The sequence below is a fragment of the Mesorhizobium sp. M00.F.Ca.ET.216.01.1.1 genome (assembly GCF_004010325.2).
Lineage (GTDB): Bacteria > Pseudomonadota > Alphaproteobacteria > Rhizobiales > Rhizobiaceae > Mesorhizobium.
Genome location: NZ_SADR02000004.1, coordinates 171,958 through 229,628, shown reverse-complemented (window position 1 = coordinate 229,628; position 57,671 = coordinate 171,958). Strand labels below are relative to the sequence as shown.

Genomic DNA, 57,671 nt, shown 5'->3' with positions numbered 1-57,671 from the left:
CCCGCCGCATCTTTCGGCGCCGACCCTAAGGCAACATAACAAAAGCCTGCGGTTGCAACAGGAGCAAAAAAGGGGAAGCAACCGGTTGCACCGACCAACAGTGCCCGGAACCGCAGCCGTCATGCGCCCAAAGCCGTGATGGACTTGATGGTCAAGCTGTGATTGCGTTTGACGGGCCGGATGAAAAAAATCGGCACGGGAGGAATTTCGAGACGTGCAAGGCTGGTTCATCGTCATCATCGCGATCGCCTATGTCACGCTGCTCTTCGTCATCGCCAGCCTCGGCGACCGGCGCGCGGCGACATCAGGGGCCGGCCGCGCCCGGCCGTTCATCTATGCGCTCAGCCTCGCCATCTACTGCACTTCCTGGACCTTTTTCGGCTCGGTCGGCCTGTCTTCCGAGCGCGGGCTCGAATTCCTCGGCATCTATATCGGACCGGTGCTGGTGTTCGTGTTCGGCTTCCCGCTGCTTCAACGCATCATCAGACTGGCCAAGACCGAGAAGATAACCTCGATCGCCGACTTTCTCGGTGCCCGCTACGGCAAGAGCTTCACCGTCGCGGCGATCGCCACGCTGATCGCGACCATCGGTGCCGTGCCCTATATCGCGCTGCAGTTGAAAGCGATCTCCGGCTCGGTCAGCCTGATGGTCGAACACTATACCGGCTCGCCGCCATCGTTCGATCCGTTCGTCAGCGATATCTCGCTGGTCGTCGCCATGCTGCTGGCGCTGTTTGCGGTGCTGTTCGGCACGCGCCATGCCGACGCCACCGAGCACCAGGACGGACTGGTGCTGGCGATCGCGGTCGAGACCGTGGTCAAGCTCGCCGCTTTCCTGGCGATCGGCCTGATGGTGACCTTCCTGATCTTCGGCGGGCCGGGCGATATGTTCGACAAGCTTGCACAGAACATGCAAGTGCGGCAGGCGATGGGCTACAGCACGTCGCTCGCCACCTGGCTGGTGCTGACCGGCCTGAGCGGCTTCGCCATCCTCATGCTGCCGCGCCAGTTCTACGTCACCATTGTCGAGAACCGCGGCGAGGCCGAACTGCGCACCGCGACATGGGTGTTTCCGCTCTATCTGGTGGCGATCAATTTGTTCGTGCTGCCGATCGCGCTCGCCGGCCTGGCACTGGTCGGCACCAGGACCAGCAGCGATCTCTATGTGCTGTCGCTGCCATTGTTCAGCGGCCATGACGTTCTGGCCATGGCGGCCTTCATCGGCGGGCTGTCGGCGGCAACCGCGATGGTGATCGTCGAAAGCGTTGCGCTGTCGATCATGATCTCCAACGACCTCATCATTCCGCTGTTCGTGCGTCGGCTGCTCAAGACCCCAACGTCCGAAAACGACGACTGGTCGACGCTCATCCTCAACGTGCGGCGGGCGGCGATCTTCATCATGCTGTTCATCGCCTTCCTCTATTACCGCGAGAGCACCAACAGCGCGCGGCTCTCCTCCATCGGCCTGATGTCGTTCGCGGCAATCGCGCAGTTCGCGCCGGCGCTGATCGGCGGGCTGATCTGGCGCGGCGCCAACGGCAGGGGTGCGGCACTGGGCATGGTCGCCGGCATCGCCGTCTGGGGCTTCACGCTGCTGCTTCCCTCGCTCGCCGCACCCGATACCGGCATCATCGTCCATGGCCTGTTCGGCTTCGAAGCGCTGCGGCCGCAGGCGCTGTTCGGCACCGCAGCCGAGCCGCTGAACCATGGCGTTCTGTGGAGCCTGTCGATCAACACGCTGTTCTTCGTGCTCGGCTCATTGTCGCGCGCATCGGTGCCGCTGGAACGCATCCAGGCGTCGATCTTCGTGCCGCGCGACGCCGGCCCGATGCCCAGCCTGCGCCGCTTCCGCACCGCCATCACCGTCAACGACCTCAAGGACACGATCGCGCGCTATCTCGGCGTCGAACGCACCGAACGCTCCTTTCAATCCTTCGAGAAAAGTAACGGCACCTCCTTGCATGGCAATGAGCAGGCCAGCATGGAGGTCATCCGCTTCTCCGAACAGTTGTTGGCGAGCGCGGTCGGTTCCTCCTCGGCACGGCTGATCCTGTCGCTGCTGCTGCGGCGCAACGACCGCGAATCCAAGGATGCCTTCCGCCTGCTCGATGACGCCACCGAGGCGCTGCAGCATAACCGCGACCTGTTGCAGATCGCGCTCGACCAGATGGAACAGGGTATCACCGTCTTCGACAGGGATTTCCGCCTGATCTGCTGGAACCGCCAGTACCGGGCGCTGTTCGACCTGCCCGACGAGATGGGCCAGGTCGGTGTCTCGCTCGACCGCATCCTGCATCATCTTGCCGAGCGCGGCGACATCCCAGCCGATCAGCGGGTGGCGATGCTGAACCGCCTGACCAGTTTCGTCAGCCCGTGGCAGATGGAGCTGAAGACCAGCGGCCGCATCCTGGAATTGCGCTCTAACCCGATGCCGGACGGCGGCATCGTCGCCACCTATGCCGACATTTCCGGACGCGTCGAACAGGATCTGGCCCTAAAGCGCGCCAATGAATCGCTCGAACAACGCGTCAGGAGCCGCACCGCCGAGCTGACCCGTGTCAACGAGGAGCTGGCGCAGGCGCAGATGCTGGCCGAGGAGGCCAATCTCGGCAAGACACGTTTCCTCGCCGCCGCCGGCCACGACATCCTGCAGCCGCTGAACGCCGCCAGGCTCTATTGCTCGTCGCTGATCGAGAAGGCCGGCAAGGGACCGGCCGGAAAGGCGGCGATCAACATCGAATCGTCGCTGGAATCGGTCGAGACCATCCTTGGCGCCGTGCTCGACATTTCCCGCCTTGATGCCGGTGCGATGAAACCGGACGATACCGCCTTCAGCCTGGACGGGCTGCTGCGCCAGATCGGAAACGACTTCCGACCGCTGGCTGCGGAAAAGAAGCTCGATCTGACGATCATGCCGTCATCGCTCAGCGTGGAGACCGACCGCAACCTGCTGCGCCGCTTGATCCAGAACCTGGTGTCCAACGCCATCAAATACACGCGTCGCGGCCGCATCCTGGTCGGCGTGCGGCGGCGCGGCGAACTGGCCGAGATACAGGTGATCGACACCGGCATCGGCATTGCCGGCGACGAGCTGAACACGGTGTTTCGTGAGTTCACCCGGCTCGACGAGGGCGCGCGCGAGGCGGAAGGCCTCGGCCTCGGCCTCTCCATCGTCGACCGCATCGCCAGGGTGCTGCGCCTCGAAATCCGGATCTTCTCGAACCCGGGCAAGGGCACGCGCTTTTCCGTCATCCTGCCGGTAGCGGCGGTGCAGGAGCCGCGCCGCGAGGTCGAGACCAGGGCGCCCGCCCGCGCCAGCAACTCGCTTGCTGGGCTCCACGTGCTTTGCATCGACAACGACGCCCGCATCCTCGACGGCATGCGGCTGCTGCTCGAAGGCTGGGGCTGCAACGTCGAGACGCTTTCGGGGTCGGAGGATTTCGCGGGCATGTATCGACCGGATATCGTGCTTGCCGACTATCATCTCGACGGCAAGACTGGCCTCGAGCTGATTGCGAAGCTACGCGCAATCCACGGCCAGGACATGCCGGCCGTGCTGGTCACCGCCGACCGCTCCAGCGAGGTGCGCGCCGCTGCCGGCAGTCTCGACGTGCCGGTGATCAACAAGCCGCTGAAGCCGGCCGTGCTGCGCTCGATGATGGCCAGGGTCAGGCCGCTGGCGTCGGCGGCTGAATAATCGTCACCCGCGAAGGTTCCAATACAGACTCTGCGTCTGCCTCAGCGGTGTCCGAGGTTTCGAAGGTAGGCGCAGAACATATCGGCTATCGCGTCAGCATAGGCTTCGATCTCGGCCGGTGTTCGAGGACTTCCCGAAAAATCCTTCCCCACGGTGCTGAGTGTCGTCGTGATCAGTTCGCCGGCCAAGGTGCGGACAGCCTCCGGAACCTGTGGCAGCATCTCCCGCATGAATATCTGGACGGTGCGCTCTCCCGAGGCCCTGGCCTCGTGCGCCTCGGGCGCGTCCCGGTAAAGCGGCGCTGCGTCATTGAGCGCACCGCGCACCGCCGCCTCTTCGCATTCGGAGCGGATGAAAGCGTGGACCAGTATACGCAGCCGTTCGAGAGGTGGTCTCTGGACCTCTTGGAGGATATCGCGCAGCAGATCGCTCGTCTGCCGCCATTCGTCGCTCTGCAGCCGGAAGAGCAGCGCCGCCTTGTTCGGGAAATACTGATAGAGCGATCCGACGCTCACGCCAGCCTTTTCGGCCACACGCGTGGTAGTGAACCGCTGCGCGCCTTCCTTCGCCAAAACCTGAAGAGCGGCTTCCAAGATCGCCGCGACGAGCTCCGTGGCGCGGGCTTGTTTGGGCTGTTTTCGCGAGGAAATCGAATGGCTTGGACGTTCAGTCATGGCTCGGCTCGGCAATGCGAATTGGAAACATGAAGGATTATTCGTATTTTAGCACAACACAAGGACGCAATCATTTTTCCACCGGAGACCTTCATGACCACCCTGACCAAAGCCCCCCTTGCACTCCTGCTGGCTCGCCTGTTCAAAGAGGCCGATGCGGCAGCTAGTCCCGCAATGGCCGGGTTCTCCCGCGATGAGCGGGCACGTCTGCTGCGAAGCAAGACCGAATACCTCGATTTCTACGGCAGGCTGAAGGATCTCTGGCTCGCGGTTTCGCCTGAGATCGGCACGCTGCTCTACATGCTGGCGCGAAGCAGCGGCGCGCGTATCATCATTGAATTCGGAACCTCGTTCGGCATCTCGACGCTCTACCTCGCCGCCGCGCTCCGGGACAATGGCGGCGGTCGCCTGATCACCAGCGAGTTCGAGCCGTCCAAGGTGGTGCGGGCCAAGGCCAACCTGACGGAAGGCGGCCTCATCGACCTGGTGGAGATCCGCGAGGGCGACGCGCTGGAGACGCTGAGGGCCGATCTACCCGAAACGATCGACCTGCTGCTGCTCGACGGCGCCAAGGCGCTCTACCCGGAGATCCTGAGCCTGGTCGAGAGCCGCCTGAGGCCGGGCGCGCTGGTCGTCGCCGACAACGCCAATTTCTGTCCCGAATACCTGGACCGCGTGCGCTCGCCCGCAGGGGGCTACATGTCCACGCCCTTCGGCGAGGACGTCGAGCTGTCCGTGCGGCTCGGCTGAAGCCGATCATGGCGGCTTCATCAGTGGCGGTCGACCTCAAGGACTCGCTGGGGCCCCTCGATGGGGATCGCCCTCTACGCGCGGGCGCCGCGCTTGCCTTGGGTCGCCGGCATTCCCTTCGTGGCGCTCGCATCACTCGGTCTTGGTGCCGCGATCGGCGCACGCCGCGCGCGAGACTGGCCAGTTGATCGAAGGGATCGCTGGCGGACTGCTGGTCCCCTTGGTGTCGGACAATGAACAGCGTTAGGCCCGAGGGCTCAGCTCACCGCCTGCAGCGGGTCGCTGCCGATCTTGGCGAGCTGGATCACCGCCTGGGTGCGGCTGTCGACGCCGAGCTTCTGCAGGATCGCCGAGACATGCGCCTTGATCGTCGCTTCCGACACGCCGAGCTCATAGGCGATCTGCTTGTTGAGCAGCCCTTCCGCCAGCATACCGAGCACGCGCGTCTGCTGCGGCGTCAGCGCCTGCAGTCGCTTGATCAGGTCCGAAATCTCAGGGTCGGGCTCGACGCCGAGGTCGATGCCGACCGGAGCCGCGATATCGCCGGCAAGCACCAACTGCACGGCGCTGCGGATCTCCTCCATGCTGGCCGACTTTGAGATGAAGCCCGAGGCGCCGAGATCGAGCGCGCGCCGGATGGTCACCGGGTCGTCATGCGCCGACACCACCACCAGCGGCACCGCCGGATGGATGCCGCGCAGCGAGATCAGACCGGACAGGCCGCTCGCACCTGGCATCGACAGGTCGAGCAGCACCATGTCGACATCCTCATTGGCCACGACCAGCGCCTTGGTGCTTTCGAAGTCACCGGCCTCATGGATGGCGGCAACGTTGCCGATGCCAGCAAGCGCCTCTCGCAGCGCGCCGCGGAAAAGCGGATGATCGTCGGCAATGACGAACGTATAGCCGGACGGCAAATATCCCTCCCTGGCCCCATTGCCGATTGTCTGCTTTTTTACGGTTTACGGGCCAGAACGATTATGCGGCGTTATCGGCTGTTTTCAAGCGGCAAAGCCCGTACGCAGATTTTCCCCAAGACCAGCTTGCGTGCCGGTCAGGTCTTTTGCGGACTGGGCTTGGCGCCATCCTCACCGCTGTCCTTGTCCATGTCCTTGACGATATCCATGAAGCCGCGCAGGAAGCGCTCCATGTAGCTCATCGTCTTGTTGAACTCCTCCTCGGTCGGCAAAGTCGATTCCAGCCGGGCGGTCGGCGAGCTTTCGAGCTTGGCGACACGCTCGTCGAGCGCCTTCACCGAGCTTTGCAGCTGGTCGATCTCATCCTGCAAGGCGGCGCGTTCGTCTGCCGCCATCTTGCAGACGAGCTGGCCGGAACGCTCCTCGCAAATCGACATGGCGCCGGTCTGGGTATCCATGCGGACGTAGCCGTTGGCTGACTTTTCCAGCCGGTAGCGCTCGGGTTCCTCGGAAAAGGCCGATGCCGCGACGAGCGAGACAAGTGCTGCGGGGATCAAGACGTGCTGCAGACGCATGTTGTCCTCCATGGGCCAATTAGTGCAATCTATCACATGTTGCGCCGGAAGTTGGGAAGAACTCCGGCCTTCCATTTTGCGCAGGTTCTTGTCGGAAAACCGTGTGACACCCTCGGGTCAAGCCCTGGGTCAAGCCCGAGCGCATGCTTTTCCGGAACCTGCTTGCCCCTTCCCCGCATGGTTCGTTCGGACTATAGCGCAACCATGTCTCAGATTATCTACAAGATAGTTCCTGAAGCGCTGTGGCGCGAGGCTGAAAGAAACGGCGGCTTCACCGGAGCGCCGATCGACGTTGCCGATGGCTTCATCCATTTTTCCACTGCCGGGCAAGTCAGGGAAACGGCAGCAAGACATTTTGCCGGCCAGACCGGGCTGCTGCTGGTCGCCGTCGACGGCGCGCGCTTGGGCGATGCGCTGAAATACGAAGTCTCGCGCGGCGGCGCGTTGTTCCCGCATCTCTACGGCCCGCTCGACCTCGAGGCCGTCGTCCGGGTGCAGCCATTGCCGCTCGGCGCCGACGGCATGCACCAATTCCCGGCGCCGGAGGCAGAATGAGCGCGCTTGACCGGATCGGCCAGAAACTCCTGTTCACGCTCGATCCGGAAACCGCACATGGGCTGTCGATCGCGGCGCTGAGATGCGGCCTGCCGGTCGCCGGGCGCGCGCCGCGCGACAACCGGCTGAAGGTCAGCGTCTGCGGCATCGATTTCCCGAATCCGCTCGGCATGGCCGCCGGCTACGACAAGAACGCCGAGGTGCCCGACGCGCTGCTTGGCCTCGGCTTCGGCTTCGCCGAGGTCGGCACGGTGACGCCGCTGCCGCAGGCGGGCAACCCGAAGCCGCGGATTTTCCGGCTGACGAAAGACGAAGCCGTGATCAACCGGCTGGGCTTCAACAATGAGGGCCACGATACCGCCGAAAAACGCCTTGCCGCCCGCAAGGGCCGCGCTGGCGTCGTCGGCGTCAACATCGGCGCCAACAAGGACAGCGCCGACCGCATCGGCGACTACGAACGCGGCGTTATCAGGTTTGCGCCGTACGCCACTTACCTGACGATCAACATCTCCTCGCCGAATACGCCGGGCTTGCGCAACATGCAGGCGCGCGAACAGCTTGGCGAACTGCTGTTGCGCGTTATGGCCGCGCGTGCGAGAGCTTCGGCGAAACCGCCGATTTTCCTCAAGATCGCGCCGGACCTGGTCGAGGCGGAGCTGAGGGATATCGCCGCCGAGGTTGCCGACAAGCAAATAGACGGTATCATCGTCTCCAACACAACCATCGCGCGGCCGGCGCTGCGCAGCGCTGGCCTTGCCAGCGAAACCGGCGGGCTTTCGGGAAAACCGCTGTTCGAGCGCTCGACCATCGTGCTGGCCAAGATGCGCAAGCTACTTGGCCCGGACCGCGCCATCATCGGCGTCGGTGGCGTCGACTCCGCTGAGACGGCAGTGGAAAAGATGCGCGCAGGCGCCGATCTCGTCCAGCTTTATACCGGCATGATCTATGCCGGGCCCTCGCTGCCGGGCCGCATCGTTGCCGGGATGCTCCGCTTTGCCGAGAAGGAACGGCTCACGTCGCTGCGGGAGTTGCGCGATATCAGTCTCGATCAATGGGCATCCAAGCCGCTCAGCTAGAAGGCTGTGCGCACCCGCAGTCGCAGGATGGCAAGCAGGCTAAAACCGCGCACCAGCAGAAAGACATGCAGCGCCGCCCACAGGCCGTGATTGCCGAAGGCCGACGCCATGATGAGCAACGCGGCGCTGAACGCAAGGAAGGACAGAAGCATCATGTTGCGCATGTCGCGCGACCAGGTGGCGCCGATGAAGACGCCGTCCATCTGGAACGCCAGCACGCCGCTTAACGCGGTGAACGCCGCCCACGGCAGATAGATGTCGGCAACGGCGCGAACATCTTCAGATGTGGTGATCAGGGCAACCAGATCGGTTCCTTCCAACAGCAAGACGAGCGTTGCCGCGCCCGCTAGCCCGAAGCCCCAGAACAGCGTCAGCCGCACCGCCTGCCGGAAGGGTATCGCGGCACGCGCGCCGACGGCACGTCCGGCAAGCTGTTCGGCGGCTGTGGCGAAGCCGTCGAGGAAATAGCCGGCGATAAGGAAGAAGTTCATCAGCACCGCGTTGGCGGCCAGCGTCACCGTGCCGAACTGCGCGCCCTGGCGGGTGAACAGCGCGAAAGCTGCGAGCAGCGAAAACGAGCGGATCATGATGTCGCGGTTGAGCGATAGCATGCGCAGGAATGCCGGCAGGTCGAGGACGCGATGGCGCGGCAGTCGAGGTGCCGCACGGAACCGCCTGATAACGATTGCCAGGCCAAGCAGCATGGCCAGGAATTCGCCGGTGACAGTTGCCCAGGCGACGCCGGCGACGCCCCATCCGAGCTTCAAGCCAAGCAGGGAGCAGAGCGCGATATTGATGCCGTTGAGCACCAGCTGCAGCATCAGCCCAAGCCCACCCTCGCCGCGCCCCAGAACATAGCCGAGGATGGCGTAGTTGATCAGCGAGAAGGGCGCTGCGAGCAGCCTGATACAGATGTAAACGGCCATCGCCTCGCTGACGCGCGGTTCGGCGCCCATGAACCACTGTCCGGCGACGGCGACCAATGGCGCAAGTGCGGCGAGCACGATGCCGGCGATAACGGCGATCAGCACCGCGCGCCAGAACACCGCCTGCTCTTCCAACTGGTCGCCGCGACCGAAAGCCTGGGCAACGAGGCCGGTGGTGCCGGAGCGCAAGAAATTGAAACTGGTGAAGACGACATCAAAGATCAGGGCGCCTGCCGCCAGGCCGCCAAGCAGGGCTGCATCGCCAAACTGGCCGACCACGGCCGTATCGACGATACCGAGCAGCGGCGTCGTCAGATAGGCAAGCGTCATCGGCACCGCGATGGCGAGCACCGAGCGGTTGGTGACGGCGAAGGATCGGATATTGGCCGTTGTCGACGCCTGATCCAGGATTGCTTCCTCATTGCGGCTTGATCGAATAGCCGATCTGCCCCAATTTCCCGTCACCGCGCAATCACTCATCCCACCGCGGCCAACCGAAATTCATAACTGGCGCAGGCCCGTCAGACAGCACCTCATGCCCCTGCAGATCGTTCATCATCCCGGCTACGACGCCGGCTTCGCCGTCAATCATCGCTTCCCGATGAGCAAATATCCGTTGCTGATGCAGGCTTTGAGCGCGCGCGGACTGGCCGTGCCGAGCGCACTCAACGTGCCCGATCCGACGCCGGCACCATGGCTGAAGCTCGCCCATGCGGCCGACTATGTCGAACAGGTGGTTGCCTGCGAAGTGCCTGCCCAGGTTGAGCGGGAGATCGGCTTTCAGATTGGGCCACGCGTCTCGCTCAGGGCGCAGCTGGCCACCGGTGGCACGGTGCTGACGGCGCGGCTGGCGTTGCTGAACGGCATCGCCTGCAACAGCGCCGGCGGCAGCCACCATGCGCGGCGGGCGCAAGGCGCCGGCTTCTGCACCTTCAACGACGTGGCGGTCGCCGCGCTGGTGCTGCTCGCCGAAGGTGCCGCCCGCAACATCCTGGTTGTCGATCTCGACGTGCATCAAGGCGACGGCACAGCCGACATTCTGGGCAACGAGCCGCGGGTGTTCACCTTTTCCATGCATGGCGAGCGCAACTATCCGGTGCGCAAGATCGCCTCCAGCCTCGATGTCGCCTTGCCGGACGGCACCGGCGATGCGGCCTATATCGAGCGGCTGGGCGACATCCTGCCGGGTCTGTCAGAGAAAGCGCACTGGGATCTTGTTTTCTATAACGCCGGGGTCGACGTCCATGCTCGGGACCGGCTTGGCCGGTTGTCGCTATCGAATGACGGGCTGCGTGCCCGCGACGACATGGTGATCGGTCATTTCCATGCGCTCGGCATTCCGGTCTGCGGCGTCATCGGCGGCGGCTATTCGACGGACGTGGTCGAACTGGCCGCGCCACGCCATCCTGTTCGAGGTGGCTTCGAGCTACGCCTGATGGTTCACTTGCGGTAGTTGGCGATCCTCAGCAGGATGAAGGCAGGCACGACGATCGCGGCACCGAGCAGGATATAGCCGAGGAACCGGTCGATGGCGTGAAAGCCTAGGTTCCACAGATCGATGAAGAATTTCCGGATGCCGTAAAGCACATCCATAGGCGACCACCCGAAGGCGTTCATGACCAGGCCGACGAGGAAAGAGACCACCAGCAGCTTCAGGAGAACCCTGAGCGGCGTATCGCCGAGAAAGCGTGTCAGTGCGGACAAGGTGCCTCCAGATTCGGTCGCCCCGATTCGGGTACGGTAGAATTACGCACTTGCCCGCCCGGCATCAAGGCCGTGCTCCGGATCCGGATCACCCAGCCATGCGGTGGCTGTATCGGCGTCCCTACGGAAATCGCTTCTTTGCCTTTGCCGTTCCGACCGTCTTACCAGCAGCATCAAGTGCCTTGACCGTGAACTGATATGTATGCGGTGAGGGAGGGCATGGCCCCCGGTATGAAAACGCGCCGTAAGGCAGCGAATTTCCGGAATATGCCACCCTGCCGCCGCCGTGAGCAAAATCCGGCGCATCCAGGTCGACCATGCGAATGTCCAGTTTCGCGGTACCCGCTGGAACTCCGGTAAGCTTCATGGGTGGTGACTTGCTGTCAAAACACTTCTTGGTTGGGCCCCATTCGACCGAAACCGACATGCCCGCATGAGCTGCGGTCACGAATCCGCACAATAACGCTGCGGTCAGCAAAGTTCTCATGAAATCCTCCCTTTTCGGGCCAGATCAGGAACAGAGATATTGATAAATTGCGATACGGCCTGCAACCGCTCTCGCGCAGGGACGGCCTCGCATGGAATCTCGCCAGCCATATGGCTGCCTTGCGTAAGCGAAACGAGCGGATCGCTTTGCGATTGCCCGAACCGCAGCTCGCATGGTAACGAGGCTGCTGCGCGGGTATGATGTAATGGCAGCCTGTCAGCTTCCCAAGCTGAACGCGCGGGTTCGATTCCCGCTACCCGCTCCAGCCGTCATCCCACTTCCCGCAAGATAAAGTCGTGCAGCATCTTGGCCGCCGGCGACAGCACGCGGTTCTTCACCGTGATCAGGCTGTAGGGCCTGACCTCGATGTCGAACTCGGTCTGCACGACGTCGATGGCGCCGGCCAGGCCGTCGGGGTTCTGGATGAATTTCGCCACCTGGATCGACACCGGCGCAATGGCGTCGGACTGGGCCACCATGACCAGGGTCAAGAGTAGCGAGCTGGTGTTGAGGATGCGGTCCGGCAAAGGGATGTTGCGGTTCAAAAAGTTGCTTTCCATCGCCTGGCGCAGCGGCGAGCCGCCAGATTGGAAAACCCAGTCATAGGCGGCGGTTTCCTCCAACCCCACCGCCTTGCCCCTGGTCAGCGGATGGCCGCGGCGCACGATCAGGCAGGCCTTCTCGACGCCGATCACGCGCGACTCGAACAGCCGCGGATTGAGGTCATCGGGAACGCGCGCGATGATAAAGTCATGGCGCGTGGCGATCAATTCGCGCGCCAGCACATTGGAGGTCTCGACCTGCATGTTGATCTCGATGCGCGGATAAATGCGCCGGATTTCACGGATCGCCGGCACCGCCAGTTCAATCGCTGGCGCCGTCACGGCGCCGAGGAACACCGAGCCGCCCTTGCCCGCCTTGAGCTCTGATATCTCACGGTCAACCTCGCGCATCTCCAGCAGGATCGAACGAGCGCGCCTGGCCAGAGCCTTGCCATAGGGCGTCAGCGTGATGCCGCGCGGCAGCCTTTCGCACAGCTTGACGTCGAGCACCGCCTCCATCTCGGCGATCATGCGCGAGGCGGCAGGCTGCGAGATGTTCATCACCTGGGCAGCGGCGCTGACGCGGCCGTGATCGTCGAGCGTAACGATCATACGCATATGGCGCAGGTTGAGTCCGCTACGCAGCAGGGTTTCACTGCTGCCAGGACTTTCGTCGTAACCGTCTGAAAGTCCATCAGGATTTCGCAGTGCTGCCATGATTTTTTCCTTGCTTGTCGTTCGTAGCCGACCAACAATCCGGGGAGATAGCGTGGCTTGTTCTACATATCGATTTCGATATAGCAACCACCAAAGATCGCATTTGACAGTTATGGCAAAGGACAGCACCCTTCGCGCGTCCTGAGGCCCGACGGTCGCTTACGAGAAAAATCGTATCGACTAAAATCAGCGTCCTGGGGCCGATTGGGAGGATACCGGAGATCGGCATGACGACAGCAGCGCCTTTGCGCTTCTGCTCGACTGCGCGGCCCGCGAAGCCCCGAGGTGTCGCGTTCATCAACCAGGGAGAGTTAATGTGAAAATCATCAAGACTTTGGTCGCCGCTCTGGCGGTTGGCTTCGCGGCCATGACCGTTACGGCACATGCAGACGATAAAGGCCTGGTCGGCGTGCTGATGCCCACCAAGACCTCGCAGCGCTGGATCAACGACGGCGATGCCGTCAAGTCCCAGCTCGAGGCTCTCGGCTACACCGTCGACCTGCAATACGCGCAGGACGACATTCCGAACCAGCTCAGCCAGCTGGAAAACGAAATCACCAAGGGCCCGAAGGCGCTGATCATCGCCTCGATCGACGGCACCACGATGGCGGACGCGCTGCAGAAGTCCGCTGACGCGGGCGTCGTCGTCGTCGCCTACGACCGCCTGATCAAGAAGACCGGAAACGTCGACTACTACACCACCTTCGACAATTTCGGCGTCGGCGTCATCCAGGCCAAATCACTGCTCAAGGGCCTTGGTTACCCGGAGAAGAAGGGTCCGTTCAACATCGAGCTGTTCGGCGGTTCGCCAGACGACAACAACGCCTTCTTCTTCTATAACGGCGCCATGTCGGTTCTGCAGCCGCTGATCGACGACAAGACCCTCGTCGTCAAGTCCGGCCAGATGGGCATGGACAAGGTCGGCACGCTGCGCTGGCTGGCGGCGACCGCCCAGGCCCGCATGGACAATTTGCTCTCCGCCAACTACTCGGATGGCAGCCGCGTCGATGGCGTGCTCTCGCCGTATGACGGCCTGTCGCGCGGCATCATTGCTTCGCTGCGCGCCGTCGGCTACGGCACGGCCGATCAGCCGTGGCCGGTCGTCACCGGTCAGGATGCCGAGACCGCTTCGGTCAAGGCGATCATTGCCGGCGAACAGTACTCGACCGTGTTCAAGGACACCCGCGAACTGGCCAAGGCAACCGTCGAGCTCGTCGACAAGGTGCTTTCGGGCGGCAAGCCGGACGGCCTCGACACCAAGACCTACAACAACGACGTCAAGGTCGTTCCCTCGATCCTGTTGACGCCGCATGATGTCGACAAGTCGAACTACCAGGCGCTGGTGGTCGATTCCGGCTACATCAAGGCCGACGAGCTGAAGTAATCGCAGCATCCAAACCTGGGGTCCTGCGCAAACGCAGGACCCCTTTTCGTTCACCAGCGACCCCGGTATTGTTTGCGGACCTCGCAGGAGCGGTATTCCCAATGACCTCGACGATTTTGGAGATGCGCGACATCACCAAGACGTTTCCCGGCGTGAAGGCGCTGTCGAACGTCAACCTTCGTGTCGAGGAAGGCGAGATTCACGCCGTTGTCGGCGAGAACGGCGCCGGCAAATCGACATTGATGAAGGTGCTGTCAGGCGTCTATCCGTCCGGCACTTATGACGGCGAAATCATCTATCGCGGGCAGGAGTGCCATTTCAAAGGCATCCACGACAGCGAACATCTCGGCATTGTCATCATCCACCAGGAGCTTGCGCTGGTGCCGATGCTGTCGATCACCGAAAACATCTTTCTCGGCAACGAGCATGCCACGTACGGCATCATCGACTGGAACGCCAATGAGAAGCGCACCAGCGCCCTGCTCAAGAAGGTGGGTCTCAAGGAAGATCCCAAGACGCTGATCACCAATATCGGCGTCGGCAAACAGCAACTGGTCGAAATCGCCAAGGCGCTCAGCAAGGAAGTGAAGTTGCTGATCCTCGACGAACCGACGGCGAGCCTCAGCGAAAAGGACAGCCAAGCGCTGCTCGATCTGCTGCTCGAATTCAAGCGGCAAGGCATCACCTCGATCCTGATCTCGCACAAGCTCAACGAGGTGAACCGGGTCGCCGACAAGGTCACCATCATCCGTGACGGACGGACCATCGAGACCCTCGACAAGAAAGACATCAGCGAAGACCGCATCATCACCTCGATGGTCGGCCGCTCGCTCGACGACCGTTTCCCACCGCGCGAGCCAGAGATTGGCGAGATCGTGCTCGAAGTGAAGAACTGGTCGGTCTATCACCCGATCCATCCCGAGCGGCAGGTGATCAAGGGCATCGATATCGATGTGCGCAAAGGCGAGGTGGTCGGCATTGCTGGGCTGATGGGCGCCGGCCGCACCGAATTCGCCATGAGCCTGTTCGGCCGGTCCTATGGCCGCCGCGTCACCGGCGACGTGCTCCTCAACGGCAAGCCGATCGATATTTCCTCGGTCAGCAAGGCGGTGGAACACGGCATCGCCTACGTCACCGAGGACCGCAAGACCTATGGCCTCAACCTGATCGACCATATCAAGCACAACATCACGCTGGCCAATCTTCCCGGAGTGTCGCGCCACAGCGTGATCGACGACATGCGCGAGCTCTCCGTCGCCAACGACTATCGCGGCAGGACCAACATCCGCGCCTCCAGCGTCTACCAGATGACGGGCAACCTTTCCGGCGGCAATCAGCAGAAGGTGGTGCTGTCGAAGTGGCTGTTCGCCAACCCGGAAGTGCTGATCCTCGATGAGCCGACACGCGGCATCGATGTCGGCGCCAAATACGAAATCTATACGATCATCGCGCGCCTCGCCTCCGAAGGTAAGGCGATCATCGTCATCTCGTCGGAAATGCCCGAACTGCTCGGCATCACCGACCGCATCTATGTCATGAACGAAGGACGCATCGTCGGCGAAATGGCGGCAAGCGACGCCAGCCAGGAAAAGATCATGCGCGCCATCGTTCGCGGAGAAGGAAAAGCATCATGAGCACCGACAGCGCTCCCGCGCCGCAGAGCGGCGTCGCCGAAGACCTACAGCAGGGACCGCGCGTTGCCGTCTCGGCGCTGGTCACCAATCTGCGCGAATATGGCCTGGTGCTGGCGCTGATCGCCATCATGCTGTTCTTTCAGTTCACCACCTCAGGCACGCTGTTCAAGCCGCTGAACCTGAGCAATCTCGTACAGCAGAACAGCTTCATCATCGTGATGGCGCTGGGCATGCTGCTGGTGATCGTTTCCGGCCATATCGACCTCAGCGTCGGCTCGGTTGCCGGCTTCATCGGCGCGCTTGCGGCAAACATGATGGTGACGTGGCACCTCGGTCCGTTGAGCAATCCGCTGGTTGTGTCGATCATCTGCCTGGTGATCGGCGGCTGCATCGGCGCGGCACAAGGCTACTGGATCGCCTATCACCGAATACCGAGCTTCATCGTCACGCTGGCGGGCATGCTGATCTTCCGCGGCATGTGCCAGGCCCTGCTGGGCGGCGGCTCTTCCGTCGGCCCGCTGCCGGATGTGTTCAACAAGCTCAGTTCCGGCTTCATTCCCGACGTGATCGGCACGCTGACGCTCATCGCTCCAACCGTGAACGCCGCCGGCAAGACCATCGTCGGCAGCGGCCTGACGCTGCATATGACGACGGTGGTGATCGGGATCGTCGGCGTCCTGGCCTATGCCTATTTCGGGCTCACCGCACGCCGCAACCGCGAGCGGCACGGCTATGAAGCCGAGCCCTTCACCCTGTTCGCCGTCAAGACGATGGTGGTCAGTGCCCTGATGTTGTTTCTTGTCTACCAGTTCGCGACCTACAAGGGCATGCCTGTCGTCCTGCTGGTGATGGCGGTGCTGATCGCGCTGTTCGTCTTCGTCACCAAGAGGATGACGATCGGCCGCCGCATCTACGCGATGGGCGGCAACGCCAAGGCAGCGCTGCTGTCGGGCATCAAGACCGATCGGCTGACCCTGATGGTGTTCGTCAACATGGGCGTGCTGTCGGCGCTTGGCGGCCTGATCATCGCGGCGCGCCTGGGGCAAGCGGTGCCAGCGGCGGGACTCGGCAGCGAGCTCGACGTCATCGCCGCCGTGTTCATCGGCGGCGCCTCGGCGATGGGCGGCGTGGGGCAGGTCATCGGATCGGTGGTCGGCGGCTTCATCATGGGCGTGATGAACAACGGCATGTCGATCATGGGCGTCAACGTCGACTGGCAACAGGTGGTCAAAGGCCTGGTGCTGCTCGGCGCCGTGATCTTCGACGTCTATAACAAGAACAAGGCTTAAGCCGGAGAGAACCAGGAGGCATACGGGTCACATCGCGGCGCTGCCGGCAACCCGCCGGCGCAAAGAAGTCCCCTGAGGGACCAGGTTTCGCGAGCGCAATCCGGACGAAGAATTTCACCCGTGGCGCGGAACCTGTTCCGAGCCGCGTCGGGCAGGGTTTGCCGGATCGGCAGGCCAGGCCAAGGCAATAGAGAGAGGACCCACCATGCTGATCTCCCAGATCCTCGATGACGCCGAGACGATCCGCGTCGTTGCCCGCAACGGCGGCAAGACCCGGATCATCAACGGTGCCCGCAGCGTCTATTCGCTGGCGATGGAGGCGGCGCGCACCGGCACCGGGCTCGTCGCCCTCATCGAACGCAAGGGGTTCGGTGAAACCGTGGATCTCGACGCTGCCTACAAGAAAGGGCGGCTGGCGTCGCCGATCAACCATCCCGATCCGGCGCATCTCCACCTCACCGGCACCGGGCTGACGCATCTCGGCTCGGCGGCGACGCGCGATTCCATGCACAAGAAGCTCAGCAGCGACGGCGAGGAACAGCTTACCGATTCCATGAAGATGTTCCGCATGGGGCTTGAGGGCGGCAAGCCTGCGAAAGGCCAGACCGGCGTGCAGCCGGAATGGTTTTACAAGGGCAACGGCACCATGGCGGTGGCGCCGGGTGCAGCTTTGTTGTCGCCCGCTTTCGCCCAGGATGCCGGCGAGGAGCCGGAGGTCGCCGGCATCTATGTCATCGGCGATGACGGCGCGCCGTTCCGCGTCGGCTTCACGCTGTCAAACGAGTTTTCCGACCACGTCACCGAACGCGTGAACTATCTCTTCCTGGCGCACTCCAAGCTGCGCAACGCCTCGTTCGGGCCGGAGATCCTGATCGGCGACCTGCCGTCCGACGTCAGAGGCTCCTCGCGCATCATTCGCGACGGCAAGGTGCTTTGGGAAAAGCCGTTCCTGTCGGGCGAGGCGAACATGTCGCACACCATCGCCAACCTCGAGCATCACCACTTCAAATATGCGGCCTTCCGCCAGCCGGGCGACGTGCATGTGCACATGTTCGGCACGGCGACGCTGTCCTTCGCCGACGGCATCAGGACCGAGGCCGGCGACGTCTTCGAGATCGAGGCCAAGGATTTCGGGCTGCCGCTGCGCAACCCGCTCGAAATCGAGCAGCCGGTGAAGGTGGCGGTAAAGGCGCTTTGAGCGGGTTGTAACAGCTCGATCTCCCCCTTGTTGTGGGGGAGATCGGCAGCTTAGACCTCAGTAAATATCGAAGTCGAAATACTTGGCCTGGATCTTCTTGTAGGTGCCGTCGGCGACGATCGCGTCGATGGCGGCGTTGAGCTTGTCGCGCAGCGCCGTGTCTTCCAGACGCACCGCAATGCCGGCTTCCGTCTCGGTGCCCTTGACGTCGCCGACCATCTTGCAGCAGGCCTCGCTTGCCTTCTTCATCCAGTCCATCAGCACGAACTTGTCTGAAATGACGGCATCAAGACGGCCGTTCATGAGATCGGTGATCGCCTCTTCCTGGGTCGGGTAGAGCTTCGCCTCGGCACCGGCCTTGCCATAAACATCCTGGGCATAGTCGGCCTGGGTGGTCGAAGCCTGCGCGCCCACCGTCTTGCCGGCGAGTGCTGCCGGTTCGGTCGAGGCGAGATCGCTGTCCTTCGGGGCCACCAGCGAAAGCGGCGTCGTATAGTATTTGTTGGTGAAGGAAACCTGCTTCTTGCGCTCTTCGGTGATGCTCATCGACGCGATGATGGCGTCGAACTTCTTGGCCTGGAGGGCCGGAATGATGCCATCCCAATCTTGCGTGACGATTTCGCATTCGACCTTCATCTGCGCGCAAAGCGCATCAGCGATGTCGATATCGAAGCCGACAACCTTGCCGTCAGGGGTGATGGTGTTGAACGGCGGATACGCACCTTCGGTGCCGATCTTCAATTTTTCCTGTGCCTGCGCCGATATGGCACCGGCTGCAATCACCAGAACGGCCGCTGTTGCCGCCGATGCGATCCATCTCGAAATCTGCACTTTTTGTTCCCCTTTGTCCGAACCATCTTGAGATTTGAGAGATAGCCAAGCATGGCGCGGCAGGTCAGGCAAGCACGGTCTGATGGGGCAGTCAGCGCGCGGCGCGGAAATGCTTCGACAGCTTCAGGCCCTGCGCCTGGTAGTTCGAGCCGAGATCGGTGCCGTAGAGCGCCTGCGGCCGCTTGAGCATATGCTCGTAGACCAGCCGCCCGACGATCTGGCCATGGTCGAGGATGAACGGCACCTCATGGCTGCGCACTTCGAGTACCGCCCTGCTGCCGGTGCCGCCGGCTGCCGAATGGCCGAAGCCCGGATCGAAGAAGCCGGCATAATGGACGCGGAATTCGCCGACCAGCGGATCGAACGGCGTCATCTCTGCGGCATAGAGCGGCGGCACGTGCACCGCCTCGCGGGAAACCAGGATGTAGAACTCGTCCGGATCGAGCACCAGTTCACCGGCGCCGCTCTTGTAGAGCGGCTCCCAGAAGTCGACGACATCCTGCGCGGCACGCTTGTCGACATCGACCAGGCCGGTGTGGTGCTTGCCGCGATAGCCGACCAGCCCATCCTTGTCGCCGTCGAGGTCGATCGACAGCGCGATGCCGCCGCCGGAAATGTTGGGCGGCTCGGTGGCCACCAGCATCTCGGCGCGGTGCAATTCATTCAGTTCGCTCTCCGACAGAAGCGCGTTGCCGGTGCGGAACCGGATCTGCGACAGCCGCGAGCCGGTGCGGACCACGATCGGGAAAGTGCGCGGGCTGACCTCCAGATAGAGCGGGCCGGTGTAGCCGGCGGCGATCTTGTCGAACTCGTGGCCGCGATCGGTCATCACGCGGGTGAAGATGTCGAGCCGCCCGGTCGAGCTCTTCGGGTTGGCCGAGGCGGAAATGGCCGCAGGCAGCGCCAGGCTTTCGAGCAGCGGCACGATGTAGACGCAGCCCGTTTCCAGCACCGCACTCTCGGCAAGGTTGATCTCATGCAGCTTCAGCCGCTCGAGCTTTTCGGTGACCTTGTGGTTGGGGCCCGGCAGGAAAGAGGCGCGCACGCGCCAGGCCTTGTCACCGAGCCTCAGATCAAGGCTGGCCGGCTGGATCTGGTCGGCATCCAGCGTACGCGGCGACGTCAGCGCGCCGGACTGGAAAAGCGCGGAAATGTCCCGATCGGGAAGAATGCCTGTCTGCCGCAAAGTCTGGCTCCGCTCGAAGGCCGGCGATATCTTGTTTTTTGTAGCAGGTTCTTGCCGAAAAACCGTGGAACACTTTTGCGGAACCTGCTTGGTACAAACCTCTTAATCATGCCGGCAATTGACGCAAGCGCGGTGCAGGTCTAAAGGGTCGTTATCCCGTGGTGATTTGGCCGGTCGGCTTGCAGCCACGTTAAACAAGTCGCTAAAGGACCGTCGGGCCGAAAGGCCATATGGACCGGTTGCGACTCTCGCGGCCGGTTTTTTTTGTGTTTGGACCATTTTTGGTGTTTGGAAAAAAGGCGATGACGAGCAAGAAGCGCAACTGGAAGCCTCAGACTGCACTCGTGCATGCAGGAACGCTGCGTTCCGGCTTTGGCGAGACCTCGGAGGCGATGTACCTCACCCAAGGCTATGTCTATGAGACCGCACAGGCGGCGGAGGCCCGTTTCAAGGGCGAGGAGCCCGGCTTCATCTATTCGCGCTACGCCAACCCCACGGTCGACATGTTCGAAAAGCGCATGTGCGCGCTTGAAGGCGCCGAGGACGCGCGCGCCACTGCGTCCGGCATGGCCGCGGTGACCGCAGCAATTCTGTGCAGCGCCAAGGCCGGCGACCATATCGTAGCGGCCCGCGCCTTGTTCGGCTCCTGCCGCTGGGTGGTCGAGACGCTGGCGCCGAGATACGGCATCGAGGCGACGCTGGTCGACGGCACCGACATCGCCAACTGGGAGAAGGCGGTCAGGCCGAACACCAAGCTGTTCTTCCTGGAGAGCCCGACCAATCCGACGCTGGAAGTGGTCGACATCGCCGCTGTCGCTTCGCTCGCCAATTCGATCGGCGCCAGGCTGATCGTCGACAACGTCTTCGCCACCCCCTTGCAGCAGAAGCCGTTGCAGCTCGGCGCCCATATCGTCGTCTATTCGGCGACCAAGCACATAGACGGCCAGGGACGCTGCCTCGGCGGCATCATCCTGTCGGACAAGAAGTGGATCGACGAAAACCTGCATGACTATTTCCGTCACACCGGGCCCAGCCTCTCGCCGTTCAACGCCTGGACGCTGCTCAAGGGCCTGGAGACGCTGCCGCTGCGCGTCCGCCAGCAGACGGAAAGCGCAGGCAAGATCGCCGATTTCCTCGCCGAGCGGCCGGAAATCGCCCGGGTGATCTATCCGGGCCGCGCCGACCACCCGCAAGCGGCTGTCGTCAAGAAGCAGATGTCGGGCGGCTCGACACTGATCTGCCTCGACGTCAAGGGCGGCAAGCAGGCGGCCTTCGCCTTCCAGAATGCGCTCGACATCGTGCTGATCTCCAACAATCTCGGCGACGCCAAGAGCCTGATCACCCATCCGGCGACGACGACGCACAAGAATCTGAGCGACGAGGCGCGCGCCGAGCTTGGCATTGGGCCGGGCACGCTCAGGCTGTCTGTCGGCCTGGAGGACACCGACGATCTGCTCGAAGACGTCGAGCAGGCGCTCAGGACCGCCAGATAGGGAGTGGGCTGGCGGTCTCGCTAATCTTGCCGAGACGCTCAGGCGCCCGACGGCGTCTCTTCCAGTTCCGCGACGGCGCTGGTGTGGATGGTCATCGTGTTGCCGCGCCAGTCGACGGCGCCGCTGAGCCAGCCGCGTAGCCAGACAATCGGCAGGATGCAGTCGCGCGCCATCATCGCCGGTATCATGCGCAGCGACAGGTGCCAGCCTTTGGCCGAGGCCAGGGCGCATTCCGGAACGTATGCAATTGCCAGCACAGCGATGGCGGTCGCCGTGAGGCTGTAGCCGGCGCCGGCCGCCGCAACCAGCGCAAGCGCCAGCGGCACCGCCGCGCCGATCAGGATCTCGGGCGCGAAGAACAGCGGGAATGTGACGCGGCGCAGACGCGCCCAGCGGGCCTGGCGCGACCAGATTTCGCCAAGCGTGCGCTGGCCGAGCGGCTGCTCGAACGGCGAAGCGACGAGATTGACGCGCAGTCCGAGACCGTTGACCAGCTTGGTCGCGGCGGCGTCTTCGGCGATCTCGGCGGCAAGGGCGCGGATGCCGCCAATGGCATCGAGCACGGGCTTGTTCCACAACATGCTCTTGCCCTGGGCAAACCCGAGGCCGAGTGCCTCGCCGGCATATTGCCAGCGCGCCTGCAGCGTATTGAGGAAGGCGCATTCGACCTCCGCCCAAAACCCGTCCGGCCGCGAGCCGATCGGGGTCGAGCAGACAAGGCCGGTGTCGGGACGCCATGCCGCCATCAGATGCTGGACATAGTCCCGCGGCATCAGGACGTTGGAATCAGCAAGGATGACCCAGCTGTGGCGCGCCGCCTCCCAGCCCTTCACGCAATTATTGAGTTTCGGATTGCCGCTGATGCGGTCGTCACCGACCAGCAGCCGGGCCGGCACCTTCGGAAAGCGCGCAATGGCACTGGTGATCAGCTTGACCACCGGATCGTCGGCGTGGGCAACGCAGAAGATGAGCTCGTAGCGCGGCCAGTCGAGCGAGAATGCGCGTTCCAGCGTCTCTTCGGCAAACGTTTCGACACCGCGCGACGGCACCACGATCGACACCGGCGGCACTTTGCCGGCTATCGGTGCGATGATGCGTGGCCGCTTCAGCCTGAATGAGGCGAGCAGGATGCTGGCAAGATTTGAAAGAACGAGAGCGATCGAAAGCAGGGCGGCAGCGAATGTCAGTTCCATCGAGATCTGGTCACTCCGGAAAAACTGGCCCGCATGACGGCCGTTTTCAACAGTTCGACAGAGCGCTGAGTCGCCCGGCACAATCCAGCGCACACCATCATTGTCATATGTCACTTAAATGACATTGTTTGCCGGCACCTGCCCTTCAGGTCCGGGCAAAGACAGGACACGCGCCGTTGACATCTCACGGAGAGCGCCGAAAGTTCCGTTGTTGCTGTTTTGGAGTCGCTCATGTACCGCGCCGTCACGCGCAAAATCGAAGTGCAGGTGAGGCCGTTCTATCTCGAGGATCGCTCGGATCCGTCGGAGAACCGTTATGTCTGGGGCTACCAGGTGACCATAGCCAACCAGTCGGACGAGTTCGTGCAGCTGTTATCGCGCTATTGGCACATCACCGACGGCACCGGCCGAGTGGAGGAAGTGCGCGGCGCCGGCGTGGTCGGCGATCAACCTGAGCTCAACCCCGGCGACAGCTACCAATATACCTCCGGCTGCCCGCTCTCGACACCCTCCGGCATCATGGTCGGCCACTACACCATGCGCAACAAGCGGGGCGAGATGTTCGACGTCGACATCCCCGCCTTCTCGCTCGATTTGCCGGGTACGAAACGGACGGTGAACTAGCTCGGCGCGGCACGTTTGGCCCGACGCTGACCCTCACCGGCCGCGTCGCAAACGGTGAGGGGCAATCTTTTGAGGAGGAAGTCTTTTATTGGCCTGCGGCGAACTCCGCCGGGTCGAAGTCATACTGCTTCGAGCAGAACTCGCAGGCGACGTGAATGCCGCCGTCCTCGGTGCTCTGCCTGATCTCCTCGGCGGAAAAGCCTTCGAGGATGCCGCGGATCTTTTCCCTCGAACATGAGCACTGGTCGGCGACCGGGACGCCGCCAAAGACGCGGACGCCATGCTCGTGGAACAGCCGGTAAAGCAGCCGCTCGGCCCCGATCGTCGGGTCGATCAGTTCGGTCGGCTCGATGGTGCCAAGCAGCGCCAGGAGTTCCTGCCAGGAATTGTCGTCCGGGTGATGGACTTCCTCGCGCGGATCGCCGTCGCCGCCCGGAAGATCGGGCACGCGCATGCGTTCCGCCGACTGCGGCAGGAATTGCGCCAGCAGGCCGCCGGCGCGCCACTGCTCGCGGGCGCCGCCGACGCCCGGCGTCAGCAATTTGGCCACCGAAAGCCTAAGATCGGTCGGGATCTGCTCCGACTGACGGAAATAGGTGCGCGCGGCCTCTTCCAGCGTCTCGCCGTCGAGCTGGACGATACCCTGATAGCGCTGCGTGTGGGCGCCCTGGTCGATGGTCAGCGCCAGCACGCCGCTGCCAAGCAGCGTCTGCTGCGAGGTCTCGCCGGCGGCGGTCAGGGCCTCCAGCCTGTCCGCATCGAAGCGCGCATAGGCGCGTAGCGCATGCGGCGTGGAAAAATCTGCGACCAGCATGTCGACCGGCCCGTCGGTGCGGGTCTGCAGGATGAACTTGCCCTCGAATTTGAGCGATGTGCCGAGCAGCACCGTCAGCACACAAGCCTCGGCCAGGAGACGGGCGACCGGCTCAGGGTAATCATGGCGGCTGAGGATGGCGTCGAGCATCGGCCCGAGCTGCACGGTGCGGCCGCGCACGTCGAGCGGGCCGACCTCGAAGGGCACGACATGATCGTCGCCGGCATAGCCGAATTCGCCGAGTTTGGGTTTATATTCGGTCAATTGATGAGTTTCCAACATGACAAAGCTCCGGGGCGCGGCCATGCCGCCCTGCGGGGCGCATGCGTCGAAACGCGCTATTTTTGCGTGATGCGCCGCAGATAGGCATCACGCCGTCCCAGATCAAGCGCCCAGGCACCAGGCCAAAACTGCCTTCTGCGCGTGGAGCCGGTTCTCGGCCTCGTCGAACACCACCGAATGCGGCCCGTCGATGACCTCGTCGGTGACCTCCTCGCCGCGATGCGCCGGCAGGCAGTGCATGAACAATGCGTCCGGCTTTGCCTTGGCCATCAGCGCCGCATTGACCTGATAGGGCAAGAAGACATTGTGGCCGCGGGCGCGATGCTCCTGGCCCATCGACACCCAGCAATCGGTGACGACGCAGTCGGCCTCGTGGACGGCCTCCTCGGGCGAGCGGGTGAAGTTCAGCTTGCCGCCATGCGTCTTCGACCAGTCGATATGCTTTTGCGCCGGCTCGCTGCCTTCGGGTACTGCGACATTGAGGTTGAAGCGGAACCGTGCCGAGGCCTCCAGCAGCGAATGCAGCACATTGTTGCCGTCGCCGGTCCAGGCGATGGTCTTGCCGGCCACCGGACCGCGATGCTCTTCAAAGGTCATGATGTCGGCCATCAGCTGGCAGGGATGCGTGTCGTCGGTCAGCCCGTTGATGACGGGAACGGTGGCGTTCTCGGTCAGTTCGAGCAGCCGCTCATGCGAGGTGGTGCGGATCATGATCGCGTCGACATAGCGCGACAGCACCTTGGCCGTGTCGGCGATGGTCTCGGAGCGGCCAAGCTGCATCTCGGTGCCGGTCAGCATGATGGTCTCACCGCCAAGCTGGCGCATGCCGACATCGAAGGAGACGCGCGTGCGCGTCGACGGCTTGTCGAAGATCATCGCCAGCACCTTGCCTTCGAGCGGCTTTGTCCGCTCGCCGGCCTTGAGCCTGGCCTTTCGCACCACCGCGTCGTCCAGCATGAAGCGCAGGTCGCCCTCCGAAACGGCGGACAGGTCGGTGAAATGGCGAACTGACATCAGCAATGGTTCCGGGATTACTTGGCGGCAGCCGCGGCGATGGCATCCGCCAGGCCTCTGGCGCCAGCGCGAATGCGATCGAGCGCCTCGTGGATCTCGACGTCGGTGACGGTGAGCGGCGGCAGCAAGCGAATGACGTTGTCGCCGGCCGGAACCGCCAGCAAGTGCTGGTCGCGCAGCGCCATGTTCACCTTGGCGTTGGGCATCACGCATTTCAGGCCGAGCATCAGGCCGGTTCCTCTGATGCCTTCGATAACCTCGGGAAATTCGTCGGCGACGCCAGCCAGCCCCTGCTTCAACAGCAATGCCTTGTGCTGGACATCTGCCAGGAAGCCGTCCTCCAGCACCACGTCGAGCACGGCGTTGCCAACCGCCATCGCCAGCGGATTGCCGCCGAAGGTGGTGCCGTGGACGCCGGCGGTCATGCCGGCCGCAGCCTCGTCGGTGGCGAGACAGGCACCCATCGGGAAGCCGCCGCCGATGCCCTTGGCAATCGCCATGATATCAGGCGTGACGCCCGCCCATTCATGCGCGAACAGCTTTCCAGTGCGACCGATGCCGCATTGGACTTCGTCGAAGATCAGGAGCAGGCCGTGCTGGTCGCATAGCTGCCGGAGCCGCTTAAGCGATTGCGTCGGCACCTGGCGGATACCGCCCTCGCCCTGCACCGGTTCGATCAGGATCGCTGCGGTTTCGGGCGTGATCGCCTTTTCGGCGGCGTCGATGTCGTCGAAGCCGACCTGATCAAAGCCTTCGACCTTGGGTCCGAAGCCTTCCAGGTATTTGTACTGGCCGCCGGCGGCGATGGTCGCGAGCGTACGGCCATGGAAAGCGCCTTCGAAGGTGATGACGCGGAAGCGCTCGGGATGGCCCTTGACGAATTGGTAGCGGCGCGCCGTCTTGATGGCGCATTCCAGCGCCTCGGCGCCGGAATTGGTGAAGAACACCTTGTCGGCGAAGGTGGCTTCCGCAAGCCGCTGGCCCAACCGGCTCTGCCCCGGAATCTCGTAGAGATTGGAGACATGCCAGAGCTTGGCGGCCTGTTCGGTGAGCGCGGCGACCAGATGCGGATGGCTGTGACCCAATGAATTTACGGCGATGCCGCCGGCGAAATCGAGATATCGCTCACCCTTGTCGGTAACCAGCCAAGTGCCTTCCCCGTGGTCGAAGGCCAAGGGTGCGCGAGCAAAGGTGTCGTAAAGCGCCGAACCGCTCATTATATGCGTCTCCGGAACCGAAAAATCAAAAAAGCCGCCAAAGCGGCGGCCTTTGCGGCTTATCGTGTTTTTCGGCCATGAAGTCAACGAAAACGTCGCGCATAGGCGCGCGTCAAGCCCTCCGACAAGGCGCCGGCTCATAAGCGACCGGGAAGGTTGGGGAAAACGATTCGTGTTGCACGTCGGACTCTTGTCACCGAGTCAGCGCATAAGGTATTTGTAGTCGAGAAAATAACTAGATTTCGTGCGGCGGACCTAATCACACGATATATGTGGTGTCTGCCCGGCGGGAGCCGGGTCGTGAAAGGATTCCGATCGCCGCACATTTCAGCAGGAGCGCGGTCTCATGAACTGGACTGACGAGCGGGTCGAACTTCTTAGAAAATTGTGGTCGGAGGGGCTGAGCGCCAGCCAGATCGCCGCGCAGCTCGGGGGCGTCAGCCGCAACGCGGTCATCGGCAAGGTGCATCGGTTGAAGCTGTCGGGCCGCGGACGCGCGACAGCCACTCCGGCGCGCCAGAAAAAGTCCGTGCAAGGATCATCGATCCAGAAATCGGTGTCGCGCGCCGCAAGTGCTGCACGCCACGTCACCAGCTCGATCGGCGCAACCGCGCTGCAGGCGCAGTTCGATGCCGAACCACTGGCGCGCCACTACATCCGCCCGGTCGAGAACGTCGTCGTGCCGATCTCGCGGCATCTACAGCTCGTCGAGCTGACCGAGCGCACCTGCAAATGGCCGAATGGCGACCCGCTTTCGGAAGACTTCCATTTCTGCGGCAACGACGCCGCCGAAACCGGACCCTACTGCAAGTACCACGCCCGCGCTGCGTTCCAGCCGGCTTCGGAGCGGAGGCGGAATAGATAGGTAGGGGAGTAGGGAGAAGGACAACGCTTCGCTTTAAATAAGTGTCGTTCTCCGTGCACTGATACTGCCCTATTCCCCTACTCCCTTATTCCCCTATAGCCATCCATTCTTTCGAAACCGCCAGTACAGGACCGTGCAGATCAGGCCGATCGCGGCCAGCACTGCCGGGTAGCCATATTCCATCCGCAGTTCCGGCATGTCGTTGAAATTCATGCCGTAGATGCCTGCAAACGCCGTCGGCACCGCCAGTATGGCGGCCCATGAAGCGAGCTTCTTGGAGATCGCCGTTTCCTGGCTCTGGCCGACCAGCAGGCTGGCCTCGAAGGCAAAGGCGAGAACCTCCCGCAGGCTGTCGATCTTTTCCTGGACGGTGCGGATATGGTCGGTCACGTCGCGAAACAGCGGGTGCATGGCGGCATGTATCTGCGGCAGGTCGGCGCTGGTCAGGCGGCGGCAGACCTCCACCAGCGGAAGCGCCGCATTGCGCAGGCGCAAGAGGTCGCGGCGCAGCATATAGAGCCGCTCGATGTCGGTGCCGGTCATCGGCTTCAGCAGAACCTTGTCCTCGATCGCCTCGACCTCGTCCTCGATCTGCTCGAGCACCGGCATGTAGTTGTCGACGATGAAGTCGAGAATGGCGTAGAGGACGAAGTCCTCGCCCTTGGCCAGCGAGTGCGGGCAGCTTTCCCAGTGCTGGCGAACGGCGGCATAGGATGTCGACGGCCCGTGCCTGACACTGACGATATAGCCCGTGCCGACGAACAGATGCGTCTCGCCGAAGGTGACGCGCCCGTCGATCAGCTGAGCCGTGCGGGCGATGACCAGCAGCGCGTCACCATATTGCTCGATCTTCGGCCGCTGGTGCGGATGCTCGGCATCCTCGATCGCGAGGTCATGCAGATGGAATTGCGCCTGGACGCGAAGCAAAAGGTTGCGGTCCGGCTCGAGCAGGCCGATCCAGACGACGTGTCCCGGTTTCTTGGCCCATTCGCCAGCTTCCTCGATCGGAATGTCGGCGATACGCCGGCCGGCCGTATAGACGCTGCAAGCGATAATGCTGGATGAAGGCGGCGACGGCGCGAACTCGCGGACATATTCCATCGCAGCCTCCTGAAGGCATGACCTTCACCAGGGAACCGAGAAGCTTAACGTCCAGATAGTTTAGCGCACTATGATCAAGTATTCGAGAGGCGGTCGTTTCACTTCGCGGGTTGCGATGCCGGAAGCACGATCTTGTCCGTCTTGTCGCCCTTGGGCCGCTCGGCCGGCATCTGGTCGCCGGTGACGATGTAGTAGATCGTCTCGGCGATGTTGGTGGCGTGGTCACCGATCCGCTCGATGTTCTTGGCGCAGAACAAAAGGTGCGTGCAGGGCGTGATGTTGCGCGGGTCTTCCATCATGTAGGTCAGCAGCTCGCGAAACAGCGAGGTGTACATGGCGTCGATCTGGTCGTCGCGGTCGCGGACGAAGCCGATTTTCTCCACCGAGCGCGAGGCGTAGACATCGAGCACTTCCTTGAGCTGCGTCAATGCCAGGTCGGCCAGCGCCTCGAGGCCGCGGAACAGGCTGGTCGGCTGGCGCCCGTCGGTGACGGCCACCACTCGCTTGGCGACATTCTTGCCGAGGTCGCCGACACGTTCGATGTCGGCCGAGATACGGATGGCGCCGACGATCTCACGCAGGTCCGTTGCCATCGGCTGGCGCTTGGCAATGATGACGATCGCCTTGTCGTCGATCTCGCGTTGCCCTTCGTCGAGCACGATATCGTCCCGGATGACCTTCTCGGCGAGACCGGGATCGGCGTTGACAAGGGCGCTGATCGCCTGTTCGACCATGCGTTCGGCATGGCCGCCCATAGCGGCGATGCGCTTCGACAAATACTTCAGTTCTTCGTCATAGGCGCTGACGATGTGCACGGACTGCATGGACGAAATGCCTTCCCGGGATCTTCTGGCCGAGTCGTTTCCTCGAATCCTCCGCTGATACGCTAGCCGGATGACAGAAAAAAGAAACAGTCGGTGGGCTGCGCCCCACCTGGACGCACAGCTACGCTCCACACTCTTGCGCAACAGATATAGTGCTGCGTTAGCGCGCCGGCAAATGAACCGAGAACGCCGCGCCGTTGCCGACTTCCGACTTGATCGACAGCCTGGCGTTGTGGCGCGTCAGGATGTGCTTGACGATGGACAGGCCAAGGCCGGTGCCTTTCTGCGTCCGGCTGTTCTCGACATCGACGCGGTAGAAGCGCTCGGTGATGCGCGGGATGTGTTCTTCGGGTATGCCGGGACCGTAGTCCCTGATGGTGACGTCGATGCCTGGCTCGGGAGCGGCATCGCTACGCGCGATCGACACCGTGACGCGCCCGCCCGACTGTCCGTATTTGCAGGCATTTTCCAGCAGGTTCTCGAAAACCTGGAAAAGCTCGTCCCGGTCCCCCGGCACGTCGAGCGGCCCTTCGACGAAATCCCGCTCGACTACGACACCGTTTTCCCTGGCGAGCGGCCCAAGCGAATCGATGACGCTGTCGACGGTCTGGCGCAGGTCGACCTCGGTTCCCGGCCTCAGATAAGGCTTCATCTCCAGCCGCGACAGCGACAGCAGGTCGTCGATCAGGCGCGCCATGCGACCGGTCTGGTTCTGCATGATCTGCAGGAACTGCTCGCGCGCCGCCGGGTCGTTGCGGGCCGGGCCGCGCAACGTCTCGATAAACCCCGAGATCGAGGCGAGCGGGGTGCGCAGTTCGTGACTGGCGTTGGCGATGAAGTCGGCGCGCATCCGGTCGATCCGGCGCGCCTCGCTCTGGTCCTTGAACACCAGCACATAGAGATCGGTGGCGTGGCCGACCGAGGATGCGCTCACCCGGTAGGCCCGTTCGACCGGCAGCTTTTCGGTATAGTCGACGACATCGGAGGCGACGTTTCCCGACAGGACGCTGTCCAGCAGGGCCTGCATCTCCGGCGCACGGAATTTCAGCGGCAACGACATGCCCGGCGCGATCCCGCCAAAGGCCGCGAAAGCGGCGGCGTTGGCGTGGACGATAGTGGCGGTGCGGTCGAAGATGATCAGCGGATCGGCAACGGCCGCCGCGAGGTATTCGCCGGAAAGCCGCTGCAGCCCGCCCGCCTCGGTCGCCGCCCCGCTCTCCGTAAACTGGCGTGCGGCAGCGCTCGGCAGCATCGCGGCGGCAAACAGCAGCGCAACTGCCAGCACAACCACCCAGGCGGACATGCCGGCGAACCCATAGGCGGCCAGAACCGCGACGATGCCGGCGGCGAGCAGCCAGCGGCTGTTCCAAAGCCGGCCAGCGAGGACTCGCGCCGTGCCTTTCCGCTCTGTGCCCAACTCAGCCATTGTCAACCATTCGCGTGCGCGCCTTGGTTGGCCGGTCGGCTGGAAACTTCCGCTGGACCGGCCTGGAGGCTCCCAATAGCATGAGTCCGGAAGCTGGAAAGGTTCGTCTCGATGAAAAAAACCGAGGAAACTCCCGCAGCATCCGCATCCGGGCCGCTGAAGATCAGAGTCGACGGCAAGGAGCGGGAATTCGACATCGAGAATCCGGCGCTTCCGGACTGGGTCGAGGACAAAAAGCTGACCGCCGGCGGTTATCCCTACGACAAGAAAATGAAGAGCGCCGAGTATGACGAGACCCTTGAGCGGCTGCAGATCGAGCTGGTCAAGGCACAGGCATGGCTGCAGTCGACGGGCAAGCGGGTGATGGCGCTGTTCGAAGGACGCGACGCCGCCGGCAAGGGCGGCACGATCTTCGTGCTGCGCCAGTACATGAACCCGCGAACCGCGCGCAACGTGGCACTGACCAAGCCGACCCCGACTGAAACAGGACAGTGGTATTTCCAGCGCTATGTCGACCATTTCCCGACGGCGGGCGAATTCGTCACCTTCGACCGCTCCTGGTACAACCGCGCCGGGGTCGAACCGGTGATGGGCTTCTGCACGCTGGAGCAGCATGAGAAATTCCTGGACGAAACACCGCATTTCGAGCGGATGATCTGCAACGAAGGTATTCATTTCTTCAAATTCTGGCTGAACATCGGCCGGGAAACACAGCTCGAACGGTTCCACGACCGCCGCTACAGTCCGTTGAAGAACTGGAAATTCTCGCCGATCGACATCGCCGGCATCACCAAGTGGGACGACTACACCAAGGCGCGCGATGTCATGGTCGAACGCACGCACAAGGAGTTCGCACCCTGGATCATCGTGCGGGCCAACGACAAGCGGCGGGCGCGGCTGGCGGTGATCCGGCGCATCCTGTTGTCGCTGCCTTATGACGGCCGCGATCTCGAGGCCATCGGCAAGGAAGACAAGAAGATCATCGGCGAAGGGCCGTCTTTTCTGGAAAAATAAACGGGCCCAGCCGCCGCGGATTGGACCATTCCGCAAACGATCCGGTGTCGCGACGGCGCGCGATGATCTTTCATGCCGCCAGCCGGGCGATCCGCTGCAATCGCTTCAGGGTGGTGTCGTCCTGCAGCGCTTGCTGGAACAGCGAGATCTCCTGGTCGATGCGGTCGCAGAGCGCGCCCGTGTCGCCCTTGAGCAGGCCACGCGTCTGCAGCAGTGCGGCGACCGGCTTCTTGACGAGCTGCCTTGCCCTGCCAAGAGCAGCGTCCTCGACGCTGCCGTCCGCCACGATCTCGGCAACCAGCCCGAGCGCCTTGGCATCTTCGACGCCGAGCGTATCGCCGAGGCAAAAGAAGCGGAAAGCACCGGCGTAGCCAAGTTTCTGTGGTGCCAGGATGCTCGTCGCCGCGTCCGGCACCAGGCCGAAATCGACAAACGGCACCCGGAATGTGCTTTCGCTCGACGCGATCACCATGTCGCAATGGAACAGGATGGTGCAGCCGACGCCAACGGCATCACCATCGACGCAGGCAAGGACCGGTTTCGGGAACGTCGCCAGCGTGCGAAACATGTCGGTGACGGCGGCGATCAGTTGCTGATGCTTGGCGGCATCGAGAAACTCGGAAAAGTCGCCGCCGAGGCAGAAGCAGCCTGCGAGGCCACGCAGCAGCACGACGCGCACTTCGTCATCGGCGGCAGCTTCATGGAAGGTTTTCGCCAGGCTTTCATAGGCCCGCCTGTCCAGCACTGGCCGGCCATCCTCCGACGACACGGTGACGATCAGCGTATGGTTGCGCAATTCTGGTTGCGGATGGACGTTCATGGTCGCCTCCTACGAAGCTTGCTTCAGTCCGAGCCAGTCGGGATACCCCCTGGCCAGAACCGGTGCGAAATGATTACGGCGCGAGCGCACGACATCAAGCGTGTGCTCGTTGAAGGTGAGCAAAGTGGCGACCACCTGCTGGTTGCCATAAGTACGCTGGTAACCAAGCGGCGTGGCCAGGAAGTGCAGTTGCAGCGCGCGCAGGACCCACATCGGCTCGAATTCGATGATCACCTGATTGACGTTGCGCCTCAGTCCCCACTCGACGAAGCCGGCAATCAATTCGGTGCCGACCGTCGATACACCGCGCCGCCCGTCACGAAAGCCGGGCGCCACAGCATAGCGGGTCAGTTCGTAGATATTCGGCCCGGACGGTGGCGTCCCTTCATAGAGGTCCGCCAGCACATCGGTCAGAAGATGCGCTCGCGTCGTCGGCAACATCCGCTGATAACCGGCGAGTTCGCCGTTCCTGATGACGAGCTGATGCACCGCCTCGTCGTGGTCGAACTGGTCGATCTCGAGGCCGTCGGGACGCTTCAGATCGGTCCATCCCATCTCCTCGACGAAGATCTTGTAGCGCAAACGATGAACGGCCTCCCAAAGGTCGGGACGTTCCATCAATTCCTGTGTGGTGAGGGAAAAAAGCATCGGCTATCTCCTAGGTTTACCAGGAGGATACGATCAGGCCTTTGCGGGAAAATTACGTGATCACGTAGTCAAAAATTTCTAGGCCGGCATGGCCGACCTAACTAATATAGCCGCGCCTTATCGCTTCCGCGACGGCCTGCACGCGGTTGACGGCACCAAGTTTGCCCTTGGCGTTAAGCAGATGTTTCTCGGACGTGTGCTCCGAGATGCCGAGGATTTGCGAGATCTCCCATTCGGATTTGCCGACGGCAGCCCATTGCAGGCACTCGCGCTCGCGCGGTGTCAATTCTATGTGATCTATGGTTTTGCCGGCCATCGTGTGGAGCTGCATGGCACGACCTATCGCATAGGTTGACGCCAGCGACACCAGGCCGAACTCAGCTCCCGACAGTTCTACGGCCTCACCGCCCAGCGATACCATGACGATCTGGCCATCAAGCGTGACCAGCGGGAAGGCCAGTCCATCGCGCAGCTTGAATTCGCTGGCATCGCCCATCACCTCGTCGCTGCTCTTGTCGATGCGAATGCTTTCCGATGCTTCCCGCCACTGGAACGGCGCCTGAAGCTGCTTCATGTGGCTGACGACAGGGTCATGATCGACATAGTTGCGCGCCACATAGCGCTCCAGCCATTCTCCCGGCCAGTCGCAGAGCAGGACGTGATCCTTTTGCTGGCTGCGTGGCGTGCCCGGCTGCGGAACCGTTCCCGCCATCAGCGCCGTCAGGCCGAAGTTCGACGTGATGCCGAGCAGCTGTTCGCAGACCGCTGCCGCCGTGCTGGCATGCTGCAGCTGATCGATGAATTCCAGTGTGCGATCGAACTGACTCATCGCAACATTTACCCCATGTTGCCTCCCGTTCTTGAGATTGCAAAGCTGCGCCTCGGTGACTGCCCACTTTCCAGCCGACGCTGCGCAGCTATTTGCAAACTCACTAAATCATATCCCTAAATCGACCGGTTGAAACCAAAAACCGTTGTGCCTGCCTCGTTTTCGTACCAAAAGCCAATGGGCATGAGTGGCGGAGCTTTATCGTGACATTCCGGTGGATATCCATCGCCCTGCTATCGATGACGATCGCAACACAATCGCTCGCCGGCACCGCGCGTGCTGCAGGGCCGCAGGTGCCGGTGCTTTGGGACGCCAAGGAGCGGCTGCCGAAGCCGGATCTTTCGGCGCTGCCACGGCTGAGATTCCTCACCACCACCGATTTCCCGCCTTTCAATTTCCTCGACGTCGCCGGCCGGCTGTCCGGCTTCCACATCGATCTGGCGCGGGCCATCTGCGCCGAACTCGACATTGCGGAAAAATGCCAGATCCAGGCGCTGCCATGGGGCGAGCTTGAGGGAGCGTTGCAGAAGGGCGAAGGCGAGGCGATCATCGCCGGCATCGCCGCCACGTCTGAGTCGCGGTCGAAATACGCCTTCTCGCGCTCCTATCTGCAGTTTCCGGCGCGCTTCATCATGCTGAAGACAAAGGCCTTTGCGGAACCTATCTTCGACAGACTGCGCAGCAAGCGCATCGGCGTCGTCTCCGGCTCCGCGCATGAGCGGATGCTGCGCGATTATTTCAGCACCGTTCAGGTCGTCCCCTTCGAAAAGCCGGAGGCGCTTTACAGCGACCTCAAGGCCGGCAAGATCGACGCCGCCTTCGGGGACGGCATGCGCTTTGCGTTCTGGCTTGGCGGCTCGGACGCTGCGAGCTGCTGCCGCTTTGCCGGCGGGCCGTACCTGGCGCCCGAATATCTCGGCTCGGGCATGGCCATCGCCACCCGAGCCGGTGATCCGGCGCTGGCCGCGGCATTCGACTATGCGCTGCAGGAGATTTCCGTGAAAGGCACGTTTGCCGAGTTCTACCTGCGCTATTTTCCGGTCAGCTTTTTCTGATTTTCGAAAGCCCCATCAAGTGAGCGTGCGAAGGCGGGCCTTGGCAGCGCGGGCGATGGCGGCGACGGTCAGCGTGTCGAGATCGAGCTTCAGGCGGATGAGCTGCAGCACCCGCACCTCCTCCAGGCGCATTTCGAGATCGATGGCCGCGACCTCGAAGGCTGCGGCATAGGCGGTGTCGCGCAGCCGCTCCGGCAGCGCCTCGGCGACGCGTGCCAGCACGCCTTCCAGCCCGTCCTTTTCGTGAAGCTTCTTCTGGCAATCCTGCGCGATCTCAACCAGCCTGTCCTGGTTGAAGTCCTCGAACACCGGCCATGAGCGGATGACGTCGCCGATCCGCGCCAGCTCGACATCGGTCATGTCGCGGTCGGAGGCCGAGGTGATGACCATCAGGTAGATCAGGGCTTCATGCGGCGACAGCAACGGCATTCAAAACTCCTCGAGTGGCCTTGAAGTTAGGAACGAGGCGTAGGCGCCGCAAGGAAAAAGAGCCGCAAATCGTTGACGCCCAAGACAGGCGCGCCTAGAGACCGATTGAAAAACCCTCTCTTCCGGCGACGCCGGCGAATGATTTGGAAAATAGCGACATGGCGGGATCAAACATCATCGATCTCAATCCCGAGGTGCTTGCGGCAGCGGCTGAAAGCAAAGCCTGGCCGTTCGAGGAAGCCAAAAAGATCATCCAGCGCTACAAGGACACGGATTTTCCCGAGCCCGTGCTGTTCGAGACGGGCTACGGCCCGTCGGGGCTGCCGCATATCGGCACGTTCGGCGAGGTCGCGCGCACCTCGATGGTGCGCCACGCCTTCCGCGTCCTCACCAGAGACACGGTCAAGACCAAGCTCTTGTGCTTCTCCGATGACATGGACGGCATGCGCAAGATTCCCGACAACGTGCCTGATCGCGCTGCACTTGAGCCGCACCTGCACAAGCCGCTCTCGTCGGTCCCCAATCCCTTCGGTGGCGACTATGCAAGCTTCGCAGACCACAACAACGCGATGCTTTGCCGCTTCCTGGACACGTTCGGCTTCGACTACGAGTTCGCCAGCGCGACGGAATATTACAAGGCTGGTCGTTTCGACGAGGTTCTGCTGCGCGCCGCCGAACGCTTCGACAAGATCATGGCGGTGATGCTGCCGACCCTCGGCGAAGAGCGCCAGGCGACCTATAGCCCGTTTCTGCCGATTTCCCCCAAGAGCGGCCGCGTGCTTTACGTCCCCATGAAGCATGTCGACGCCAAGGCCGGCACCATCACCTTCGACGATGACGGCACCGAAACCACGCTCTCCGTAACCGGCGGCAAGGTGAAGCTGCAATGGAAGCCGGATTTCGGCATGCGCTGGGCAGCGCTCGGCGTCGATTTCGAAATGTTCGGCAAGGACCACCAGACGAATGCGGTGATCTACGACCGGATCTGCGACATTCTGGGCGGACGGGCGCCGGAGCATTTCGTCTATGAGTTATTTCTGGACGAGAACGGCCAGAAGATCTCGAAGTCGAAGGGCAACGGACTGACAATCGACGAGTGGCTGACCTATGCCCCGACCGAGAGCCTCGGCCTCTACATGTACCAGCGGCCGCGACAGGCCAAGAAACTCTATTTCGACGTCATTCCGAAGGCGGTGGACGAGTATTACACCTTCTTGTCCGCCTATCGCCGGCAGGAGTGGAAAGAACGTCTGGGCAATCCGGTCTGGCACATGCATGACGGCAATCCGCCTGTCATCGACCTGCCGGTGCCGTTCGCGCTGCTGCTCAACCTGGTCAGCGCCTCGAACGCGCAAAACAAGGATGTGCTGTGGGGCTTCATTTTGCGCCATGTATCGGGCGTGACGCCGAAGACCCATCCCGAGCTCGACCGGCTGGCCGAATATGCGATCCGCTATTACGACGATTTCGTGAAGCCGGCCAAGGTGTATCGCGCCGCCGACGCGGTCGAGCGCGAGGCGCTGATCAAACTTTCGGATGCGCTGGCCGCTCTGTCGCCGGGAGCCGACGGCGAAGCGATCCAGAACGCGGCGCTCAACGTAGCGCGCAGGATCGAGCGCTATCAGGACCATTCGAAGCAGAGCCCGGAAGGCGGGCCGGGCGTTTCCGTCGCCTTCTTCCAGATGATCTACCAGGTGCTGATCGGCCAGGAGCGCGGCCCACGCTTCGGCTCATTCGCAGCGCTCTACGGCATTGCCGAGACCCGCGCGCTCATTCAGCGGGCGCTGGCTGGTCAGCTAGCGGCCTGAGAACGCCGCCCTCTTCCTCCAATATCGAACCCGGCGCAGCAGGCGCCGGGCGAGATGCTGCCGGAACCGGCGGCAGGCCTGAAAGGTCTGGCGCCGACCCGAAAATCCCCTTTTTCGCCGTGCTCGCCTTTTCGCCAGCCTCGACATAGGGGCCGCCCCTTGCGGCCCGGGCCCAGCCGTTTTCCACCAGCCACTGGCCGATATCCTGCTTGCCGATGCGGCATTCAGCGGAGATCAGGTCGCGGCCACCTTCAGGCGGCACCGTGCAGACCACTGTCCGGCCGCGCAGGAAAGCGCGGAACGCCGTCCGCGCCCGGATGCCGCAAGCCCAGGATTTGCCGTCGTCCGTGCAGATCTCGTCCTGCTTGACGACGTCGATGCCTGAAACCGCGACGGAATACCCCTTGGCCTCGATCAACCCGGCGGCGGTCGCCACCGGCTGGAACAGCTTTGTCCCGTTCCAGTCATCGGGCATTTTCGGCTTGGGCGGCTTGGGCGGTCCGGCCAGCGACAAATCGCTCAGCGGCGCGCGCGGTTCGACCCGTTCAAGCTCTTCGGCAGGAAGCTGCGGCGGCACGACGGCCGCGGGATCGATCGCCCTGGAATGCGCCGTTGGCTTCAGGGGCTGAGGCCCCGGAATGGCTGATGTAGGCGGCGCTTCAGGAGTGGCCTCAACGCTTGCCTCGATCTGGTCGACAGTGACGCCGCTTTCGCCGCGCTGTACGGCGCGGCCGCCAACGGCAATCGCTGCAGCCATCGCCGGGATGGTCAGAACGGCCATGGCAAGGTGAAACAGGCGCACCGGCCGGACCTACTGGCTTGCCCAGACAATCCGCGCCACCCATTCGATATCACGCATCGGGATATCGCGGTCCGGATGGTCGGGATTGAGCGAAACCAGCGCGATCGACTTCGTCGTCTGGCGATCCAGCACCTTGGCCATTACCTCGCCGGCAGTGGTCTTGACGACGACGCGGTCGCCCTTGCGGGTGGCCGCGCCCGGCTCGACGATCAGCACATCGCCGTTGCGGTATAGCGGCAGCATGGAATCGCCCTGGACCTTCAGCGCATAAGAGGTCTCGTTCGCCCGCGCCGGAAGCTCGACCAGGTCCCAGCCTTGACCCGCCGGATAACCGGCATCATCGAAGAAGCCGCCGGCGCCGGCCTGGGCAAAGCCGAGCAGCGGCACCGAAGACCCCCGCATGGGCAAGTATCCGGGAGCGGCTTTGCTACGGCCTTCGACCAGTCCCGCAAATTCGTCGAGCGAGGCGCCGGTCGCCTCGATGATCTTGGCCAGCGATTCGGTCGACGGCCAGCGCGGCCGCCCATCCGATGACAGCCGCTTCGATTTGTTGAAGGCGGTGGAATCAAGGCCCGCGCGCCTGGCCAGGCCCGAGGCCGACAGCGAATAGCGCTCGGCAAGAGCGTCGATGGCAGCCCATACGCGGTCATGCGAGAGCACGTCTTGCTCTCCTTCAAAACAGGAAAAAATACCTTTGCCCTTCTAGTCTTCGCTCGCCGATTTGTCCACCGGCAGTCCTGCAGCGCCGCCTGCTTTGGCCAAGCTGCGCAGTCCCTGGTGCGAGGTCATGAACATCCGCTCGGCCTCCATCAGCGGACGCGGCTGGACCTTGTGGCCAAGTGCCGCGACGACCTCGTCAATATCGAGAAAACGGCGGCCGGTACGATCGTAGAAGCCCGCGGTCGTCATGATCAACGCCGCGGTTTCACCGTTGTCGAGGACGAAACGATACTTGCCGATGACACCGGTGCCTTCCCAGGTCTCGATCGAGGACACCACTTCGAAGCGCCGCCACAACCTGATCTCACGCACATAGACCGACTGCAGCCCGCCCATCATCGGCGCCCAGCCGTTCCTCCTGGCCAGCGTGACGAGACCCGCGCGCACGAAAATGTCGATGCGGCCGAGATCGGCCAGCGTCATGTAGCGTGCATTGTTGAGATGGACGTTAGCATCGATGTCGGTCGGCAGGCAGCGAAAGGCCAGCCGGCTTTCGCCACCCATCACATAAGGGCCACGGCGAGGCGCCGTGGTGATCGTGCGCGCGAGTCGGGCCCAGACGTACATGGCCCGCCAGGCGTCAGGCCGCTTTCTTCACCTCGCTCTTCGCATAGGGATCAAAGCGCTTGTAGAAGGTCTCGCCCTTCTCGGCCATGTCGAGCAGCAGCTTGGGCGCCTTGAACTCGGCGCCGTATTTCTTCTGCAGGGCCTTGGCGATCTTGACGAATTTCTTGGCACCGATGCCGTCGATATAGGACAGCGCACCGCCGGTAAAGGGCGCGAAGCCGAAGGCAAGGATCGAACCGACATCGGCCTCGCGCGGATCGGTGACGATGCCCTCCTCCATCACCCGTGCCGCTTCCAGCGCGATGGTGACCAGGAGACGCTGCTTCAGCTCCTCATAGTCGACCTTCTCCGGTGCAAGCTGCGGATAGAGGTCCTTCAGGCCCGGCCACAGCTTCTTTTTGGCCGGCTTCGCCAGATAGTCGTAGAAGCCCTTGCCATTCTTGCGACCGAAGCGGCCGTGAGTGTCGGCCAGTGTGTTGATCAGCGCCATCTGCCTCTGGTCGACCGCCTTCTCGCCGAGATCGCGCATGGTTTGCTTCATGATCTTCTGCGCAAGGTCGATCGCCGTTTCGTCGGTGAGCGCCAAGGGTCCGACGGGCATGCCTGCGGCCTTCGCCGCGTTCTCGATCATCGGCGCCGGAACGCCCTCGATCAGCATCTTGTAGGCTTCCGACATGTAGCGCAGCACGCAGCGATTGACGTAGAAGCCGCGCGTGTCGTTGACGACGATCGGCGTCTTCTTGATCGCCCGCACGAAGTCGATCGCGGCGGCGAGCGCCTTGTCGCCGGTCTTCTTGCCGAGGATGATCTCGACCAGCATCATCTTGTCGACCGGCGAGAAGAAGTGGATGCCGATGAAGTTCTTCGGCCGCGCCGAATTCTTCGCCAACGCGGTGATCGGAATGGTCGACGTGTTCGAGGCAAAGATCGCCGATGGCTTCAGCACGGCTTCCGCCTGTTCGGTGGCGCCCTTCTTGACCGCCGAGTCCTCGAAGACCGCCTCCACCACCAGGTCGCAACCGGCGAGATCGGCATAGTCGGCCGTCGGCGTGATCAGCGACAAGAGCTTGTCCTTCTCCTCGGGCTTGGCGCGGCCCTTCTTCACCTGATCCGAGATCAGGCTGTCCGAATGCGCCTTGCCCTTGGCGGCGGACTCCATGTCGCGGTCGAGCAGCACCACCGGTATACCGGCCTTGGCGGTGACATAGGCGATGCCGGCGCCCATGAAGCCGGCGCCAAGCACGCCGATCTTCTTGAACTTGGTTTCCGGCACGTCCGCGGGGCGGCGCGCGCCCTTGTTCAGTTCCTGCAGCGACACGAACAGCGAGCGGATCATCGCCGCCGCTTCCCTGGTCTGCATGATCTCGGTGAAATAGCGCTGCTCGATGCGCAAGGCGGTGTCGAACGGCACCAGCAGGCCTTCATAGACGCATTTCAGGATCGCGGCGGCGGCAGGATAATTGCCATAGGTCTCGCGGCGCAGGATGGCGATGGCCGGCGGCCACAGATTGGCGCCGGCCGCCGAATAGATGGGGCCGCCGGGCAGCTTGAAACCCTTCTCGTCCCACGGCGCCACCGGCTTCAAGCCGTTCCTGATCATCGCCTTGGCGGTCTCGACCAGTTTGTTCGGCTCGGCGATCTCGTGGATCAGGCCCATCGACTTGGCCTTCTGCGGCGACAGCGTCTGGCCGGAGGTCAGCATCTGCAGCGCCTGCTGCTGGTCGGTCAGCCGCGGCACGCGCTGGGTGCCGCCGGCGCCCGGGAAGATGCCGATCTTCACTTCGGGAAGCGCCATCCTGACCTTGTCGGAATCGGCCGCGACACGGCCATGGCATGCGAGCGAAAGTTCGAACGCGCCGCCCATGCAGGTGCCGTTGATAGCCGACACCCACGGCTTGCCCGAGGTTTCCAGCTTGCGGAACAGACCGGTCATATAGCCGGCATTGTCGAACAGCGCCCTGGTCGCCTTTTCCGGATCGCTGCATTTGTCGGCGGCGAAGGTCGCCAGCATCTTCTGCAGCATGGTGATGTCGGCGCCGCCGGAGAAGGTGTCCTTGCCGGAGGTGATCACCGCGCCCTTGATCGCTGCGTCGCCCGCCACTTTGTCGACGATAGCGTTCAGTTCCAGCATCACCTCTTCGGTGAAGACGTTCATCGAACGGCCGGGCATGTCCCAAGTGACCAGCGCGATGCCGTCGGCGTCGATGTCGAGGGTGAAATTAGTGTAGCTCATCGGTTTCTCTCCCCGTCAGACGCGTTCGATGATCGTTGCGGTGCCCATGCCGGCGCCGATGCAAAGCGTCACCAGCGCGGTGTTCAGGTCGCGGCGCTCCAGTTCGTCCAGCACCGTGCCCAGGATCATCGCGCCGGTGGCGCCGAGCGGATGACCCATGGCGATGGCGCCGCCGTTGACGTTGATCTTGTCGTGCGGAATGTCGAAGGCCTGCATGTAGCGCAGCACCACCGCCGCGAAGGCCTCGTTGAGCTCGAACAGGTCGATATCCGACAGCTTCATCTTGGCGCGCTTCAGCAGCTTTTCGGTGACGTCGACCGGACCGGTCAGCATCAGTACCGGTTCGGAGCCGATATTGGCGAAGGCGCGAATGCGGGCGCGAGGCTTCAGGCCAAGCGTCTTGCCCGCCTTCTTCGAGCCGAGCAGCACCGCTGCGGCACCGTCGACGATGCCCGAAGAATTGCCGGCATGGTGCACATGGTTGACCTCTTCCACTTCGGGATGCTTTTGCACCGCGACGGCATCGAAACCGCCCATTTCGCCGGGCATGACGAAGGACGGATTGAGTGAAGCCAGCGACTGCATGTCAGTTGAAGGCCGCATGTGCTCGTCATGATCGAGGATGGTCAGGCCGTTCTGGTCCTTGATCGAGATCACCGAATTCTTGAAGCGGCCCTCGCCCCAGGCCTTGGCGGCGCGCTTCTGGCTCTCGACCGCATAGGCGTCGACGTCATCGCGCGAGAAGCCGTATTTCGTGGCGATCAGGTCGGCCGAGATGCCCTGCGGCACGAACCAGCCCGGCAGGCCGACCGAGGGGTCCATGAACCAGGCGCCGCCGGACGCGCCCATGCCGACGCGCGACATCGATTCGACGCCACCGGCAATGACGATCTCGTCGGCCCCTTGCACGATCTTGGCGGCGCCGAAATTGATGGCATCCAGGCCCGAGGCGCAAAAGCGCGAGATCTGCATGCCGGGCGCTGAGGTCGCGTAGCCCGCCTCGAAGGCAGCAGCACGCGGAATGACCGAACCCGCCTCGCCGACCGGATCGACACAGCCGAAGATGATGTCGTCGACGGTGCCGGTGTCCAGCTCGTTGCGGTCACGCAGCGCCTCCAGCACCTTGGCGCCGAGCCGCACCGCCGGCACCTCGTGCAACGAGCCATCCTTCTTGCCCCTGCCACGCGGCGTGCGCACGGCGTCGTAGACGTAAGCTTCGGCCATTTTCCTGCTCCTTGGGTTTGCTGAAAAGTCGCTCAGAGAGAGCGCCCGATCAGCAATTTCATGATCTCGTTGGTGCCGCCGTAGATGCGCTGGACGCGGGCGTCGCGGAACATGCGGGCGATCGGATATTCATTCATGTAGCCATAGCCGCCATGCAATTGAAGGCATTCGTCGACCACTTTGCCCTGCAGGTCGGACAGCCAGTATTTTGCCATCGAGGCCGTCACCGGGTCGAGGCCGCCATTGATGTGGCGGGTGACGCAGTCATTGTAGAAGACACGGCCGATGGTCGCCTCGGTTTTCAGTTCGGCGAGCTTGAACTGGGTGTTCTGGAACTCGATGATCGCCTTGCCGAAGGCCTTGCGCTCCTTGACGTAGTCGATGGTCAGCGCCAGCGCCCGCTCGATCATGGCGATGGCGCCGGTGCCGATCTGCAGTCGCTCCTGCGGCAATTGCTGCATCAGCTGGACGAAGCCCTGCCCCTCCTCGTGGCCGAGCAGGTTGGACGTCGGCACGCGCACGTCGTTGAAGAACAGTTCCGACGTGTCGTTGGCCTTCAAGCCTATCTTGTCGAGGTTGCGGCCGCGCTCGAAGCCCTCCACCTCGTCGGTCTCGACGACGATCAGCGAAGTGCCCTTGGCGCCCTTGGCCGGGTCGGTCTTGGTGACGACGATGACGAAATTGGCGAGCTGGCCATTGGTGATGAAGGTCTTGGAGCCGTTGAGCCTGTACTGATTGCCGTCCTTCTCGGCGCGCGTCCTGATGCCTTGCAGGTCGGAGCCGGCACCCGGTTCAGTCATGGCAATGGCGCCGATCAACTCGCCGGTCGCCAGCTTCGGCAGCCATTTCTTCTTCTGCTCTTCCGACCCATAATGCAGGATGTAAGGGGCGACGATCGAATTGTGCAGGCCGATGCCGAAACCATCGACGCCGACATGGCCGATCGCCTCGATGATGGCGCTCTCATGTGCGAAGGTGCCGCCGGAACCGCCATATTCCTCCGGCATCGAGGCGCAGAGCAGACCGGCGGCACCAGCCTTCAGCCAGCTTTCGCGGTCAACCATCTCGTTCTTCTCGAACTCGTCGTACCGCGGCGCGATCTCTTCCGACATGAAGCGGTGCGCCATGTCGTAGAGCATGCCGACTTCTTCCGCCGCCCAGGCGGGTTTCGGCAAAGAAAGCACTTCGGCGGGATTTGTCGCCACGATTTCCTCCGCGCATCGGCAAGCTAAAGGCCGGCTGCACCGACCCGTCGAACTTAGAACGCTTCCGCCGGCAGTGCCATCAATGTATCGGCGCCGCTGGAAATGCGGACGAGGTGCGCCGACGTCTCCGGCATGATCCGCTCCATGAAGAAGCGCGCCGTCACCAGCTTGTTGTCGTAGAAGGGCGCAGCACCATCGGCGCCGCTCGCCAGTTTCGCCCCGGCCGCCTTGGCCATCTGCGCCCACATGTAGCCCAGCGCCACCAGGCCGAAGAGATGCATGTAGTCGGTCGAGGCCGCACCTGCATTGTCGGGCTTGGCCATGCCGTTCTGCACCAGCCACATCGTCGCCGCCTGCAAATCGTTGTGACCCTTCTTCAGCGCCCTGGTGAAGGGTGCCATCTTGTCGTCGGCGCGGTTCTCCTCGCAGAACTCGCCGACCTCCTTGAAGAAGGCCTGCACGGCGCGACCGCCATTCAGGGCCAGCTTGCGACCGACGAGGTCGAGCGCCTGGATGCCGTTGGCACCTTCATAAATCATGGCGATGCGAGCATCGCGCACGAACTGGCTCATACCGTGCTCTTCGATGTAGCCGTGACCGCCGAACACCTGCTGCGCCATCACCGCGTGATCGAAACCCTTGTCGGTGAGCACACCCTTGACCACCGGCGTCATCAGGCCGGTGTAATCGTCGGCAATCTGGCGATCCTTGTCGTCGTCGGAGCGGTGGGCGATGTCCGACTTGATCGCTGTCCACAGCGCCAGCGCACGACCGGCCTCGTTGAAGGCCTTCATGGTCATCAGGCTGCGGCGGATGTCGGGGTGGACGATGATTGGGTCGGCCTTCTTGTCCGGCGCCTTCGCGCCGGACAGCGAGCGGCCCTGCAGGCGGTCCTTGGCGTAGGAAACGGCGTTCTGGTAGGCAACCTCGGACAGCGAAAGCCCTTGCAGGCCGACGCCGAGCCGCGCCTCGTTCATCATCGTGAACATGGCCTTCAGCCCGCCATTCGCCTCGCCGAGCAACGTGCCTTCCGCCTCGTCATAATTCATGACGCAGGTCGAATTGCCGTGGATGCCCATCTTCTCCTCGATCGAACCGCAGGAGACGGTGTTCCGCTCGCCCGGATTGCCTGATGCACCGAGCTTGAGCTTCGGCACGATGAACAGCGAAATGCCTTTCACCCCCTCCGGCGCACCCTCGATGCGGGCCAGCACCAGATGGACGATGTTGTCCGACATGTCGTGCTCGCCGGCGGAGATGAAGATCTTCTGGCCTGAGATCCTGTAGGTGCCGTCGCCGTTTGGAACGGCCTTGGTGCGCAGCAGGCCGAGATCCGTGCCGCAATGCGGCTCGGTCAGGTTCATGGTGCCAGTCCAGGCGCCGTCGACCATCTTCGGCAGCCATGTCGTCTTCTGCTCGTCGGTGCCGTGGGTGATGATCGCCGCGATCGCGCCCTGTGTCAGGCCCGGATACATCATCAGCGACATGTTGGCCGAAATCATATACTCGGAAACCGCCGTGTGCACGGCATAGGGCAGGCCCTGGCCGCCAAACTCGACGGGTGCGGCCAGCCCCATCCAGCCGCCGCTGCGATACTGGTCATAAGCGTCCTTGAAGCCTTTCGGCGTCGTTACCGAGCCGTCGTCATGGCGCACGCAGCCTTCCATGTCGCCGACGCGGTTCAGCGGCTGCATGACGTTTTCGGCGAGCTTGGCGCCCTCGGCGAGGATCGCCTCGACCACGTCCGGCGTCGCGTCGGAAAATCCGGGAAGGTTGGAATAGCGCTGGTAGCCCAACACGTCGTTGAGCACGAACAGCGTGTCCTGGACGGGCGCCCTGTAGATCGGCATGCGTTTCCTCCACCATGCGGCCTTGGCCCCGATATCGAGCGGACCAATGTCTAAGTCGGGATAGCAAAAATTGACGTTTGCGTAAACGTCAATTTCTCCGGTGCGACAAATTTTTCTCCGGCGCTCCATCCCGAAGCGGAGCGGCGCAACGACATTGAAGCCAGCGCGGGACGGCTTGAAACGTCCTCATTCGGGGTAGCCGAAAGACAACAGAAAGAGCCGCGCGGCGCTGGCCACGCGGCTCTCATTGGGCAGAAGGCCGCTCGTCGAAAGTCGGCGTAACCGGATTAGCCGGCGGCGCTGGCCTGCGGTGCCGTACGCGCGATCAGCATCTGCCGCACGGCCGCCATCGAGGTGGTCAGCTCGTTGATGGCGTCTTCGATCAGCGCCCGCTGCTTCTGCAGGCGCGCAAGCTGCTTCTCCGACTTGTCGAGCGCCAGCCGCAGCTGCTTGGTGTTGGAGCCGGTCGGGTCGTAGAGATCCATCATCTGCTTGACGTCACGCAACGAGAAACCGACCTTGCGACCGAGCAGGATCAGCTTTAGCCGGGCCTTGTCGCGACGCGTGTAGAGACGGGTCGAACCGTCGCGCTTCGGGTTGAGAAGACCCTTGTCCTCGTAGAAACGCAGCGTGCGCAGCGTCACTCCGTATTTCTTGGCCATCTCGCCGATGCGGACAAGCTCCTCGCCGGCTTGGTTCGACATATCATTGGTATTGGCCGCGGCTTCACCCGGCGAAACAAGTTTCATGGTCACTGGCTTTTCCCGTATGGTGGCGTCGCGGTCCCAGACCTTGCGTCGCCTGAGTGAAAGCGGGGACGTGCTTCCAGTCCTGGTTTCAACAAAAAAATCGCAGAAGGCGCGATCTGCGCACCTTTTACGTTTACGTCAATTTATACCGACAGCCGCCTCATGACGCAAGGGCGTTTTAAGGGCAGAACGTTATGCCGCACCCGCCAGAGCGACCCGCCGGCACGTCGCAACTTCTTAAGCTTGCTTAACGCGTTGTTTACCACGTTGGGCGAAATGTGCGCATGTCGGTCAGCCGTGTTTATTCTGTATCGAATTTTTCACGGTTTTTCGAAGCGCGGGGAAAACCCGGGGAGTTCGCTTCCACCGCAGTAAAACCGCGCGGTCGCCTTCGTTCCCGACAGGACTTGGAAACTGGTCACCAGCCAGCAATTCTGAACACGGGCGCATCGATGAACAGCAAGCGGTCCTATCTCGATACACTCAATGCCGGCAGGCAGCGAAGGCCGCACACCACGCTTGAGCAGCTCAATCGTTCGCTAGAGACGCTGGAGCAACGGCTGGAGCGGACGCGCGAGGACACGGCGGAGCGTCTCGATCCGCGTCGGCCGGCCGCGGAACCACGCTATGCGAGCAGCCAACCCTATGGCCAGCAACGCTGGCATGAGGATCCGCACCCTCCACAGCGGCCGGCGAGCCCAGCGCCGGCTCAGCCTGCCTTCGACCAGAACTATCAGGCGATCGCCCGCGACATCGACCGCGTACGCGGGCAGGAGGACAGCGTCGCTGTGGTCGGCAAGATCGCCGGCGAGCTGCGCGGCCTGCGCGAGGAACTGCGCCACCAGATGACCGCCGGCCTGAAGCGGGAATTCGACGCGCTGCGTAAGGACATCGAGCGGGCTTTCCAGGCAAGTGGCCAATCCGGCGGCCAGGCAGGCAAGGGCAGCGCCGAACTCGGCCTCGAGTTCGAGCGGCTTTCCGGCGCCATCCAGGCACTGGCCGAAAAGAGCGACGACAGAGGCGTCAACATGCTGCGGCTCGAGCTGCAGCAGGTCAAGGTTGCGCTCGACACGCTGGCGCGCGAGGAGAGCGTGCAGGCGGTCGACCGCCGCTGGGACGATTTCGACCGCCGCTGGAGCGCCTTCGAGGATCGCGTCGACGCCGATCAGCGCAAGCGGTCGGACGCACCCGGGCTTTCGGCGCTGACCGACCGGCTCGAGCAGATCAACAACGCCGTCAACAATTTGCCGGAATCGCTGTCACTGCGTTCGCTCGAGGAAAAGGTTCGCACGCTTGCCGGCGCCGTCGATCTTTTCGCCAGCCAGCAGGCCAATCGCGGCAGCGACACGTTCGGCATGATCGACGAGCGGCTTGACGAGATCTCCCGCGCCATCGTCGCCTCGACCGTCGCCGTGCAGGCCAATTCGTTCGACCCCGAACCGTTCGAACGCATCGAGAAGCGGATCGCCTCGCTTGCGCAGCAGATCGAGGAAGTCACGCAGGTGCATCCGAGCAGCGAAGTCATAGACCGCCTCAACATGCTGTCGAGCCGGGTCGACGAACTTGCCGGCCGGGCCAATCTGCCGGAGCAGGCGATGGAGCGCCTCGGCAAGCAAATCGCGCTGATTGCCGACAAGATAGACCGCGCGCCAGCCATGCCCGATGCCGACTATATCTTCCAGGGCCTGGAACAGCGTTTCGACGCGCTGTCGGGCATGATGGAACGCCGTCAGGGCGATGCGATCGAACAGGGCAACTTGCTGTTTCGCGATATCGAGCGGCGGCTGGACGAGGTCGCCGACCGGCTGGACCAGCGCATGCCGCAAGTCGATAGCACCAGCATCATGGACGCCATCGACTCCCGCTTCACCGCGCTCGCCAAGCGCATGGAGACACGCATTCCCGATCCAGCCAACGAGGCGGCGATCCGTGGCCTCGAAAGCCGGCTCGAAGACATCTCGGGCCGGCTGGAATCGTCCGCCGCTCAGGTTGCCGGCATCGATCCGGCGCTAATCCGCAGCCTCGAAGCGCAGGTCGCCGGCCTTTCGGCGCACCTTTCCAAGCCCGGCACACCGCTGCCGGAATTCGAAGACATCAGCCCGCGTCTCAACGAAATCGAGAAGTCGCTGGCCGGAACACGCGACTCCATCCTCAGCGCAGCGCGCGAGGCGGCCGAGAGCGCCGTCCGTTCGCTGGCCGACTCCAGTGCCAACACGACGGCCGTTGCCGGCCTCGCCCAGGACCTGAAGACGCTCGAAGCGCTGACGCGCCGTTCCGACGAGCGCAATTCGAGGACGTTCGAGGCCATCCACGACACGCTTTTGAAGATCGTCGACCGGCTTGGTTCGCTGGAAAGCAGCGACCCGGTCGAGGCCGTCAGCGAACTCATCGACCCGCAGCCGGTGAGCAAGCGGGCGGCTCGAGCTTCCAAGATCGCGGTGCAGGACGCGCCGTCGATGGACATCGACCAGCCGCTGCCGCTGACCGGCGATATGGCCGACCTCGACGCCCGAGCCGCCGCCATCATGCGCAACGAGCCGGGCCCGCGCTCGCCGGCTGAAGCCGCGGCGGCAGCCGCCATGGCGGCGCTCGGCTCGGACACGATCGCCGAGAAGAGCGGCAAGCCCGGCAAGAAATCGCTGTTCGGCGGACTGGCGCGTGCCCTCAAAGGAAAGAGGGAAACGGAAAACCCGCCGCTGGCCGGCTCGACGCAGAGCGTCGACGTGCCGAGCGTCGATCTCGACGAGCCGCTCGACCCGAAGCTCGCCAACCGGCCGCTGGAGCCGGGCTCCGGCGCACCTGACCTCAACGCCATCATGAAGCGCGTGCGCGACGAGCGCGGCCCGCCGGTCAGGCACAGCGAGACCGATGCGGCAAAATCGGATTTCATCGCCGCAGCCAGAAGGGCGGCGCAGGCCGCAGCCGCCGAGGCCGACGCCCTGAAGCGCCAGTCGACGATGAGCGGCCCGGTGAAGGCGCTGCGGATCGGCGACCTGCTCAAGGCACGGCGCAAGCCGATCCTGATGGCGGCTGCCGCGATCATGCTGGCGCTTGCCGGCCTGCAGTTGGGCAAGGCCTTCTTCTCCGACCCGGTCGAAACGGCCGGCAACGATGCGGCGCCGATCGTTACCGCGCAGCCGGTGGAGACCGCCTCGGTCAATGCCGCAAGCCAACCGAAGACGGACACCAAGGCAGCGGCAGAGGATGTGCCGGCCCGCATCGTTAGGCAGGCAGAGCCGCCAGAACCGGTAACCAAGGACGACATGGCGGTGCAGTCCGTTGCCGCCGCACCATCGAGCGCCGGCGAACCTGTCGACGCCGCAGCTCCGGTCGAGCCGGCGCCGGCTGCCACGACTTCAGCCGCAAATGCAGATCCGGTGGCCTCGGTACCAGGCGTGACAGCTTCGGCACCGGCGGCCGCTGTGGAAGCCACGGCTGCCAATGCGGACGCAACGGCCACCGCGCCAGCTGCTGCGACCCCGGTCGCGGACACCACCGGTGCGGTCCCGCCAGCGGATGCAGCAGCGACGGCAATTGCCAGGATCGACATCCCTGCCGATGCCGGCCCGGCTGCCTTGCGCGATGCGGCTGCCGGCGGCGATGCCAGGGCGCTGTTTGAGGTCGGCTCGCGCTATGCCGAGTCGCGTGGCGTCAAGGAGGACATGGCGGCGGCGGCCAAATGGTACGAGAAGGCCGCCGAGTTCGGCTTCGCACCAGCTGAATACCGGATCGGCAATTTCTACGAAAAAGGCATCGGTGTCGCACGCGACGTCAAGAAGGCGAAGACCTGGTACCAGCTCGCCGCCGAGCAGGGCAACGCCAGCGCCATGCACAATCTCGCCGTGCTTTTCGCCATGGCCGCGGACGGCGTGACCGACAATGAATCGGCAGCGCACTGGTTCCAGGCAGCGGCCGACCTCGGCGTCAAGGACAGCCAGTTCAATCTCGGCATCCTGGCGGCGAAGGGTGTCGGCATGAAGCAGAACCTCGAGGAGTCCTACAAATGGTTCGCGCTCGTCGCCAAGACCGGCGACAAGGACGCGGCGGCCAAGCGCGACGAGATCGCCAATGCGCTCAGGCCCGAGCAGTTGGAGCGTGCGCGCGCCGCCGCCGAATTGTGGAAGGCAAAGCCGCTCGATGCCGCCGCCAATTCGGCCGACATTCCTGAATCCTGGCAGGAGGGCACGCCGCAGACGACCGCCGGCATCGACATGAAAAAGGCCGTCCAGAACATCCAGCTGATCCTCAACAAGAATGGCTACGAGGCCGGCGGCGCGGACGGTGTGATGGGCCAGAAGACCAAGAACGCGATCATGGCCTTCCAGACCGACAACAAGATGAAGGCGACCGGCGAGATCGACGAAAAACTGGTCAAGGCGCTGCTGGCGCGCAAATAACGGGAGATGCGTCGCTTCCGCGACGCCCTTGCCACATATTTGGCTGTTAACTGATTGAGATGTTTTTTGTTTTGGCGCCGTGGCGAGGTTTGACTTCGCCGCGCTGCCAGCGCAAGAACAAATTAGCTTTTTGGGCGCGAAATGCCCGCAACGGCTGCATTCGCCGACAGGCAAACTGATCGAGACTGACGGGTGGGCATCTATCTCCCGATTGCGGAAATTTCCGTCAACGTCTTCGTGCTGCTGGCCATGGGCGCAGCGGTGGGTTTCCTGTCGGGCATGTTCGGGGTGGGCGGCGGCTTCCTCATCACGCCGCTGCTGATCTTCTACAACATACCGCCGGCGATCGCGGTCGCCACCGGCGCCAACCAGGTCATCGCCTCCTCCTTCTCCGGGGCGCTGTCGCACATGAAGCGCGGCACGCTCGACTTCAAGCTCGGCGGCGTGCTTCTGGCGGGCGGCATCGTCGGCTCGACCGGCGGCGTCTTTGTCTTTGCACTTTTGCGCCGGCTCGGTCAGCTCGACCTGTTCATCTCGCTGCTCTACGTCGCGCTGCTTGGCACCGTCGGCGGGCTGATGCTGGTCGAGAGCGTCAATGCGCTGCGTGCCACCCGCAGCGGCGCAGCACCGGTGCTGAAGAAATCCGGCCAGCACAACTGGATCCATCGGCTGCCGCTGAAGATGCGCTTCAGGGCCTCGAAACTGTTCGTCAGCGTCATCCCGGTGCTTGGCCTCGGCGCGGGCATCGGCTTCCTGTCATCCATCATGGGCGTCGGCGGCGGCTTCATCATGGTGCCGGCGCTGATCTACCTCTTGAAGGTGCCGACCAACGTCGTCATCGGCACGTCCCTGTTCCAGATCATCTTCACCTCGGCCTACACCACGCTGGTCCACGCCACCACCAACCAGACGGTCGATGTCATGCTTGCCTTCCTGTTGATGGCGGGCGGCGTCGCCGGCGCGCAATATGGCGCCAAGGCCGGCCAGAAGCTGCGCGGCGAACAACTCAGGGCGCTGCTGGCCATCCTGGTGCTGGCGGTCGCCATCCGCCTTGCCATCGACCTCTTCGTCACACCGCCCAATCTTTATTCGCTCACCGCAGCGGGCCTGAACTGATGGCGGGCCTGAGGACGTTCGCGGCTGTTAGTCTCCTGGTCTCGCTCGCCGCCGCATCGCCGGCGATGGCGCAGACCCCGCCGACGGAAAACATCCAGATCGGCCTGTCGACCGACGCCGTGTCGATCACGGCCGGCTTTTCCGGTGCCGATCTGACCATCTTCGGCTCGCTGGAAAATCCCGACCCGCTCGTGGCGCGCCAGGGACGCTATGATGTCATCGTCGTGCTGGAAGGCCCCGCCCGTCCCGTGGTCGTGCGCCGAAAGGACCGGGTGCTCGGCATCTGGGTCAACCTTGAGTCCGAAACCTTCGAGAACGTGCCGATGTCCTATTCGGTGGCAACGACGCGCCCGCTGCAGGACATCACCGAACCGAACAGCTACAAGCAGCTGTCGCTCGGCGCCTCCAATCTCTACATGCAGCCGGCCGAGCCCGACGACAGCCCGACGACGATCGAGGAGTTCACCGCAGCGCTGCGCGAGCGCAAGGCGGCGACCGGCCTCTACAGCGAGAATGTCGGCGGTGTGCAGTTCCTGTCGCAGAACCTGTTCCGCGCCACGGTCAGACTCGCCCCCAACGTCCCGGTCGGCACCCACAGGGCCCGCGCCTTCCTGTTCAAGAGCGGACTGTTCATCAAGGAAAGCTCGGCCCAGCTCGAAATCCGCAAGTCCGGCTTCGAACAGTCGATCTTCCGCGTCGCGCACGATTATTCCTTCTTCTACGGCGTCTTCGCGGTATCGCTGGCCATGCTAACAGGCTGGCTTGGAAGGCTGGTCTTCCGAAAGGATTAGTTCCGATCCATCCCGATGAAATGGGGATGGGCTCTGTCTTCTTGTTTGACCATGATCTTTTCCGAAAACCGGTTTCCACTTTTCGAGATCATGGTCCGGAAAGGTGGTTCCCCTTTCGGCCTTCATGCGGTAGACCGCGACCTCCCAGCCAGCAGGCAGATACAAACAATTCGGTTTCGGCAGAGCGGCCGGTCACCCGGATGACGGCGCACCTCCCCGTGGCGCTGACACACTGCCCCAGACACAGCTATTGGAACTTGCGATGCGACCAGCATTCGGCGGTATCGACTTCGGCACGTCAAATTCGACCGTTGGCGTGGTCAGGAACGGGCAGCCGCGGCTGGTGGCGCTAGAAGACGGCCAGGTCACGCTGCCCAGCGCCGTGTTCTTCAATTTCGAGGACAACCACACCTATTTCGGGCGCCGCGCCATCGCCAACTATACCGACAGCATCGAAGGCCGCCTGATGCGCTCGCTGAAGAGCGTGCTCGGCAGTTCGCTCGTCCATGAAAAGACCCGCATCAAGGCGCGGTCGATCGGTTTCATGGAGATCGTCGGCCTGTTCATCGGCCATCTCAGGAAGAGGCTGGAGGAGGATGCCGGCAGCACGGTCGAGAGCGCGGTGCTCGGCCGGCCGGTGCAGTTTGTCGACGACAATGCGGATGCCGATGCCAAGGCTGAAGGCGAACTCGAAAACGCCGCCCGCGCACAGGGCTTCAAGCACATTGCCTTCCAGTTCGAGCCGATTGCGGCGGCGCTCGACTACGAGCGGAAGGTCACGCGCGAAGAGCTGGCGCTGATCGTCGACATGGGCGGCGGCACGTCGGATTTCTCGATCGTGCGGGTCTCGCCGCAGCGCGCCCGGTCGCTCGATCGCAAGGACGACATTCTGGCCAGTCGAGGCGTCCATATCGGCGGCACCGACTTCGACCGGCTGTTGAGCATCGCCCATGTGATGCCGCAGCTCGGCTACCTGACACCGACCAAGGACGGCAAGCGCAATCTGCCGGCCAGCTACTTCATCGACCTGGCGACATGGCAGCGCATCAACCTGGTCTACACCGCCAGGGCGATGACGCATCTGCGCCAGATCCGCTATGAGGCGAAACGCGCCGACCTGGTCGACCGCTTCATCCACATCGTCGAGCATCGTTACGGGCACGCGCTGGCCGCTTTGGTCGAAAAGGCCAAGATCGAGCTGACGGACCGGTTATCGGCCGATGTCGCGGTTGCCCTGCCGGAGGCGCGTTTCGCGGCCGAGATTACGCGCGAGGGGCTCGACGCCACGATCGCCAAGGATATCGAGCGGGTCACCGCCACGGTCGGGCAGACTATCGGCGACGCTCAGGTGAAGCAATCCGACATCACCGCCGTGTTCCTGACCGGCGGATCGACGGCGATCCCACTGGCCAGGCAGCTGATCCTGGCACTGGTACCGCAAGCCTCGGTCATCGAGGGCGATATGTTCGGCTCCGTCGGGCTTGGCCTTGCACTCGACGCGCAGCGGAAATTCGGCTGATCGGCCTAGAGCGGGATGCATTCGATGGAACTTGGCATCCCGCTCTATTTGTTTGTTTTAGCCGCATTTGTAAGACGCCAAAGTGATGCCACTTGGCTGCAGAATGCTCTAGGCTGGCGCCGTTCCGTCCGCTCTGGAGCCGAGATGCGCCTTGAGCGCCATCTGGGCCAGGCTTGTCTGCCTATCGCGGTGCGTGATCATGGCGAAATCGCGCTTGGGAAGGTCGATCGGCACCGATCGCAGGCTGCCCTCGGCGACCGCTCGCGCCACGACGAGCTCCGAAATGATGGTGGCGCCGGCGCCGGCCTCGACGGCCTGGCGAACCGCCTCGTTGCTCGGCAGCACCAGGAATATCTGCAGGTCCGCGAACGAGATCGCCTCGCGGCGCGCAAGATCCTCCAGCGCCTCGCGCGTGCCTGACCCGGCTTCGCGGATGATCCAGCGAAGCCCTCTGATGTCGGGACGCCCAGGCGATAGTTCGGCGATCTCCGGATGCGTGTGCGCCACGACCAGCAGCAGCCGATCGACATCGATCTTGGCACGCCGAAGGATGTCGGATTCGGTGCGTCCCTCGACCAGGCCGAAATCCGCCGTGCCGTCGAGGACCTTGGTCTCGACCTGCCTGGTGTTGCCGATGGTCACGCTCAGCCTGACGGCGGGATATGCCTCGTGGAAGGAGGCCAGCCGGCGCGGCAGCCAGTAGCTGGCAATGGTCTGGCTGGCGGCGATTGAAAGACTGCCGGTGACCGTCTGCGAGACGTGCTCCAGCACATTGTGGGCTGCTGCCGCGCGCTCGAGAACGGCCTTGGCCTCGGGCAGGAACCTGTGTCCGGTCTGGCTAAGCTCGATGTTGCGGCCGACCCGGTTGAACAACTGGACGCCATGCTGCTGTTCAAGCGATCGGACGGCGGCCGATGCCGCCGACTGCGAGATGCCGAGCAGCTCGGCCGCCTTGGTCATATGCCCGCGCTCGGCGACGGCAACGAATATCCGCAATTGGTCCAGGGTCACGAGATCATTAAGAAGCAAGTCCGATCGGAATTACAAGAACAACTTGTTAGACGGATCGATTGCTTTATTCTAACTGTTTGGGCGAAGTTGGAAAAAATTGCGGCCGACTCGCAAGAGGCAGAAAATTGATCGGGCGGTTCAAATCCTTGTTTGCCCATTGGACCCGCGGCCTGCGGCGGCGGTTTGCCGGCGACCGCTATCATCCGGAAGAGCATTACATGCGCGGCCCCGGGCCGAAAACCAGAGCCAGGTTCGCGGACCGCAAAAGCGCGGAATCATGACCAACGGACCGGTGCGCGGCGCAAATTCCGCCCCGTCGCAACGGCCGCTCGCCGACACGCGCGCGCCCGACGAGGGCGACGGTGTCGACACTTCGCCTGATGTCTCCGACAGCATCGCCAAGACCACCTGCTACATGTGCGCCTGCCGCTGCGGCATCGACGTTCATATCAAGGACGGCAAGGTCCGCTACATCAACGGCAACAAGGACCACCCGGTCAATCGCGGCGTGCTCTGCGGCAAGGGCAGCGCCGGCATCATGCAGCACTACAGCCCGGCGCGGCTGAAAAAGCCGCTTCTGCGCACCGGTCCGCGCGGTTCGGGACAGTTCCGCGAAATCGAGTGGGAAGAAGCGTTTTCCATCGCGACGGAACGGCTTTCGGCGATACGCCGGAGCGACCCGAAGAAACTCGCTTTCTTCACCGGACGCGACCAGTCGCAATCCTTGACCGGCTGGTGGGCGAGCCAATTCGGCACGCCGAATTTCGCCGCCCATGGCGGCTTCTGCTCGGTCAACATGGCAGCCGGCGGCCTCTACACGATCGGCGGCTCGTTCTGGGAATTCGGCGAACCCGACTGGGACAACACCAGATACTTCATGCTGTTCGGCGTCGCCGAGGATCATGATTCCAATCCGATCAAGATCGGCCTCGGCAAGCTTAAGGCCCGCGGCGCCAAGGTGGTCTCGATTAATCCGTGCCGTACCGGCTACAATGCCATTGCCGATGACTGGATCGGCATCCGCCCGGGCACCGACGGCCTGTTCGTGTTCGCCCTCATCCACGAATTGCTGAGGGCCGGCCGCGTCGACCTCGACTATCTCTTGCGCTACACCAACGCCCACGCGCTCGTCATCCAGCAGCCGGGTGCCGCCGATGACGGGCTGTTCGCACGCGATAGCAACGGCAATCCGCTGGCGTGGGACAGGGTGGCGAAGACGCCCGTCGCCGCCACCGACCTCGATGCAAGGCCGGCGCTGACCGGCAGCTTCACGATCGACGGCCGCCGCTGCGTGCCGGTGTTCCAGCTGATCACCGACCGCTACCTGCACGAGAGCTATTCCCCCGACGCGGTCGCCGGGCGCTGCGGCGTTTCTGCCGGGACCATCAGACGGATCGCCGCCGAACTTGCCCATATCGCCTTCGAGCAGGCGATCGAGCTACCAATCGCCTGGACCGACTGGGCCGGCCGCCGGCGCGAGACGATCAAGGGCCGGCCCGTGTCGATGCATGCGATGCGCGGCATCTCGGCCCATTCGAACGGCTTTCACACCTGCCGCGCCATCCATCTCCTCCAGGTGCTGCTGGGTACGGTGGACGTTCCGGGCGGGTTCCGCTTCAAGCCGCCCTATCCGCGATCGGCGCCGCCGGGGCCGAAGCCCGCTGGCAAGGATGTGAGACCAATGACGCCGCTCGAGGGCATGCCGCTCGGCTTCGTCTGCGGGCCGGACAATCTGCTGATCGACGACGCCGGCACGCCGGTTCGTATTGACAAGGCCTATTCGTGGGACGCGCCGCTCGCCGCGCACGGCCTCATGCATACGGTTATCCGCAATGCCTGGGCGGGCGATCCCTACAAGATCGATACGCTGATGATGTACATGTCCAACA

General features: G+C 63.2%; 48 protein-coding genes, 1 tRNA gene, 1 pseudogene and 1 riboswitch (1 of these 51 running past the window's edge). Of the genes and pseudogenes, 21 read left to right on the top strand and 29 right to left on the bottom strand.

The window, feature by feature from the left end; genetic code table 11:
* Positions 1 to 214 precede the first annotated feature (214 nt).
* Positions 215 to 3,697, top strand: coding sequence for a PAS domain-containing hybrid sensor histidine kinase/response regulator (locus tag EN859_RS07860; RefSeq protein ID WP_127852683.1), 3,483 nt, complete (start codon positions 215 to 217; stop codon positions 3,695 to 3,697).
* Between the two features lie 41 nt (positions 3,698 to 3,738).
* Here the strand turns inward: EN859_RS07860 and EN859_RS07855 are convergent, their stop codons facing one another.
* Positions 3,739 to 4,371, bottom strand: a complete 633-nt coding sequence (locus EN859_RS07855; RefSeq protein ID WP_127852684.1) for a TetR family transcriptional regulator — start codon at positions 4,369 to 4,371, stop codon at positions 3,739 to 3,741.
* Positions 4,372 to 4,464: 93 nt separating this feature from the next.
* On the opposite strand from EN859_RS07855, the gene EN859_RS07850 reads away from it, so the two are divergent.
* Positions 4,465 to 5,121, top strand: coding sequence for an O-methyltransferase (locus EN859_RS07850; protein ID WP_127852685.1), 657 nt, complete (start codon positions 4,465 to 4,467; stop codon positions 5,119 to 5,121).
* A gap of 257 nt (positions 5,122 to 5,378) precedes the next feature.
* Here the strand turns inward: EN859_RS07850 and EN859_RS07840 are convergent, their stop codons facing one another.
* Both EN859_RS07840 and EN859_RS07835 read right to left on the bottom strand, forming a co-directional pair.
* Positions 5,379 to 6,038, bottom strand: coding sequence for a response regulator transcription factor (locus EN859_RS07840; RefSeq protein ID WP_127852686.1), 660 nt, complete (start codon positions 6,036 to 6,038; stop codon positions 5,379 to 5,381).
* Between the two features lie 137 nt (positions 6,039 to 6,175).
* A complete protein-coding gene (locus EN859_RS07835) occupies positions 6,176 to 6,613 on the bottom strand; it encodes a hypothetical protein (RefSeq protein WP_127852687.1) in 438 nt (145 codons plus the stop codon).
* 204 nt (positions 6,614 to 6,817) lie between these two features.
* Between EN859_RS07835 and EN859_RS07830 the strand changes: the two genes are divergently transcribed.
* A complete protein-coding gene (locus EN859_RS07830; RefSeq protein ID WP_127852688.1) occupies positions 6,818 to 7,168 on the top strand; it encodes a DUF952 domain-containing protein in 351 nt (116 codons plus the stop codon).
* Entirely contained in the window at positions 7,165 to 8,244 is a 1,080-nt protein-coding gene (locus tag EN859_RS07825; protein WP_127852689.1) for a quinone-dependent dihydroorotate dehydrogenase, read from the top strand. The genes EN859_RS07830 and EN859_RS07825 overlap by 4 nt, the downstream gene beginning before the upstream one ends.
* Here EN859_RS07825 and EN859_RS07820 read toward each other — a convergent pair.
* Complete coding sequence (locus EN859_RS07820; protein ID WP_127852877.1) at positions 8,241 to 9,578, bottom strand: MATE family efflux transporter; 1,338 nt, start codon at positions 9,576 to 9,578, stop codon at positions 8,241 to 8,243. The genes EN859_RS07825 and EN859_RS07820 overlap by 4 nt on opposite strands.
* A gap of 127 nt (positions 9,579 to 9,705) precedes the next feature.
* Here EN859_RS07820 and EN859_RS07815 point away from each other — a divergent pair.
* A pseudogene (locus tag EN859_RS07815) lies at positions 9,706 to 10,606 on the top strand (histone deacetylase).
* A 4-nt stretch (positions 10,607 to 10,610) separates the two neighbouring features.
* On the opposite strand, the gene EN859_RS07810 reads toward EN859_RS07815, so the two are convergent.
* Both EN859_RS07810 and EN859_RS07805 read right to left on the bottom strand, forming a co-directional pair.
* Complete coding sequence (locus EN859_RS07810) at positions 10,611 to 10,874, bottom strand: DUF6460 domain-containing protein (protein WP_127852690.1); 264 nt, start codon at positions 10,872 to 10,874, stop codon at positions 10,611 to 10,613.
* Between the two features lie 121 nt (positions 10,875 to 10,995).
* Positions 10,996 to 11,361 (bottom strand): phospholipid-binding protein, encoded by a 366-nt coding sequence (locus tag EN859_RS07805; protein ID WP_127852691.1) that lies wholly within the window; start codon positions 11,359 to 11,361, stop codon positions 10,996 to 10,998.
* A gap of 191 nt (positions 11,362 to 11,552) precedes the next feature.
* Here EN859_RS07805 and EN859_RS07800 point away from each other — a divergent pair.
* Positions 11,553 to 11,626: transfer RNA gene (locus tag EN859_RS07800), tRNA-Gly, on the top strand.
* A 4-nt stretch (positions 11,627 to 11,630) separates the two neighbouring features.
* Here the strand turns inward: EN859_RS07800 and EN859_RS07795 are convergent.
* On the bottom strand, positions 11,631 to 12,620 hold the full coding sequence (locus tag EN859_RS07795; RefSeq protein WP_127852692.1) for a LysR family transcriptional regulator: 990 nt from the start codon (positions 12,618 to 12,620) through the stop codon (positions 11,631 to 11,633).
* Between the two features lie 316 nt (positions 12,621 to 12,936).
* On the opposite strand from EN859_RS07795, the gene chvE reads away from it, so the two are divergent.
* The 4 genes from chvE to araD1 all read left to right on the top strand — a co-directional run bounded on the left by chvE (position 12,937) and on the right by araD1 (position 18,125).
* Positions 12,937 to 14,004: a multiple monosaccharide ABC transporter substrate-binding protein gene (gene chvE, locus EN859_RS07790; RefSeq protein WP_127852693.1), complete on the top strand. Its 1,068-nt coding sequence runs from the start codon at positions 12,937 to 12,939 to the stop codon at positions 14,002 to 14,004.
* Positions 14,005 to 14,105: 101 nt separating this feature from the next.
* Positions 14,106 to 15,638 carry a multiple monosaccharide ABC transporter ATP-binding protein gene (gene mmsA / locus EN859_RS07785; RefSeq protein ID WP_127852694.1) on the top strand — a complete coding sequence of 511 codons (1,533 nt, stop codon included), beginning with the start codon at positions 14,106 to 14,108 and terminating at the stop codon, positions 15,636 to 15,638.
* Entirely contained in the window at positions 15,635 to 16,927 is a 1,293-nt protein-coding gene (gene mmsB, locus EN859_RS07780) for a multiple monosaccharide ABC transporter permease (RefSeq protein ID WP_127852695.1), read from the top strand. The genes mmsA and mmsB overlap by 4 nt, the downstream gene beginning before the upstream one ends.
* A 205-nt stretch (positions 16,928 to 17,132) precedes the next feature.
* The gene (gene araD1 / locus EN859_RS07775) at positions 17,133 to 18,125 is read left to right on the top strand and encodes an AraD1 family protein (RefSeq protein WP_127852696.1); all 993 of its coding nucleotides are present in this window, start codon (positions 17,133 to 17,135) and stop codon (positions 18,123 to 18,125) included.
* A gap of 57 nt (positions 18,126 to 18,182) precedes the next feature.
* On the opposite strand, the gene EN859_RS07770 is transcribed toward araD1, so the two are convergent.
* Together EN859_RS07770 and EN859_RS07765 are read right to left on the bottom strand one after the other, a co-directional pair.
* Entirely contained in the window at positions 18,183 to 18,956 is a 774-nt protein-coding gene (locus EN859_RS07770; protein ID WP_127852697.1) for an ABC transporter substrate-binding protein, read from the bottom strand.
* 91 nt (positions 18,957 to 19,047) lie between these two features.
* The gene (locus EN859_RS07765) at positions 19,048 to 20,142 is read right to left on the bottom strand and encodes a 2'-deoxycytidine 5'-triphosphate deaminase (protein WP_127852698.1); all 1,095 of its coding nucleotides are present in this window, start codon (positions 20,140 to 20,142) and stop codon (positions 19,048 to 19,050) included.
* A 148-nt stretch (positions 20,143 to 20,290) separates the two neighbouring features.
* Positions 20,291 to 20,368: riboswitch (SAM riboswitch) on the top strand.
* A gap of 76 nt (positions 20,369 to 20,444) precedes the next feature.
* Between EN859_RS07765 and EN859_RS07760 the strand changes: the two genes are divergently transcribed.
* The gene (locus EN859_RS07760) at positions 20,445 to 21,635 is read left to right on the top strand and encodes an O-succinylhomoserine sulfhydrylase (protein WP_127852699.1); all 1,191 of its coding nucleotides are present in this window, start codon (positions 20,445 to 20,447) and stop codon (positions 21,633 to 21,635) included.
* A gap of 38 nt (positions 21,636 to 21,673) precedes the next feature.
* Here the strand turns inward: EN859_RS07760 and EN859_RS07755 are convergent, their stop codons facing one another.
* Entirely contained in the window at positions 21,674 to 22,828 is a 1,155-nt protein-coding gene (locus EN859_RS07755; RefSeq protein ID WP_127852700.1) for a ceramide glucosyltransferase, read from the bottom strand.
* 231 nt (positions 22,829 to 23,059) lie between these two features.
* Between EN859_RS07755 and apaG the strand changes: the two genes are divergently transcribed.
* Positions 23,060 to 23,452, top strand: coding sequence for a Co2+/Mg2+ efflux protein ApaG (gene apaG / locus EN859_RS07750; protein ID WP_127852701.1), 393 nt, complete (start codon positions 23,060 to 23,062; stop codon positions 23,450 to 23,452).
* A gap of 85 nt (positions 23,453 to 23,537) precedes the next feature.
* On the opposite strand, the gene EN859_RS07745 is transcribed toward apaG, so the two are convergent.
* The 3 genes from EN859_RS07745 to EN859_RS07735 form a co-directional block, all read right to left on the bottom strand.
* Positions 23,538 to 24,572, bottom strand: coding sequence for an Hsp33 family molecular chaperone (locus EN859_RS07745; protein ID WP_127852702.1), 1,035 nt, complete (start codon positions 24,570 to 24,572; stop codon positions 23,538 to 23,540).
* A 78-nt stretch (positions 24,573 to 24,650) separates the two neighbouring features.
* Entirely contained in the window at positions 24,651 to 25,562 is a 912-nt protein-coding gene (argF, locus tag EN859_RS07740) for an ornithine carbamoyltransferase (protein WP_127852703.1), read from the bottom strand.
* A gap of 17 nt (positions 25,563 to 25,579) precedes the next feature.
* Positions 25,580 to 26,779 (bottom strand): aspartate aminotransferase family protein, encoded by a 1,200-nt coding sequence (locus EN859_RS07735; RefSeq protein WP_127852704.1) that lies wholly within the window; start codon positions 26,777 to 26,779, stop codon positions 25,580 to 25,582.
* Between the two features lie 346 nt (positions 26,780 to 27,125).
* On the opposite strand from EN859_RS07735, the gene EN859_RS07730 reads away from it, so the two are divergent.
* Positions 27,126 to 27,644, top strand: coding sequence for a GcrA family cell cycle regulator (locus EN859_RS07730; protein WP_127852705.1), 519 nt, complete (start codon positions 27,126 to 27,128; stop codon positions 27,642 to 27,644).
* Positions 27,645 to 27,737: 93 nt separating this feature from the next.
* Here EN859_RS07730 and EN859_RS07725 read toward each other — a convergent pair whose 3' ends face one another.
* From EN859_RS07725 to EN859_RS07715, 3 genes are all read right to left on the bottom strand, one after another.
* Positions 27,738 to 28,745, bottom strand: a complete 1,008-nt coding sequence (locus EN859_RS07725; protein WP_127852706.1) for a magnesium and cobalt transport protein CorA — start codon at positions 28,743 to 28,745, stop codon at positions 27,738 to 27,740.
* Positions 28,746 to 28,843: 98 nt separating this feature from the next.
* Positions 28,844 to 29,569 (bottom strand): phosphate signaling complex protein PhoU, encoded by a 726-nt coding sequence (gene phoU, locus EN859_RS07720; RefSeq protein WP_127852707.1) that lies wholly within the window; start codon positions 29,567 to 29,569, stop codon positions 28,844 to 28,846.
* A gap of 160 nt (positions 29,570 to 29,729) precedes the next feature.
* Positions 29,730 to 30,995, bottom strand: a complete 1,266-nt coding sequence (locus tag EN859_RS07715; protein ID WP_127852708.1) for an ATP-binding protein — start codon at positions 30,993 to 30,995, stop codon at positions 29,730 to 29,732.
* A 111-nt stretch (positions 30,996 to 31,106) separates the two neighbouring features.
* Between EN859_RS07715 and ppk2 the strand changes: the two genes are divergently transcribed.
* Positions 31,107 to 32,009 carry a polyphosphate kinase 2 gene (gene ppk2, locus EN859_RS07710; protein ID WP_127852709.1) on the top strand — a complete coding sequence of 301 codons (903 nt, stop codon included), beginning with the start codon at positions 31,107 to 31,109 and terminating at the stop codon, positions 32,007 to 32,009.
* A gap of 70 nt (positions 32,010 to 32,079) precedes the next feature.
* Here the strand turns inward: ppk2 and EN859_RS07705 are convergent, their stop codons facing one another.
* The 3 genes from EN859_RS07705 to EN859_RS07695 form a co-directional block, all read right to left on the bottom strand.
* Positions 32,080 to 32,829, bottom strand: a complete 750-nt coding sequence (locus EN859_RS07705; protein WP_127852710.1) for an enoyl-CoA hydratase-related protein — start codon at positions 32,827 to 32,829, stop codon at positions 32,080 to 32,082.
* 9 nt (positions 32,830 to 32,838) lie between these two features.
* A complete protein-coding gene (locus EN859_RS07700) occupies positions 32,839 to 33,477 on the bottom strand; it encodes an acyl-homoserine-lactone synthase (RefSeq protein WP_127852711.1) in 639 nt (212 codons plus the stop codon).
* A gap of 97 nt (positions 33,478 to 33,574) precedes the next feature.
* Complete coding sequence (locus EN859_RS07695; RefSeq protein ID WP_127852712.1) at positions 33,575 to 34,306, bottom strand: LuxR family transcriptional regulator; 732 nt, start codon at positions 34,304 to 34,306, stop codon at positions 33,575 to 33,577.
* A 203-nt stretch (positions 34,307 to 34,509) separates the two neighbouring features.
* On the opposite strand from EN859_RS07695, the gene EN859_RS07690 reads away from it, so the two are divergent.
* On the top strand, positions 34,510 to 35,361 hold the full coding sequence (locus EN859_RS07690) for a transporter substrate-binding domain-containing protein (RefSeq protein WP_127852713.1): 852 nt from the start codon (positions 34,510 to 34,512) through the stop codon (positions 35,359 to 35,361).
* Positions 35,362 to 35,376: 15 nt separating this feature from the next.
* On the opposite strand, the gene EN859_RS07685 is transcribed toward EN859_RS07690, so the two are convergent.
* On the bottom strand, positions 35,377 to 35,790 hold the full coding sequence (locus EN859_RS07685; RefSeq protein ID WP_127852714.1) for a tellurite resistance TerB family protein: 414 nt from the start codon (positions 35,788 to 35,790) through the stop codon (positions 35,377 to 35,379).
* Positions 35,791 to 35,948: 158 nt separating this feature from the next.
* On the opposite strand from EN859_RS07685, the gene EN859_RS07680 reads away from it, so the two are divergent.
* Positions 35,949 to 37,598 (top strand): lysine--tRNA ligase, encoded by a 1,650-nt coding sequence (locus EN859_RS07680; RefSeq protein ID WP_127852715.1) that lies wholly within the window; start codon positions 35,949 to 35,951, stop codon positions 37,596 to 37,598.
* Here EN859_RS07680 and EN859_RS07675 read toward each other — a convergent pair.
* The 8 genes from EN859_RS07675 to EN859_RS07640 form a co-directional block, all read right to left on the bottom strand.
* The gene (locus tag EN859_RS07675) at positions 37,561 to 38,400 is read right to left on the bottom strand and encodes a thermonuclease family protein (protein WP_245525504.1); all 840 of its coding nucleotides are present in this window, start codon (positions 38,398 to 38,400) and stop codon (positions 37,561 to 37,563) included. The two genes, EN859_RS07680 and EN859_RS07675, sit on opposite strands and share 38 nt — an antisense overlap.
* Positions 38,401 to 38,409: 9 nt before the next feature.
* On the bottom strand, positions 38,410 to 39,060 hold the full coding sequence (locus tag EN859_RS07670; RefSeq protein WP_127852716.1) for a helix-turn-helix transcriptional regulator: 651 nt from the start codon (positions 39,058 to 39,060) through the stop codon (positions 38,410 to 38,412).
* Between the two features lie 42 nt (positions 39,061 to 39,102).
* A complete protein-coding gene (locus EN859_RS07665; RefSeq protein WP_127852717.1) occupies positions 39,103 to 39,687 on the bottom strand; it encodes a thioesterase family protein in 585 nt (194 codons plus the stop codon).
* Between the two features lie 13 nt (positions 39,688 to 39,700).
* Positions 39,701 to 41,920 carry a 3-hydroxyacyl-CoA dehydrogenase NAD-binding domain-containing protein gene (locus EN859_RS07660; protein WP_127852718.1) on the bottom strand — a complete coding sequence of 740 codons (2,220 nt, stop codon included), beginning with the start codon at positions 41,918 to 41,920 and terminating at the stop codon, positions 39,701 to 39,703.
* Between the two features lie 15 nt (positions 41,921 to 41,935).
* Positions 41,936 to 43,144, bottom strand: coding sequence for an acetyl-CoA C-acetyltransferase (locus EN859_RS07655; protein WP_127852719.1), 1,209 nt, complete (start codon positions 43,142 to 43,144; stop codon positions 41,936 to 41,938).
* 32 nt (positions 43,145 to 43,176) lie between these two features.
* Positions 43,177 to 44,349, bottom strand: coding sequence for an acyl-CoA dehydrogenase family protein (locus tag EN859_RS07650; RefSeq protein ID WP_127852720.1), 1,173 nt, complete (start codon positions 44,347 to 44,349; stop codon positions 43,177 to 43,179).
* Between the two features lie 53 nt (positions 44,350 to 44,402).
* Positions 44,403 to 46,199 (bottom strand): acyl-CoA dehydrogenase, encoded by a 1,797-nt coding sequence (locus tag EN859_RS07645; RefSeq protein ID WP_127852721.1) that lies wholly within the window; start codon positions 46,197 to 46,199, stop codon positions 44,403 to 44,405.
* 287 nt (positions 46,200 to 46,486) lie between these two features.
* Positions 46,487 to 46,948, bottom strand: coding sequence for a MerR family DNA-binding transcriptional regulator (locus tag EN859_RS07640; protein ID WP_127852879.1), 462 nt, complete (start codon positions 46,946 to 46,948; stop codon positions 46,487 to 46,489).
* A 452-nt stretch (positions 46,949 to 47,400) separates the two neighbouring features.
* Here EN859_RS07640 and EN859_RS07635 point away from each other — a divergent pair, with 452 nt between their 5' ends.
* The 4 genes from EN859_RS07635 (at position 47,401) to EN859_RS07620 (ending at position 54,771) form a co-directional block, all read left to right on the top strand.
* A complete protein-coding gene (locus EN859_RS07635; protein WP_127852722.1) occupies positions 47,401 to 51,345 on the top strand; it encodes a peptidoglycan-binding protein in 3,945 nt (1,314 codons plus the stop codon).
* 192 nt (positions 51,346 to 51,537) lie between these two features.
* Entirely contained in the window at positions 51,538 to 52,461 is a 924-nt protein-coding gene (locus EN859_RS07630) for a sulfite exporter TauE/SafE family protein (RefSeq protein WP_127852723.1), read from the top strand.
* Positions 52,461 to 53,252 (top strand): TIGR02186 family protein, encoded by a 792-nt coding sequence (locus tag EN859_RS07625; protein WP_127852724.1) that lies wholly within the window; start codon positions 52,461 to 52,463, stop codon positions 53,250 to 53,252. Before EN859_RS07630 ends, EN859_RS07625 begins: the two co-directional genes overlap by 1 nt.
* 262 nt (positions 53,253 to 53,514) lie before the next feature.
* On the top strand, positions 53,515 to 54,771 hold the full coding sequence (locus EN859_RS07620) for an Hsp70 family protein (protein ID WP_127852725.1): 1,257 nt from the start codon (positions 53,515 to 53,517) through the stop codon (positions 54,769 to 54,771).
* 108 nt (positions 54,772 to 54,879) lie between these two features.
* Here the strand turns inward: EN859_RS07620 and EN859_RS07615 are convergent, their stop codons facing one another.
* Positions 54,880 to 55,782, bottom strand: a complete 903-nt coding sequence (locus EN859_RS07615) for a LysR family transcriptional regulator (protein ID WP_127852726.1) — start codon at positions 55,780 to 55,782, stop codon at positions 54,880 to 54,882.
* 277 nt (positions 55,783 to 56,059) lie between these two features.
* Here EN859_RS07615 and EN859_RS07610 point away from each other — a divergent pair, with 277 nt between their 5' ends.
* Positions 56,060 to 57,671, top strand: the 5' portion of a protein-coding gene (locus tag EN859_RS07610; protein ID WP_127852727.1) for a molybdopterin oxidoreductase family protein. It continues 1,319 nt past the right edge of the window; 1,612 of the gene's 2,931 nt are visible here — the first part of the coding sequence; its start codon is at positions 56,060 to 56,062; its stop codon lies beyond the right edge, outside the window.

Coding starts and splice junctions, on each gene's coding strand:
- EN859_RS07855 (WP_127852684.1), bottom strand. CDS start 4,371: ATGACTGAACGTCCAAGCCATTCGATTTCCTCGCGAAAACAGCCCAAA.
- EN859_RS07850 (WP_127852685.1), top strand. CDS start 4,465: ATGACCACCCTGACCAAAGCCCCCCTTGCACTCCTGCTGGCTCGCCTG.
- EN859_RS07835 (WP_127852687.1), bottom strand. CDS start 6,613: ATGCGTCTGCAGCACGTCTTGATCCCCGCAGCACTTGTCTCGCTCGTC.
- EN859_RS07830 (WP_127852688.1), top strand. CDS start 6,818: ATGTCTCAGATTATCTACAAGATAGTTCCTGAAGCGCTGTGGCGCGAG.
- EN859_RS07825 (WP_127852689.1), top strand. CDS start 7,165: ATGAGCGCGCTTGACCGGATCGGCCAGAAACTCCTGTTCACGCTCGAT.
- EN859_RS07805 (WP_127852691.1), bottom strand. CDS start 11,361: ATGAGAACTTTGCTGACCGCAGCGTTATTGTGCGGATTCGTGACCGCA.
- EN859_RS07795 (WP_127852692.1), bottom strand. CDS start 12,620: ATGGCAGCACTGCGAAATCCTGATGGACTTTCAGACGGTTACGACGAA.
- mmsA (WP_127852694.1), top strand. CDS start 14,106: ATGACCTCGACGATTTTGGAGATGCGCGACATCACCAAGACGTTTCCC.
- mmsB (WP_127852695.1), top strand. CDS start 15,635: ATGAGCACCGACAGCGCTCCCGCGCCGCAGAGCGGCGTCGCCGAAGAC.
- araD1 (WP_127852696.1), top strand. CDS start 17,133: ATGCTGATCTCCCAGATCCTCGATGACGCCGAGACGATCCGCGTCGTT.
- EN859_RS07760 (WP_127852699.1), top strand. CDS start 20,445: ATGACGAGCAAGAAGCGCAACTGGAAGCCTCAGACTGCACTCGTGCAT.
- EN859_RS07755 (WP_127852700.1), bottom strand. CDS start 22,828: ATGGAACTGACATTCGCTGCCGCCCTGCTTTCGATCGCTCTCGTTCTT.
- apaG (WP_127852701.1), top strand. CDS start 23,060: ATGTACCGCGCCGTCACGCGCAAAATCGAAGTGCAGGTGAGGCCGTTC.
- EN859_RS07745 (WP_127852702.1), bottom strand. CDS start 24,572: ATGGCCGCGCCCCGGAGCTTTGTCATGTTGGAAACTCATCAATTGACC.
- argF (WP_127852703.1), bottom strand. CDS start 25,562: ATGTCAGTTCGCCATTTCACCGACCTGTCCGCCGTTTCGGAGGGCGAC.
- EN859_RS07735 (WP_127852704.1), bottom strand. CDS start 26,779: ATGAGCGGTTCGGCGCTTTACGACACCTTTGCTCGCGCACCCTTGGCC.
- EN859_RS07730 (WP_127852705.1), top strand. CDS start 27,126: ATGAACTGGACTGACGAGCGGGTCGAACTTCTTAGAAAATTGTGGTCG.
- EN859_RS07725 (WP_127852706.1), bottom strand. CDS start 28,745: ATGGAATATGTCCGCGAGTTCGCGCCGTCGCCGCCTTCATCCAGCATT.
- phoU (WP_127852707.1), bottom strand. CDS start 29,569: ATGCAGTCCGTGCACATCGTCAGCGCCTATGACGAAGAACTGAAGTAT.
- EN859_RS07715 (WP_127852708.1), bottom strand. CDS start 30,995: ATGGCTGAGTTGGGCACAGAGCGGAAAGGCACGGCGCGAGTCCTCGCT.
- ppk2 (WP_127852709.1), top strand. CDS start 31,107: ATGAAAAAAACCGAGGAAACTCCCGCAGCATCCGCATCCGGGCCGCTG.
- EN859_RS07705 (WP_127852710.1), bottom strand. CDS start 32,829: ATGAACGTCCATCCGCAACCAGAATTGCGCAACCATACGCTGATCGTC.
- EN859_RS07700 (WP_127852711.1), bottom strand. CDS start 33,477: ATGCTTTTTTCCCTCACCACACAGGAATTGATGGAACGTCCCGACCTT.
- EN859_RS07695 (WP_127852712.1), bottom strand. CDS start 34,306: ATGAGTCAGTTCGATCGCACACTGGAATTCATCGATCAGCTGCAGCAT.
- EN859_RS07685 (WP_127852714.1), bottom strand. CDS start 35,790: ATGCCGTTGCTGTCGCCGCATGAAGCCCTGATCTACCTGATGGTCATC.
- EN859_RS07680 (WP_127852715.1), top strand. CDS start 35,949: ATGGCGGGATCAAACATCATCGATCTCAATCCCGAGGTGCTTGCGGCA.
- EN859_RS07665 (WP_127852717.1), bottom strand. CDS start 39,687: ATGTACGTCTGGGCCCGACTCGCGCGCACGATCACCACGGCGCCTCGC.
- EN859_RS07660 (WP_127852718.1), bottom strand. CDS start 41,920: ATGAGCTACACTAATTTCACCCTCGACATCGACGCCGACGGCATCGCG.
- EN859_RS07655 (WP_127852719.1), bottom strand. CDS start 43,144: ATGGCCGAAGCTTACGTCTACGACGCCGTGCGCACGCCGCGTGGCAGG.
- EN859_RS07645 (WP_127852721.1), bottom strand. CDS start 46,199: ATGCCGATCTACAGGGCGCCCGTCCAGGACACGCTGTTCGTGCTCAAC.
- EN859_RS07640 (WP_127852879.1), bottom strand. CDS start 46,948: ATGAAACTTGTTTCGCCGGGTGAAGCCGCGGCCAATACCAATGATATG.
- EN859_RS07635 (WP_127852722.1), top strand. CDS start 47,401: ATGAACAGCAAGCGGTCCTATCTCGATACACTCAATGCCGGCAGGCAG.
- EN859_RS07625 (WP_127852724.1), top strand. CDS start 52,461: ATGGCGGGCCTGAGGACGTTCGCGGCTGTTAGTCTCCTGGTCTCGCTC.
- EN859_RS07620 (WP_127852725.1), top strand. CDS start 53,515: ATGCGACCAGCATTCGGCGGTATCGACTTCGGCACGTCAAATTCGACC.